Origin of the sequence: Clostridium sp. chh4-2, assembly GCF_002899675.1 — a bacterium.
Lineage (GTDB): Bacteria > Bacillota > Clostridia > Lachnospirales > Lachnospiraceae > CHH4-2.
The window spans coordinates 57,672-115,342 of the sequence record NZ_PKUU01000011.1 but is presented as its reverse complement, the minus strand read 5'-3'; the positions used below and the strand labels follow the sequence as shown (position 1 = coordinate 115,342).

The 57,671-nt window shown below is 44.5% G+C and carries 46 protein-coding genes (2 of these 46 cut by a window edge); 40 read left to right on the top strand and 6 right to left on the bottom strand.

The genetic code is table 11. The features are described 5' to 3' along the window. Both C0033_RS13400 and C0033_RS13395 read left to right on the top strand, forming a co-directional pair. A protein-coding gene (locus tag C0033_RS13400) for a histidine kinase dimerization/phospho-acceptor domain-containing protein (RefSeq protein WP_103228384.1) crosses the window boundary here: on the top strand, positions 1–490 show its 3' end. 845 nt of this gene lie to the left of the window's left edge; only the last 490 of its 1,335 coding nucleotides appear in the window; its start codon lies beyond the left edge, outside the window; the stop codon is at positions 488–490. A gap of 387 nt (positions 491–877) precedes the next feature. Then, positions 878–1,858 (top strand): hypothetical protein, encoded by a 981-nt coding sequence (locus C0033_RS13395; RefSeq protein WP_146043770.1) that lies wholly within the window; start codon positions 878–880, stop codon positions 1,856–1,858. 135 nt (positions 1,859–1,993) lie between these two features. Here C0033_RS13395 and C0033_RS13390 read toward each other — a convergent pair whose 3' ends face one another. After that, a complete protein-coding gene (locus C0033_RS13390; protein WP_103228382.1) occupies positions 1,994–2,503 on the bottom strand; it encodes a ferritin family protein in 510 nt (169 codons plus the stop codon). A 130-nt stretch (positions 2,504–2,633) separates the two neighbouring features. Between C0033_RS13390 and C0033_RS13385 the strand changes: the two genes are divergently transcribed. Beyond that, entirely contained in the window at positions 2,634–3,260 is a 627-nt protein-coding gene (locus C0033_RS13385; protein WP_103228381.1) for a DUF4317 family protein, read from the top strand. Positions 3,261–3,262: 2 nt separating this feature from the next. Here the strand turns inward: C0033_RS13385 and C0033_RS13380 are convergent, their stop codons facing one another. Further along, entirely contained in the window at positions 3,263–4,672 is a 1,410-nt protein-coding gene (locus C0033_RS13380; protein ID WP_242984495.1) for a GntR family transcriptional regulator, read from the bottom strand. Between the two features lie 226 nt (positions 4,673–4,898). On the opposite strand from C0033_RS13380, the gene C0033_RS13375 reads away from it, so the two are divergent. From C0033_RS13375 to C0033_RS13345, 6 genes are all read left to right on the top strand, one after another. Then, complete coding sequence (locus C0033_RS13375; protein ID WP_103228435.1) at positions 4,899–8,072, top strand: PAS domain-containing hybrid sensor histidine kinase/response regulator; 3,174 nt, start codon at positions 4,899–4,901, stop codon at positions 8,070–8,072. Between the two features lie 817 nt (positions 8,073–8,889). Further along, a complete protein-coding gene (locus tag C0033_RS13365; protein WP_103228378.1) occupies positions 8,890–13,941 on the top strand; it encodes an InlB B-repeat-containing protein in 5,052 nt (1,683 codons plus the stop codon). Between the two features lie 21 nt (positions 13,942–13,962). Then, entirely contained in the window at positions 13,963–14,553 is a 591-nt protein-coding gene (locus C0033_RS13360) for an SOS response-associated peptidase family protein (protein WP_103228377.1), read from the top strand. Positions 14,554–14,686: 133 nt separating this feature from the next. Further along, positions 14,687–15,229: a rhodanese-like domain-containing protein gene (locus C0033_RS13355; RefSeq protein WP_347501115.1), complete on the top strand. Its 543-nt coding sequence runs from the start codon at positions 14,687–14,689 to the stop codon at positions 15,227–15,229. A 130-nt stretch (positions 15,230–15,359) separates the two neighbouring features. Next, positions 15,360–16,601 carry a DNA polymerase IV gene (locus C0033_RS13350; protein ID WP_103228376.1) on the top strand — a complete coding sequence of 414 codons (1,242 nt, stop codon included), beginning with the start codon at positions 15,360–15,362 and terminating at the stop codon, positions 16,599–16,601. A 15-nt stretch (positions 16,602–16,616) separates the two neighbouring features. Next, entirely contained in the window at positions 16,617–16,922 is a 306-nt protein-coding gene (locus C0033_RS13345; protein ID WP_103228375.1) for a hypothetical protein, read from the top strand. A 163-nt stretch (positions 16,923–17,085) separates the two neighbouring features. Here the strand turns inward: C0033_RS13345 and C0033_RS13340 are convergent, their stop codons facing one another. Next, entirely contained in the window at positions 17,086–17,979 is an 894-nt protein-coding gene (locus tag C0033_RS13340; protein WP_180994727.1) for an ROK family protein, read from the bottom strand. Between the two features lie 239 nt (positions 17,980–18,218). On the opposite strand from C0033_RS13340, the gene C0033_RS13335 reads away from it, so the two are divergent. From C0033_RS13335 to C0033_RS13295, 9 genes are all read left to right on the top strand, one after another. Then, positions 18,219–19,787, top strand: coding sequence for an extracellular solute-binding protein (locus C0033_RS13335; RefSeq protein WP_103228373.1), 1,569 nt, complete (start codon positions 18,219–18,221; stop codon positions 19,785–19,787). Positions 19,788–19,811: 24 nt separating this feature from the next. Beyond that, positions 19,812–20,768 (top strand): ABC transporter permease subunit, encoded by a 957-nt coding sequence (locus C0033_RS13330; RefSeq protein WP_242984494.1) that lies wholly within the window; start codon positions 19,812–19,814, stop codon positions 20,766–20,768. Continuing rightward, the gene (locus C0033_RS13325; RefSeq protein ID WP_103228372.1) at positions 20,765–21,628 is read left to right on the top strand and encodes a carbohydrate ABC transporter permease; all 864 of its coding nucleotides are present in this window, start codon (positions 20,765–20,767) and stop codon (positions 21,626–21,628) included. The genes C0033_RS13330 and C0033_RS13325 overlap by 4 nt, the downstream gene beginning before the upstream one ends. 86 nt (positions 21,629–21,714) lie before the next feature. Continuing rightward, positions 21,715–23,103: a sulfatase-like hydrolase/transferase gene (locus C0033_RS13320; RefSeq protein ID WP_103228371.1), complete on the top strand. Its 1,389-nt coding sequence runs from the start codon at positions 21,715–21,717 to the stop codon at positions 23,101–23,103. Beyond that, entirely contained in the window at positions 23,100–24,209 is a 1,110-nt protein-coding gene (locus C0033_RS13315) for a glycoside hydrolase family 88 protein (protein ID WP_103228370.1), read from the top strand. Before C0033_RS13320 ends, C0033_RS13315 begins: the two co-directional genes overlap by 4 nt. A gap of 21 nt (positions 24,210–24,230) precedes the next feature. Further along, positions 24,231–25,781, top strand: coding sequence for a DUF3604 domain-containing protein (locus tag C0033_RS13310; protein WP_242984493.1), 1,551 nt, complete (start codon positions 24,231–24,233; stop codon positions 25,779–25,781). A 19-nt stretch (positions 25,782–25,800) separates the two neighbouring features. Next, the gene (locus tag C0033_RS13305; RefSeq protein WP_103228368.1) at positions 25,801–27,651 is read left to right on the top strand and encodes a DUF2264 domain-containing protein; all 1,851 of its coding nucleotides are present in this window, start codon (positions 25,801–25,803) and stop codon (positions 27,649–27,651) included. A 9-nt stretch (positions 27,652–27,660) separates the two neighbouring features. Beyond that, positions 27,661–29,424 carry a hypothetical protein gene (locus tag C0033_RS13300; RefSeq protein ID WP_103228367.1) on the top strand — a complete coding sequence of 588 codons (1,764 nt, stop codon included), beginning with the start codon at positions 27,661–27,663 and terminating at the stop codon, positions 29,422–29,424. 29 nt (positions 29,425–29,453) lie between these two features. Continuing rightward, positions 29,454–31,634 carry a helix-turn-helix domain-containing protein gene (locus C0033_RS13295; protein WP_103228366.1) on the top strand — a complete coding sequence of 727 codons (2,181 nt, stop codon included), beginning with the start codon at positions 29,454–29,456 and terminating at the stop codon, positions 31,632–31,634. 70 nt (positions 31,635–31,704) lie between these two features. Here the strand turns inward: C0033_RS13295 and C0033_RS13290 are convergent, their stop codons facing one another. Next, positions 31,705–32,469, bottom strand: a complete 765-nt coding sequence (locus C0033_RS13290; protein ID WP_103228365.1) for an alpha/beta hydrolase — start codon at positions 32,467–32,469, stop codon at positions 31,705–31,707. Between the two features lie 116 nt (positions 32,470–32,585). Continuing rightward, positions 32,586–32,963, bottom strand: coding sequence for a hypothetical protein (locus C0033_RS13285; protein ID WP_103228364.1), 378 nt, complete (start codon positions 32,961–32,963; stop codon positions 32,586–32,588). 321 nt (positions 32,964–33,284) lie between these two features. Here C0033_RS13285 and adhE point away from each other — a divergent pair, with 321 nt between their 5' ends. Together adhE and C0033_RS13275 are read left to right on the top strand one after the other, a co-directional pair. Then, entirely contained in the window at positions 33,285–35,897 is a 2,613-nt protein-coding gene (adhE, locus tag C0033_RS13280; protein ID WP_103228363.1) for a bifunctional acetaldehyde-CoA/alcohol dehydrogenase, read from the top strand. Between the two features lie 26 nt (positions 35,898–35,923). Further along, positions 35,924–36,676, top strand: coding sequence for an aminoglycoside phosphotransferase family protein (locus C0033_RS13275; protein ID WP_103228362.1), 753 nt, complete (start codon positions 35,924–35,926; stop codon positions 36,674–36,676). Between the two features lie 100 nt (positions 36,677–36,776). Here C0033_RS13275 and C0033_RS13270 read toward each other — a convergent pair whose 3' ends face one another. Next, complete coding sequence (locus tag C0033_RS13270) at positions 36,777–37,364, bottom strand: NAD(P)H-dependent oxidoreductase (RefSeq protein WP_103228361.1); 588 nt, start codon at positions 37,362–37,364, stop codon at positions 36,777–36,779. A gap of 326 nt (positions 37,365–37,690) precedes the next feature. On the opposite strand from C0033_RS13270, the gene C0033_RS13265 reads away from it, so the two are divergent. The 20 genes from C0033_RS13265 to C0033_RS13170 all read left to right on the top strand — a co-directional run. Next, positions 37,691–38,068: a hypothetical protein gene (locus C0033_RS13265; protein WP_103228360.1), complete on the top strand. Its 378-nt coding sequence runs from the start codon at positions 37,691–37,693 to the stop codon at positions 38,066–38,068. 148 nt (positions 38,069–38,216) lie between these two features. Then, on the top strand, positions 38,217–39,371 hold the full coding sequence (locus C0033_RS13260; RefSeq protein ID WP_103228359.1) for a hypothetical protein: 1,155 nt from the start codon (positions 38,217–38,219) through the stop codon (positions 39,369–39,371). A 58-nt stretch (positions 39,372–39,429) separates the two neighbouring features. Then, entirely contained in the window at positions 39,430–39,975 is a 546-nt protein-coding gene (locus C0033_RS13255) for a hypothetical protein (RefSeq protein ID WP_103228358.1), read from the top strand. 113 nt (positions 39,976–40,088) lie between these two features. Beyond that, entirely contained in the window at positions 40,089–40,682 is a 594-nt protein-coding gene (locus C0033_RS13250) for a hypothetical protein (protein ID WP_103228357.1), read from the top strand. Between the two features lie 55 nt (positions 40,683–40,737). Next, positions 40,738–41,886 carry a hypothetical protein gene (locus tag C0033_RS13245; protein ID WP_103228356.1) on the top strand — a complete coding sequence of 383 codons (1,149 nt, stop codon included), beginning with the start codon at positions 40,738–40,740 and terminating at the stop codon, positions 41,884–41,886. Positions 41,887–41,914: 28 nt separating this feature from the next. Then, positions 41,915–43,399 carry a hypothetical protein gene (locus C0033_RS13240; protein WP_103228355.1) on the top strand — a complete coding sequence of 495 codons (1,485 nt, stop codon included), beginning with the start codon at positions 41,915–41,917 and terminating at the stop codon, positions 43,397–43,399. A 34-nt stretch (positions 43,400–43,433) separates the two neighbouring features. Continuing rightward, complete coding sequence (locus C0033_RS13235) at positions 43,434–44,399, top strand: hypothetical protein (protein WP_103228354.1); 966 nt, start codon at positions 43,434–43,436, stop codon at positions 44,397–44,399. Between the two features lie 110 nt (positions 44,400–44,509). Continuing rightward, positions 44,510–46,405 carry a hypothetical protein gene (locus tag C0033_RS13230; protein WP_103228353.1) on the top strand — a complete coding sequence of 632 codons (1,896 nt, stop codon included), beginning with the start codon at positions 44,510–44,512 and terminating at the stop codon, positions 46,403–46,405. A gap of 141 nt (positions 46,406–46,546) precedes the next feature. Further along, entirely contained in the window at positions 46,547–47,509 is a 963-nt protein-coding gene (locus C0033_RS13225; protein WP_103228352.1) for a hypothetical protein, read from the top strand. Between the two features lie 249 nt (positions 47,510–47,758). Continuing rightward, positions 47,759–48,637 carry a hypothetical protein gene (locus C0033_RS13220; protein WP_103228351.1) on the top strand — a complete coding sequence of 293 codons (879 nt, stop codon included), beginning with the start codon at positions 47,759–47,761 and terminating at the stop codon, positions 48,635–48,637. Positions 48,638–48,698: 61 nt separating this feature from the next. Further along, on the top strand, positions 48,699–49,148 hold the full coding sequence (locus tag C0033_RS13215; protein ID WP_103228350.1) for a hypothetical protein: 450 nt from the start codon (positions 48,699–48,701) through the stop codon (positions 49,146–49,148). A 105-nt stretch (positions 49,149–49,253) separates the two neighbouring features. Next, positions 49,254–51,116 (top strand): hypothetical protein, encoded by a 1,863-nt coding sequence (locus C0033_RS13210; protein WP_146043768.1) that lies wholly within the window; start codon positions 49,254–49,256, stop codon positions 51,114–51,116. Positions 51,117–51,185: 69 nt separating this feature from the next. Next, positions 51,186–53,090: an ATP-binding protein gene (locus C0033_RS13205; protein WP_103228348.1), complete on the top strand. Its 1,905-nt coding sequence runs from the start codon at positions 51,186–51,188 to the stop codon at positions 53,088–53,090. A 2-nt stretch (positions 53,091–53,092) separates the two neighbouring features. Next, complete coding sequence (locus C0033_RS13200) at positions 53,093–53,722, top strand: hypothetical protein (protein WP_103228347.1); 630 nt, start codon at positions 53,093–53,095, stop codon at positions 53,720–53,722. Then, a complete protein-coding gene (locus C0033_RS13195) occupies positions 53,722–54,117 on the top strand; it encodes a hypothetical protein (RefSeq protein ID WP_103228346.1) in 396 nt (131 codons plus the stop codon). The genes C0033_RS13200 and C0033_RS13195 overlap by 1 nt, the downstream gene beginning before the upstream one ends. Positions 54,118–54,311: 194 nt before the next feature. Next, entirely contained in the window at positions 54,312–55,115 is an 804-nt protein-coding gene (locus C0033_RS13190) for an EcsC family protein (protein WP_103228345.1), read from the top strand. A gap of 217 nt (positions 55,116–55,332) precedes the next feature. Further along, positions 55,333–56,055, top strand: a complete 723-nt coding sequence (locus C0033_RS13185; RefSeq protein ID WP_103228344.1) for a GntR family transcriptional regulator — start codon at positions 55,333–55,335, stop codon at positions 56,053–56,055. A gap of 313 nt (positions 56,056–56,368) precedes the next feature. Next, positions 56,369–56,794 (top strand): PTS fructose transporter subunit IIA, encoded by a 426-nt coding sequence (locus C0033_RS13180; protein ID WP_103228343.1) that lies wholly within the window; start codon positions 56,369–56,371, stop codon positions 56,792–56,794. Beyond that, positions 56,791–57,255 (top strand): PTS sugar transporter subunit IIB, encoded by a 465-nt coding sequence (locus C0033_RS13175; RefSeq protein WP_103228342.1) that lies wholly within the window; start codon positions 56,791–56,793, stop codon positions 57,253–57,255. Before C0033_RS13180 ends, C0033_RS13175 begins: the two co-directional genes overlap by 4 nt. A gap of 29 nt (positions 57,256–57,284) precedes the next feature. Next, a protein-coding gene (locus tag C0033_RS13170) for a PTS sugar transporter subunit IIC (RefSeq protein ID WP_103228341.1) crosses the window boundary here: on the top strand, positions 57,285–57,671 show its 5' portion. It continues 426 nt past the right edge of the window; the window shows 387 of its 813 coding nt (coding positions 1–387); the start codon lies at positions 57,285–57,287; its stop codon lies off the right edge, out of view.

Sequence of the window (57,671 nt, the reverse complement as noted above, 5' to 3'; positions counted from 1 at the left end):
GAATCTGATTGAGGATTTAAACCTTGCCTCTAAGCTGGAATATAATGTACAGCCGCTTCGCAGGAAAAAGGTCTTTTTGGCAGCAATCCTGCGCAGGGTCGCTGCGGATTTATTGAATTCCATGGAGCAGGCGGAGCGTTATCCTTTGGCCATCTGCATTGAACCTGGATTTGAAACAGTTTCCTTGGAAGCGGATGAGCAGCTTTTGTTTCGCGCATTCCGGAATATTGTTGGCAATTCAGTACGGCATAATGAAGATGGATGCAGCCTTGGCGTTCGTGCCTGGGTGGAAGACGGATGTCCCCATGTGGTATTTTACGACAGCGGCTGCGGTATTCCTCCAGATGTCTGCCGTTATTTAAATGAGGGACGGATGCCGGAGGGGAATGTGCATCTGATGGGGCTGCGGATTGTGCGGCAGATTATAATGGCACATGAGGGGACTGTCCATGCAGGGAAGAATGGACGTGAGATTGAGATCGTGTTCTAGGAGGTTGTGAATAGAGAAGAGATTGCTGTTTAATAAAAATTAGCAATCTCTTCTTTACGTTTGCCATCAGATTGTTTCATGATCTGAGTGTTAAGCATTCGAATAGGTATTTAAAGAGGGAATCGAGCAGTATGTGAGGCTGTTTCTTCACGAAATTGTAAGGTAATATTTAACAGATGATTCTATTATTTTCAGAGAATATCATTATAATGATAGATAAATAGAGTTGTCATTTTTATAAATACAGATGATTGTGAGCGGTGAATGAGTGTGAAGGATTTTAAGGCAAGTAAATGCGGTTAAAGTTGATTCAGTAAAACCCTAATAGCATGAACTGATCGTGAAAGTCAGACATCGCTAATAAATTCAGAAACAGGAGGAAGCAGATTGCATAAATGTATTCTAATAATAACCATGATGGCAGCAGCCATTGGAATATCTGCCTGCGCAGGTGCGAAGCCTTCAGAGGTGAAAAGTTCTGAGAAAGAAAGTATAGAAGCTCCGTTGACCATGGAAACAGATGCACCGCTTCCAATGATCTATGTGCAGGGACAGCTTTACCGGCTTTTCAGCGAGCAGAGAGAACCTATGGGAGATTCCGGTTCCGTGACAGGGTATATCCAGTCATCTGTGGAAACGGATGAGACTCCGATGGAGGAGGAACAGTCCAATTTTGGGGAAGTGGGAAATCCATACTGTCTGGATGAAGATCATGGCCAGTTAGTAGCTATGATAAATGATGAATGGCAGAGGTTTACCGCTGTGAATCTGGAGGTAACTCCGGTAGATTTGGATCGTTTATCTAAACCGGTGGATTTATTGGGCGCCGATGGAATGGAACTTAATTATATCGGCGAAGATATTATGGTTTTTCATAGTTTTGCCGGGGTGTTTGTGTGTAAATTTACAGAAGACGGATGGGTGCTGAGTCAGACACTGGATCTGGAACCGTTGGAAGGGACTGCGACTCAGGGAGATTATTTTACATTTATCAGAGCCGATGAACAGGCGGTATGGATATCTCCGAAATGTTATGCTACGGATAACGAGATTCCGGTGACGTATAAGTATCTGATAGCTGAGAACCGTTTGGAACTTGCTGGAAGATTTGAAGAAGAGGAAGATGATTACCTTAGATGGAGTTATTCAGAAGAGGGGATGGCTCTGAAAGAAACCGTCCGCAGCAAATTAGAACAGGAGGGGATGGTTATCTCCAATTTGTATCCGGTCTTATATATGGATTCTGAGGTGTACGGATTCATTGCCGTGGATTCCGGGGAACGGTCTTCGATTCAATATGGACGTTATTGGAAGACATCGGGAGAAGTGGAGTTGGAGACGATTCCTGTAAAGATGTCGGGTGATTAGTGTGTACCAGTTCATTATTATAATGAACTGGCTGATTCTATTAGCTGCAAATCCTTGGATTTGCAGCTTTTTGTTTAATAAGAATTCGTTTTTGATAGCAGCGGAAATAAGCATAAAATATTCGAAAAATTATCTTCATCTGATATCAGACAGCATATCCTGGAAGATATGTACATGAATTTGTTCATCCAGAATAATACGGTTTAACAGCTCTGTAATACACTGATCCTGAATCATGGCGGCCTGTTTCTGATATTTGGCAATTGTGTTCAATTCCCCGCGGAGGGCATTTTGCAGCAGGGCATTTAGCGGGCGGGGGTAATGATTGCAGGCCGGAGTCCAGTACCGGGGGCCTTTACCGCCGTATGACCATAGCCGGGGGTCTGCGCCCAGCATATGCGCCAGCTGAGAGAAGATGTTCAGATGATGCATTTCTACAATGCTGATTTTGTGAAAGATATCGGCATAATCCTTTTTTGTTTCCGTCAGGATTACGCTGTTGTAAAAATACAGGCTGACGGCTGATATTTCCGAATTGCAGGAGCCGGTGTTGCTCAGCATTTCCCTGGCATAGCGTGAATTGGGACACTCCACTTTGATAGGAGGATAAGGGCTTGGATCTGAAAAACTGCTGATAGATAACATAAGAAAACTCCTTTATAATATTAACTTAAACTAATATAGTAGGAATCGGACAGGAATATGCTATAATCGGAGAGAAAGACGGAAACCGGAGGAAATTGACCGGAAAATAACTGAAAGGTGATGACAGAAAATGATAAACAGAGAAGACATGCTGGAATTGACGAGAAGAATGACACTTTCCAGAACATCCTTTACCAGAATAGCGGGCTGCTATGTGGACAGGGATGGAGATTTTGACGGAAGCTTCAATACGAATTTCCTGAAATTATCCTCACAGGAGAGAACAAAAAAATTAAAGCTGGCAAAGGAAATCCCTTTTTCAGCTACCAATACGAATCTAAAAAAATATGAATTTCCACAGGAAGCGCGAAAAGCGGGGAGTATGTGGCAGCTTCTTATGGCTATGAATGAATGCGGACTGAAAAATGACGCTTTGATGGATACATTTTATGACGTTGTTATGGAAAATTATTGTGCGGATTCCGAATATGCAATTCTGGTTTTCCATGACCGGTATGACATTCCGGCTAAGGGCTCGGATAAGGAACGGCAGTGGGAATCGGAAGAAGTATATGAATATATGATCTGTGCCATCTGCCCTTTGGAAGAGGAATATGAACCGGGAAAGCCGGAGTGCGGCTTTTTATTTCCAGCATTTACGGACAGGAGCGGGGACCTGAACCACATCGCCGTATTTCAGGCGGATGCGGCCCGGCCCCATAGGGAATTATTAAAGACTTTAGGAGTTTCTTTTTGAGATTAAATCAGCTGGTCTTCTGGGAATCCCAGCTCTAAAAGCATATTTTTGGAGACTCTGACATTTATCTCCAGTATTTCCGTTAATTTTGCGGCAAATCCCTGGATATCCTGGTTCTGAAGCAGTTTTTTCAGTTCGAGAGCAGTTGCCACGTAAACACTGCTGACCCTCGTTCTCTGATATACCATGTAAAGGGCATGGCCCCACAGTAAAATCTGGTAAAGCTGGCGGTATACCTCCCGGATAAAAGGCGAAGGACTTTTTTCACCGATGAATTTGAGGCAGGTTCCGCTGAGAAGAAATGTTATCCGATCCTCTATGAGCTGTTCGATAGTCTGGCTGAATGCTTGTAAATCTTCGCTGCTTAGGGCGGATAATGTGTGAACGGAAACATTTTTAGCGGTTAGGGCGCAGATTTGCAGAGCCTGTAAAAATAAAATAAGGCTATTTCGAATCTGTACATGAGAAAAATCGGGATAACCTGCATCTTCGATAGAAACCACCCTGGTTCCAACCCCGTTGAGCGTTTCGGTCATGCACATATCGCCCAAAAGCTCCAGAGTCCGCCTCATGGTAATCTGGGAAACGCCATATTCCTTGGCTAATGCCTGGCAGGAAGGAAGAAATTCGTTGGGTTTATAGACCTGTTCATTAATATTCTTCATCATTTCAGCGGCCAGGGTATAGCACAGCTGGGGACGTTCCCAGTAGATATGCCATTTAAACGGCACCGGTTCCACCTGATCGTATGCATCAGCGGCAAAGGGTATATTTTCAAAAAACTTCAAGGTGACATCGCTGGTAAACTTCATCATCTCATTCACCGCGCGGGCGGCGTCTCCATCCTCCACAAATGCCAGCATCCGTTCAATATGAGAGGAGGACTGGGGATCTGTATCATCAAAATCAGCAACCCGCGGAAGATAGGGAGTCCGCAGATACCGGATTACTTCCCAGCTTAAATTCAGAGCCAAAGGATTGTTTAACGGCTGCATCGCTTCTAAATAAAACAACATGAGCTGTTTGGACGAATGTCCATGCAGCTTTTTTAGATGCGACCGTATCTGGTTAATTGAATCCTTGTTTTGCATTTGAAAATAGTGGAGAGCAATAGGGCCAAACAGAATTTTGAAGGAACGGCAGATATCGATCATGCCTTCCCTACGGGAAAGAAAAGAGTATTGATACTGCTGAATCTGATGTTCGTCCGGATGATATGTGACAATGCTGTGTTTGCGCTCGGTGGTTTCTATGTAGCCGTCTTCCCGCATTTTGGCAAATGCGGCCCGGACGGTCTGTGCACTGACCTGGAACTGCCGGCGGACGTATCTGATGGATGGAAGGCGGTCTCCCGGAAGATGATATCCGAATAGGATACGGGAGGTAAAATAATCATAAATAATATCTGTCATACTGTTACTTTGCACCGTATATTCCCCCTTATTTATTAACTGGATAAATTATATCATAGTTGCATGATATCCGCCATATTCATTCAAGAAACAAGATATGAGATTGCATTTTATAGGGAAATCAGATATAATAAACTGATACTAACATGAACAAGGAATGCGGGTAAGAGGGGATAGGCAGGTGTGAAAAATGTCGGAGAAGAGAGAGACAGGTGCTGCTGGGCAGATGAACAGTCAGACAGTAACAAATTATGAATACAGCGTTTTGACCAGCCTTTTAGAGGTCAGCGTCAGCAAACATTTGTTGGATGGCCATTTTACGCTTATTTGGGCCAATGATTTTTTCTATGATCTGATTGGTTATTCCCAATCTGAATTTGAAACCCGGTTCCATAATCATCCGGACGAATATTTTTATAATAATCAGGAGGGACTTCAGCTTCTGAAAAATTCTGTTGAGACGGCTCTGAAAAATGGGGAAAAAGGCAACACGGTATATCTGCCCCTGTTTTCTCCTGAAGGGACAACATATTGGGTCAGGCTGAAGGCTTCTTTTATGGATGAGTATATTGACGGATATCAAATCGCCTATACCACGCTGACGGATGTAACTGAGGTGATGCAGGCGCAGCAGGAGCGGGAACGGGCAAAAGAGATTTTTGAAAAACTGGCCAATGAGCAGGCCATGCTGATGAGCGCGTTGAATGTCAGCGTCAGCAAGCATCTGATTGACGAGCATTACACCTGCATTGGAGCAAATGAATATTATTACCAGCTGATCGGCTATTCAAAAGAACGGTATGAGGAGCTGTTCCATAACCGTCCGGACGAATATTACCGGAATAATCCGGAAGGCTGGGAACTGTTGACGAGCAAGGTCACGGAAGTTCTGGAAAACGGCAGGGATCAGTATGATATGATTGTCCCCATGAAATATGAGGACGGATCGAGTTACTGGGTGAAATTGTTCAGCTATTTTACGGATGAATATCAGGACGGCTACCGCATCTCTTACACGGTTATGACGGATGTGACTGCATTGGTTCAGATGAAGAATGAACAGGAGATGCTGATGCAGGCCATGAAGGTCAGCGTCAGCCGCCACTTGGTTGACGAGCACTTTACCGTGGTCTGGGCCAATAACTTTTATTATGAACTGATCGGATACAGCAAGCCGGAATATGAAGCGCTGTTTCACAACCGCTGTGATGAGTATTTTGCAGATAATCAGGACGGTTGGGAGAAAATTCATCAAAAAATACGGGAAATGGATGCGGCGGGAGAAAACAGCTATGAGCTGTTTGTGCCTCTGAAAATTCCTGACGGCTCTACCAGCTGGGTTAAGATGACCGGATTTTTTACGGATGAATATCAGGATGGAAAACAGCTGGCCTATACGACTATGGTCAATGTTACGGATATGATTCAGATTCAGCAGGAAAAAGCGGTTGCCTATGATAATATTCCGGGCTTTATCGTCAAACACCGCATTCTTCCGGATACGATTGCCATCATTGATGCCAGTGACCGGATTAAGGATGCTTTTGATATAGATTTGAATAAGCTATCTTCTTATGATGTCTATTCTGTTCTTACGCCGGAAAGCCGGGCTTTGATTGAGGAAAACCATCCCCGGTTACGGCGCGGAGAACCATTTGAAGGAACTATTTGTGTTGAGGATAAATATGATAAGGAACGGTGGTTTAGGATTCACTGTACTTGTATCGATTCTATTGCTGATGATCCGGTTTATCTGGTGGTATTTATTGATATTACGGATATTACCGAACTCAGGAGGCTGCAGCGCAAGATAGAAGAGCGTACGGAGATGCTTAACGCAGCGCTGGAGGAGGCCAGACGGGCCAACGCGGCCAAATCGGATTTTCTGTCCCGTATGAGCCATGATATCCGTACGCCGATGAATGCCATCTTTGGCATGACCACCATAGCGGCTTCCTATGTCAATGATCCGGAACGGATCACGGATTGTCTGGAAAAGATCACCGTCTCTTCCAAACTTCTTCTGAGCCTGATAAATGAAGTGCTGGATATGTCTAAGATTGAAAGCGGGCGGATTGTGCTGGCGGAGGAGAATATTAACTTAGCTGAATTGGTACAGGGTGTAATTACCATGGTGCAGCCGCAGATTAATGAAAAAAGCCTTCTGTTCAAGACGTATGTAAACAGCATTGTCCATGAAACTGTGGTCAGCGATATGCAGCGTCTGCAGCAGCTTCTTCTAAATCTTTTGTCCAATGCCGCGAAATATACGCAGCCGGGCGGAAGCATTTTACTGGAAATCAATGAAAAGCCGTCGGACCGTTCGGACGAAGCTTGTTATGAGTTTATCGTATCGGATACGGGAATTGGCATGAAGCCGGAATTTATAGACCATGTGTTTGAGCCGTTTGAACGGGCAAATGATGAAAAAATCCAGGCGGTTCAGGGAACGGGCCTGGGGCTGTCCATCTGTAAAAGCATAGCGGAATTGATGGGCGGCACGATTCAGGTGGAAAGCACATATGGCGAGGGCAGCCGGTTTGCCGCGACAATCTATCTCCGAATTATGGAAAATGAGACCGATGACGGAGCGCTGGCCAATCTTCGGGTACTGGTTGTGGATGACGATGAAGAATGCTGCTGTAACATATGTGAGCGCCTGAAAGAGCTGGGAATGGTCACAGAGTGGGTAACGGAAGGTATGGAAGCCTTAAATCAGATAGAAGAGGCTCATGCAGCCGGAAATGATTATTTTGCAGTTATTCTCGATTACCGCATGCCTCAGATGAATGGAGTTGAAACGATCCGTCTGATTCGGGAAAGGATCGGAAATGATCTTCCCATCATCATGATATCGGCTTATGATTCTTCGGAGCAGGTGGATGCCGCCAAGCTGGCGGGAGCCAATGGCTTTATCACCAAACCGCTTTTCCGGTCCCGGCTGGCCTATAAGCTGAAGCAGTTCTTAAATGGCGGCAGCGGCAGGGAACCGGTAATTGAACATCCGGTGAACGATTCTTACGAAGGAAAGCGTATTCTGTTAGTGGAGGACAATGCGCTGAACCGAGAAATTGGCGTGGAAATTTTATCTCAAACCGGTATTTCTGTGGATACTGCGGAAAATGGCAGGGCAGCGGTGGATATGATAAAGAATTCTCCGGCAGGCACCTATGATCTGATTTTCATGGATATACAGATGCCGGTTATGGATGGCTGTGAAGCGGCTGTTAAAATCCGTGCGCTTCCCCGGGAAGACTTAAAAACCCTTCCGATTATTGCAATGACGGCCAATGCATTCGCGGATGACCGCCAGAAAACCAAAGAGGCGGGGATGAACGGGCATATGGCGAAGCCGATCGATATGGATCAGCTGAGGGTGATTTTGAAAACTTGGCTTTGAAGAATTGTTAGAAAGAACAGAAGGAATAATTTATAAAGTTTGTAACCGTTCAGTTTTCCGGGGGGAAAAAGGCATCGGGAGGCAGAGCGGTTACGTCTATCTAATTGAATATAGGCTATGTCTTGACATTTTTCTGCTCCTGGTATAACATAATAGTACCAGAAAGTTTAGTATTAAACATGTTGCACCAAAGCGAAATCCCCCGGAGGCCAGTCCGGGGGATTTCTTTTGGTTAGCTGTCTTTTTTGTCTCGGTCTAACCATTTTCATATGTAGTAACCAATTACACTCTCTTTCCGATGCTTGTGGCGAAACTGGCATAAGCATTGGAAGGCTGAATGGTTATTAAATTTTGTAAAAATCATAAAATTACGAGTGACAATTACTCCCATTAATGATATACTTAGAATGTCTAACGGCAGTACTATATGCGGTTTCTTATTATATCGGATAGTTTTTCTTTTATTTCAGCTATTCCTAATTTTCCCTAATATTTTTTATTCTGATAAGATTAATTATTTTATTTCATTTTTCAAGTCTGTCATTTTATCTTATTATCATGTATTTTCACAGCAAACGCTGCTTTTTTCCCTTAATGAAGTACCTTATATTCTTTAAATTCTCTATCTTTTTGTCGGTATTTCTGCCGAACGGATTACCCCACATCCTATATACTATCCACATTTTCTGCGGATTCAGCCGCAGTTTATATAAAAGAACCACATTTCGGCCGTATGCTGCCGTATATGAAAGCTGCTGTTTCGCATGGCCTGTAACATGGATATTGAAAACAAGTTATTTAAGAAAAGAGGATTCCTATGAAAAAGTTTAAGTCAGTTTTAAAATTCTTGTTGTTAGCGGCGCTGATTATAAGTCAAAGCGGCGTTTTCCTGGGGATGGCTGAATCAGAGCGATCTGTTTATTCTGTCAAAAAAGAGGATGCAACGCCGTCCAATTCGCTTAGGAGTGAGGATAAAGGAATGGAGGATTTTTCACCGGCCTCCTTATCGGACGCCCATAAAGAACTGCCATGTGCATCATCATCCGATGGATTGGTTCAAGAGGATTTTTTTGTCTACGCCATACCTGGAGAGAGTGAGATTCCATGCTGGTATACTCAGACAGAAAGGAAGGATGGAGAAAGGATATGCTTTCAATATGTGGACCGCTTTGGAACGGCTCATTGGCGTGCATATGGAGGCTGGGGAATGGACGATGGATTTTGGTATTCCTGCGATTCATTTGGATATGTGACGAAGTCAAATGGCGTAGTTGATATCGAGTCGGAGGATATGACACTTGCGCCTTATCGGTATCGGTCTGTAAAGCCGGGAAAAGATGCAACTGACGCGTTGGTCTGGCCGCATGAGGATTCTCATAGAGAGCGTTGGACGAAAGAGGCCGACATGGGGATTAATTATGACGGATCTCATTATGATGTGTGGCGGTTTGAAGATGAGTTGGATGGAACGGATTCTTACTGGTTTTATGGAATCAGGGAGAATGGCAGCGATGAGCCGGGATGGTATGAGTGTGACAGTTCAGGCACAGTGACCGGAAGCATGTATTTGAGGTCTGATTATAAAACAGATGCCGATTCTTATTACTTTGATGAAAATGAGATTCAGATTGAAGTTACCACTGCCGACGATAGTCTGCCGCTTATTGTTGATGCCAAACAATATATCGTTTTTTTAACGAGAGATCCAAATGCGGAGGTAACTGGGATACGCTCGTCTTCCGGAGCAGCTCAGACCGGGGTATGGCTGGATGACTTGACAACGGGCTGCGGCTATCAGGCACCGTCCGTTATGCGGATCGTGACTGTTTCTTATAGAGTGGCAGATGAGACAGGCATAAAAGAGGTATCTAAGAAATTTGGGATTCAGATCGAACATAATTATGGCGAATGGAAGACGACAAAAGAACCTACCTGTACAGAAGACGGTATTTCGACCAGCACCTGTGCCTGCGGAAAATATAAAAACGTAAAATTGCCTGCATTAGGCCATTCTTACAGTGATGCCAGCTATGTGAGAAGAGAACCTACCTGTACGGAAGAGGGAATAATCGCACATAATTGTATCAGAGGGGATGATTATGAAGATATCTCTGTGGTTCCGGCGCTGGGGCACAGCATTGATTCCTGGACTTATCTATACGGTAACTGCACGAAGGGAGCAAATTATCAAGGACAGTGTACCCGCTGTCTTAAATACTCTCAGGAAATAAAAATAACAGACCACCAATGGGATGAATGGGACTGGAGTTCTGCCCCGTGCACAATTTTGTCAAATCCCGATGATTTTTTTGTATATAAGAAAAGGGAGTGCCGGATCTGTGAAGCTATTGATACAGGCGAAACGATTCGGACTCCGCTGGATCATGAATTTGGAGAATGGACGGTTACAAGAAGTCCGAGCTGTTCTAAGGCGGGGATAGAAGAGAGATTCTGTAAATATTACGGGCCATACAGCGGCAATATCCATAATTGCCGGGGAACCGAAACGAGACAGCTTCCAAAAACCGAACATACCTGGTCGGAATCGAGTAAAACGGGCAGTGTAAACGGATATATTCAGACGTATTGTGATGACTGCGGCGGAGTTGTTAAAACTACCCCAATCACTTATAAGGTACGCTATTATACAACTCCCGATTCGACGGATTATGTGGAAGAGGAACATACATATGGAAACAGTTTCTATCTTCCTCAAAAGGATATATTAAAGTGGTATGAAGAGGATACCGGCGGGTGGCATCTCACCTGGAAAGGCTCCGATGGAACGTCGTATCAATCCCTTGATCTTGTAAAGAATTTAACAAAAACACAGGACGATATTTTCTATATGACTCCGGTTATGAAAGGCATTAAGGTATCCATTCATTTGCATAAGATCTACTCTTTAAACCCAGACGTGACCTGCACGGGATATTATTATGAACCCATGAATTTACCGGAACGCACGCGGATGGGGTATACTTTTTTGTATTGGTCTGACAGCTGGCCGGAGGAAGGCCGCAGATATCAGACCGGAGATCAGATTCTTTTTTATAATAGTAAAAATTTATATGAGGTTTGGGAGCCGAATCAATATAAGGTTACTTTTGCAGATGATACAATTGCAGATATTTTAAATAACGGAGCCCCGGAACATCAAAAAGAAAGCATGTGCATTGACTATACCTACAGTGATGATAATTTTGGGAATCAATTGACAATAGGCTCGCATTCCCGATATGAAGAGATTGCGGTAAAGATGGACAGCTATAAAAATCTGCCGGGTCTGACCTATGTGGGGCTTTATACACAGCCAAACGGAAAGGGAACAAGGGTAACCAGCAGAAGCAGTCTGTGGGCAGAGGATAAAATGATTTATCCTCACTATGTGCCGATTAATTATGATCTCATCTATGATGAAGACTATAAAGACGGAACATCCAAAATGGTAACCAAACATTACTATGATCCAATCGGCGAAATGCCGGAGCCGGAGCGCCCCGGATATCGGTTTATGGGATGGTTTACCGGAAAAAATGGAACGGGAACTCGGATATCCGCCGGGGAGAAAATGCCGGCAATGAATACAACTTATTATGCATATTGGCAGGAAAACGCTTATTATGTAAAATATGCCCTGAAAGATGATACGGAAATAAGCCGTTCCCATCATCTCTATTCTGAAACAGCCTATACGGAATCAGAACAAAAGGCCCGGGAAGTGTACGAAAAGACAGAGCCGGATGCATTCAAATATAATCTGGCCAATTGGAGCACCAATAAGGACGGTTCCGGCAGTATTTATATGGCCGGTTCACAGATAAAAAAACTATCTTCCACACACGATTCCACGGTCAATCTATATGCCAACTGGAAGGGAAGACCCATGGAATTGCATCTCAATCCCAATGGAGATATGAACGAAAGCAGTGTGGTTCAAGGATATTATAATGAACCCATCGGCGAAATGCCGGAGCCAAAGCGTCCGGGGTATACGTTTAGCGGATGGAATACATCACCGGAAAATAAGGGAATAACTTATGAAAAGAATGATCCCATGCCGTTTTATGAAGCAGGACAGATGGATCTGTATTCCATTTGGACACCCAATACATACCGGGTTACTCTGGTCTGCAATGCAGACGGATTCGCCCAGAACGGAGCGCCGGAATATGTTAACGGAAAGGAAGAATTCATTGTCGAATTTTGCGATAATGGAGCAGGGACAGCGCTTGCCTATGGAGAAGCGGACCATCAGTTATCAGATGCACTTGAGACATTTGGCCATTTGCCCGGGTTAAAGTTTGAAGGATTTTACACGGAACCGGGCGGACAGGGCGATAAAATATCGAAAGACAGCCCGATGCTTCCTCAGGATGTGACCCTGTATGCCGCCTATGCCCGGGAAGAATATACGGTTATCTATGATCCGTGTTTTGACGGAGGAGAAAGGATTGTAAAAAACAGCCGTTATTATGACAGGTTCGGTGAGCTTCCCCAGTTTCAGAGAAAGGGATATACATTTCAGGGGTGGTTTTCAGAAAAAGATGGGAAGGGATGGGAGATAACGTCAGAGGGCAGATGCCCGGCTCAGAATATCAGCTGTTTTGCTCATTGGATTCCCAATACGTACCGGGTTGATTTTGAATATGGAAGCGGAAAAGGGAACATTTCAGAAAAAGAGATTATATATGGGACTGAATATGGGAAACTTCCGGTTCCTGACCGGTCCCCGGAAGATTTTGAATTTTACGGATGGTATGAAGAGAAAGCAGAACCTGATATGATTTATAAAGGAGATCCTATTCCGCAGAAAAGCCGGGAGATAACGGAACATAAGATATATGACACAGCTGATAATACGGCGGCATACGCCTGTTATCAGGTAAAATTTAAAGAAGACGGAATCCATACCAATGTCCGGCCGGGCGCAGATGACAAGTACGGTACGGAAGACGACAATCATTATTTCGACGGTTATGATTTTATTCCGGGCAGCAGGGGCGATGTAAAGATCAATGCAGGTGAGGATGGAGAGTATGGGACGGAGGACGATTTTTTTGTGGATGAGAGTGGAAGAGAGATCTTTCCGGGAGATGACCTTGAATTTGGTACAGAAGACGACTATTATAGAAAAGAAAGTGATGGGCTGAAGGTGTGGGCAGGACAGGACTGTTTATTTGATACGGAAGACGATATTTTTGAACAGCGGCCCGATACGGCAACTCCGTCTGAAGATAAGGAAACTTCTGTTAAACCTGATTTTTCTGATTCGGAAAATGATATGACAACCTTTTGGATTCTGAGAGACGGCAGCTGGTATTATTATAATAATCATGGTATGATGCTTAAAAATAAATGGGTTCCATATAGGGAACGGTGGTTTTGGCTTCAAAATAGCGGCAGAATGCTCAGCAATTCCTGGATGGAACAGGAAAAACGCAGATATCTCCTTACTGATAACGGCGCTATGGCTCAGGGGCAGTGGGCGAAAAAGGATGGTAAATGGTACTATTTTGATGCAAAAGGAATGATATCTGAGGAAAAGGATGATATTTCCTGCAATTTCTCAGTAATAAACGGCGAGCTGGTATTCACCGGACCAAAAGAGCTGGTAAAAGATGGCTGGTATGAGGATTACTATATTGGACAAGATAACATTGCCGCTACAAATAGATGGGTATGGAATCAAGGCGGCTGGTATTACATAGGAACCAATGGAAAAATGTTGAGGGGCCAATGGAATGAGGTTGACGGGCTGTGGTATTACATGAACCCGGATGGAAAAATGGAGAGAACCTCAACCGTATGGGAAGGCAAAACCTACTATATGGATCAGAACGGCGTTTGCCATAACACCGGATTTTAACGTGAAAGGAAGGGGTATTTTATGTGCGGCAGATATTATATTGATGATGAAACGGCCAGGGAGATTAAAAAATTAGTCCGTCAGATCGATGACCGCCTTCAGAGAGAAAAGATGGGAAGAGATGTTCACCCAACTGATCTGGCTCCTGTGTTAAAAGGAAACGGGGCTGATTTAGAAGCCGCATGGCAGAAGTGGGGTCTGCCCGGGATTCAGAATAAGGGTGTGATATTTAATGCCAGAAGTGAGACTGTGCTGGAAAAACGGATGTTCGGGGAAGGGGTGCGCCGCCGGAGAATCGTAGTTCCCTGCACCTGGTTTTATGAGTGGAATAAGAATAAGGAAAAGATTACTTTTTATAGAAATGACAGCCCGGTTCTGTTTCTGGCGGGATTTTATAACCGGTTTGAAGACGGGGACCGCTTTGTGATTCTTACAACAGAGGCCAATGAATCGATGAAGTCCACGCATGACCGGATGCCGTTGATTCTTGAGCCAAAGGAGTTGGAAGACTGGGTGATGGAGGACGGGAAGACGGAGGAGATTCTGCGTCAAAAACCGGCGCTTTTATCTAAGCGGGCGGAATATGAACAGCAGACGCTGTCATTCTTATAAAAGGCTGCTCTAACGCGATGATTCCCCACAAAAATTCAGATATTAAATAAAATAGTTGACAAAACAAACTGTATATTGTAAAGTTACAGTATAAACTGTAACTAAAAACAATTCAGTTAAGGAGCGTGTACCTATGAATAAGAAAATATTGATGTTATGTGTTGGAATTGCTGCTGCTGTATCTTTGGCAGGATGTGCGTCGGGACAAAAAAAGGATACTGTTGAGGCATCTGTTAAGGAGAGCAGTTTATCAAAAGAGAGTATGGCAGAAGATAATATGACAGGAAAAAATATGGCAGAAGGAAGTATGGCGGAGGAAAGCATGGCAGAGGAAAACATGGAAGCGGCATATCACAAGATCACCGCGGAGGAAGCGAAAAAGATGATGGATGAAGGCGGCGTGACTGTAGTGGATGTGCGAAGAGCGGATGAATATGCGGCAAAACACATTCCGGGAGCAATTTTAGTTCCCAACGAATCCATTAAAGAGGAACAGCCGGAAGCGCTTCCTGATAAGGACGCAGTTTTATTAATTCATTGCAGAACCGGTATCAGGAGTAAGGACGCATCTGATAAACTGGTGGCTATGGGATATAAGAATGTTTATGATTTTGGCGGTATTAACGACTGGACATATGAGACGGAAACTGGAGAATACCAGGAACCGATGAAATAGTCTGAGAAGACTGGAGAATCAGGAAAGGAGGGAAAGACAGAGAAAAGCCGGAAGGGGATTTTACCAATAACATCCACTTGAAATAGAACATACGTTCTGGTAAGGTTAAGTGGAAAGGAGTTGGTAACGGATGGAGCGCAGAATATTTCATATCGATGTAAATTCAGCATATTTATCATGGGAAGCGGTTTACCGCCTGTGGCATGAAGGAAGCGGCCTGGATCTCAGGGAGATTCCTTCTGCCGTAGGCGGTGATCTCGCTCTGCGCCGGGGAATTATCCTGGCAAAGTCCATACCCGCTAAAAAGTACGGAATTAAAACAGGAGAGGCAATCTGGGAAGCGAAGCAGAAGTGTAAGGAACTGGTTTTGGTTCCTCCCAATTACTGCTTATATGAGAAGTCGTCAAAGGCTTTTGTCGAGATTCTGTCTAAGTATTCGCCGGATGTGGAGCAGTACAGCATTGACGAGGCATTTGTGGACATGACGGGGACAGAAGGGCTTTGGGGAGATGCTAAAGGCGCCGCGGAGACAATGCGGGAAGAGATTAAGAGAGAGCTGGGATTTACGGTTAATATCGGAATATCGGATAATAAGATTCTGGCCAAGATGGCCTCTGATTTTCGAAAGCCGGACCGGGTTCATACATTATTTTCGGACGAGATAGAGCAGAAGATGTGGCCTCTTCCCGTTTCGGAATTATTTTTCGTGGGAAGGGCGACTGCGAAAAAGCTGTTGTCCATGGGAATCAGGACCATTGGAGATCTGGCTAAGACAGATCCCCATCTGCTGCGGCAGCATTTGAAAAAACATGGGGAAGTGATATGGGCCTTTGCCAATGGAATCGATTTGTCTGTGGTGGAGACGGAGCCGCCGCCCAATAAAGGGTATGGGAACTCCACGACAATTGCATTTGATGTTTCAGACAGAGGGACGGCTAAATTGGTGCTCTTAGCTCTTTCCGAGACGGTGGCAAGCCGCCTGAGGGAAGCGGGAGTGAAAGCGGAAGTTGTGGCGGTGGGGATTAAGGACTGTGACTTTCATTATGAATCCCATCAGATGATACTTAAAACAGCTACCAATATAACCATGGAGATTCACAAAGCGGCCTGCCGGTTGTTTGATGAACTGTGGGACGGCAGAGCGGTGAGGCATCTGGGCATCCATACGGGGCGGCTGCAGGATGCGGATGGATTCAGGCAGATTTCCATGTTTGATGATATGGAGTATGAGAAGATGGAAATGATGGATGAAACCATAGACCGGATACGCAGGCGTTTTGGCATGGACGCGGTGAAGCGGTCGGTCTTTCTGACCGGGGGAATTGACCATATGGAAGGCGGAATTCCAAGGTCATTCCGCGGAACTGCTTAGCGGGAGGCGTGGATTATGGCATTTGGAATAGGTGTGAACACTAAAGAGGCGGACAGTGGTCCGGTCAGAGGCCGCCAGATCGAGATTGCCTGTAAATGCTGGTTTACCAGTACAGGAAGGTCTATGCCTATGATGATAAAATTTCAGTCCGAAGGCCGGGTTGAGAAAATCGATGAGATCCATGTTAATTATATGGAAGAGAAACGATATAACGGAATTGCATCAGTGGAATATGATTGTACGGTCTGCTTTGAAGGCATCAGGCGGGACGTGAAACTGGTATTTTTTAAAGATGAATGCAGATGGATTATGCGTTTTTGAGCAGGGAACGCCAGGAATGCTGATAAAATGGTTGGGGCGGGGAAGATCCGATGGGAATATGATTTGGACGTTCGGCTGAAGTGGTACTAAGACTCGTAAAGGAAAATGAGACAGGTAAAAACTGATCCGGAAATCAGTCCTTACCTGTCTCATAAATCCTTCTTTAGAAAAATAATTTCATAGCCCCAATTAAAGCCGGATTATGTTCCGGGTCCGCCTGGAGAATCTGATAGGGAGGTACGAAATCATCATTGTCCCTCATGTCCTCCTGCAGTGAATTACTTGCAAAAGGAAAATAAGTCGACATGATTCCTCCGCCTAAGATTATGGCTTCGGGTTTAAAGATGATTCCCAGGTTCCATACGGCGGTTTGTAATTCTGTCTGTATCTTCTTAATAAAGAGTCCGGCTTTCTCATCTCCGGAATTCCACTGAGCGAATAAATCATTAAAATCTGAAAATCCCATATCTTTTGCGCGTTTGTGAAGGGCGGTGCCGGACCACAGGCTTTCAAAGCAGCCCTTGTGGCCGCAGTAGCAGGTATCGCCTTCGCCGGAAACGATGATGTGGCCAAGTTCGGGGTGGAAGCCCTGTCCGGCCCGGTAGAGACGGCCGCCGGCCTGGAATGCTGCGCCGATTCCGGTTCCGAAGGCGATCATTAAAACGCGTTTTTCTGTAAGGCCTTTTAATACAACTTCTCCTAATAAAGCGCCGTTCACATCATTTTCCAGTTTTACGGGAAGGCCGGAACGGTCTTCTAACACCTGAACTAAAGGATAGTGATCCCAGCCGGGAAGGGTATAAGGATTTTCGATGGTGCCTTTTACCGCATCCACCGGGCCTGCGCATACGACGCCGATGCCGGAGAGCTGTGAAAGGGAGATGGAAAGATCCGCGCGCTGCCTGTTCAGGCAATTTATAATTTTATCCATGGTGTCGGAAACCTGTAATTCCAGTGTGGGGAATTTTTCATAGCTTTTAATGTCCCCTTTTTCATCTGTAATGCCTGCCATGATTTTTGTGCCGCCAATGTCTATGGTACCGAATAATTTGTTCATTATTATGCTCCTTTTCTGCTTTTGAGTAAAAATAATATACATATTATACAATAAAATGCGAAAATAAACATATTTAAAAAGCCATATTATATTAAAAAACGCAGATTGCAATTGTAAAATATGAATAAAAGATAATAATATTATAAATCGTGGGTTGAAATTTTCATAATGAAATTATATCATAGAAATACAAGAAAGCACACGAAAATATAAAATGTGCACAAAGGAGGATTTATTTTATGAGAAAGCAAAAACTATTGAGGATGGCAGCAGGGGTTATGTCAGTATGTTTGCTGGCAGGTTCATTAGCTGGCTGCGGCGCGAAGAAGACAGAGGGGACTGCTTCATCGGCGGCTGAAAGCAAAGCGGCAACTACGGCAGCAGGAGATACGACGGCAGCGGCTGGTGATACACAGGCTTCCGGTGAGAAAGAGGCTCCGGCTCATCTGAAACTCTTCTTAACTAATAAGAACATTGTAGACGGTTCTTATGCGAAGAAGATGATTGAAGAAGCAACCAATACAGAATTAGAGATCATTCAGGTTCCTACAAAAGATCTGGATAACAAATTAAATATCCTTCTGGCTTCCGGCGACCGCCCTGACATCATTCAGTGTGAGACAGAAACCATGGAGAGCCAGTTACTGTCTTCCGGCATTCTTCTTCCATTAAATGAATACTGGGATAACTATCCAAACATTAAAAACGGCCGTGATGAAGCTACATGGGATACCATGAGATATACGGATGGAAATATCTACTCGATCGGTATCAAGAATCCGAACCCATTATCCATCATCGCTTACAGAAAAGACTGGCTGGATAAATTCGGTCTGGAAGTTCCTACCACATTAGACGAATATTATGAAGTTGCAAAAGCAGTTGCAAAACAAGACCCTGATGGAAACGGCGTAGACGATACCTTTGCTTTTGGCGGATATCAGAACGTGGATACCACATGGTTCGACCACATTTTTGGCGCTTATGGTGCACTTCCTAACTACTGGATGTTAAAAGACGGCCACGTTGTAAACGGCTCTGTTGATCCTGGAATGAAAGATGCATTAGTATTCTTAAACAAGATGTACAAAGACGGTTTAATCGATCCTGAATTCGTAACGGATGATCCTAAGAGATGGCAGCAGAAAGTAAAATCCGGTATCTATGGCGCAGGCGTTACTAAAATACATATTTTTGATAAGAACAACTGGTCAAACTACTATGAGCCGTTTATCCAGAGCAATCCAAACGGCGAGCATGTATACGGCCCTGTACTGAAAGGCGGAAGCGACAACCCTGTAGGTATCCGTATGGCAAGTGAAAGAGGCTGGTTAAGAACATTTGTATCAAAAGATTCCAAGAATATTGACGCATGTTTAAGACTGATTGATTACCTGATGTCAGAAGAAGGAAACCGCTTCGCACAGTATGGTGTGGAAGGTGAGCACTACAAATGGGAAGGCGATAAGTTAGTCAGACTGATTGATGACAAAGAGACAAATGACCTGGATTTAAATAAATTCTTCATTGGTAATACCGTATTATTCGATCATTCTTCACCGGAACTGTTTGACGCATTTGATTATTCACATACCATCTGCTACGGAAGCCCGGTTGACGGTATCTTCATTGATGAATTAAATGAAATTTATCCAAAACTGAGAGAAATCACAAATACCAGATATATCGAAATGATCGTAGGCGAAACACCGATCGACGGCGGATTTGAAGACTTCGTGGAAGAGTGGAACTCCAGAGGCGGAGTGGAACTGACAAAAGCCCTGGATGAAGCTTATCAGGCAAAATAAAATAAAAGTTAAGGAGAGGTTGACATGGCAGCAGGATCAAATGCGGCGGTAAAAGCATCAGCTACAAAAAAATCCGGAAGTAAAACATGGAAGGCCGTAAAAGAACATAAAGTACTTTATTTGTTAATGATCCCCGGATTGTTATATTTCATCTTATTCCGGTATCTGCCCATGTTTGGCCTGGTAATTGCTTTTAAAGATTACAACATTTTTAAAGGTATTTGGGCCAGCGACTGGGTGGGACTTGCGAATTTCAAAGCGCTGGTACATTCCTCTGATTTCTGGAATGTTATGAAAAATACTCTGGTCATCAGTTTGACCAAGATCGTGATCGGATTCCCGATTCCTATCTTACTGGCGATCCTTTTAAATGAAATCAAAGCGGTAAAATTTAAAAAAGTAACCCAGACACTTCTGTATCTGCCTCACTTTTTATCATGGGTAGTAATCGGAGGAATCATGCTGAACCTTTTCTCGCCGGTCTTCGGACTGGCGGGACAGGTGTTCCGCGTGCTGGGAGTTGAGCCGATCAACATCATGGCTAAGAAAAGCACGATCTTCTGGGTCGTTATCTTTTCCGATGTATGGAAGGAAGCGGGATGGAGCACGATCGTATTCCTGGCAGCCCTGACTCAGGTGGATTTGAACCTGTATGAAGCAGCCAGAATGGACGGAGCAAACAAGTTCCAGCAGATGCTGCACATCACGATTCCGGCAATTTCTTCCATCATTATCGTAATGCTGATTCTCAGAATCGGTAAAGTTATGAGCGCCGGATTTGAACAGATTTTAGTTTTGCAGAACCCAATTACGATGGAAAGCATTGATATCTTTGATACCTATGTTTACCGGGAAGGTCTTGGGCGGGGGTCCTACAGTTTTGCAGCGGCAGTTGATACCTTTAAATCGGTAATTGCCCTGATTCTGGTATCCAGCGCCAATAAGATCAGTAAAATGTTCGGGGAGGAGGGAATCGTATGATGCACAGACATAAAAAGGTACATGTGTCTACCGTGTTGAATTACCTGTTATTCGTTATAATAGGAATTATAATGCTGTATCCGTTCTGGTATGTTGTGATGTATTCCTTCAGCGACCCGTCAAAAGCCAGCCTGAACAGCCTTTACCTCTGGCCGGAAGGATTTACCGTTGAGTCATATATTTATGCATTTTCCAAGAAAATATTGTTTTCCGGATTTTTTAACTCCGTATTTTTAACCCTGGTAGGAACATGTGTGAATATGGTGCTGACAATTATGCTGGCATATCCGCTTTCCAGAGAGAAGCTTCCGGGCAGAAAGTATCTGTCGGCGTTTGTAATATTCCCGATGTTGTTTAACGGAGGTATGATACCTACATATCTTGTAATCAAGCAATTCGGACTTTTGAACAGCTTATGGTCTCTGATCGCTTCCATGGCGGTTAACGTATACAACCTTTTGATCCTGAGCAAGTTCTTTAAGAGCATACCGGACAGCTTGATTGAAGCCGCAAAAATCGACGGCTGCGGCGATGCGGCAACGCTGGTTAAAATTGTACTGCCGCTTTCCAAGGCGTCGCTGGCAACCATTTCGCTATTCTACGCAGTACAGCATTGGAATGAATTCCTTCATGCGACGATTTACATTAATACTGATTCAAAATGGCCTCTTCAGGTTGTGCTCAGAAATATTATCGACATGGTAGCCAACGACTTAAACAGCGGCGGCGAGGTGTTTATGAATCCTGAGAACTTTAAGATGGCAACTATTGTAATTACCGTGTTACCGATTATATGCGTTTATCCGTTCCTTCAGAAACATTTTACACAGGGAGTAATGATGGGATCTGTGAAGGGGTAAAACGCGGATTTGAAAATTCTGTATGCCGTTTTTGGCATACGGAATTTTTGAGTATCCAGGGAAATGATTGAGAGGAGAATACCGATATGGGAAACAGACCAGATATACTGCTTTTTATGACGGACCATCAGCGGGCGGATATGATCAATATGGTCCAGTGCGGACGGGAAGTAACGCCGAATTTAAACCGGCTTGTGAACGAGGGGTTCCGGTTTGAACGCGCGTATGACGCCTGTCCGCTTTGTGTGCCTGCAAGAACCGCTTTAGCCACAGGCGTATACCCTACTGCAAACGGCGTGGTATATAATGACTGGAAGGGAGAGACGGCAGGGGATTTAAAACCGATTCACAGAATATTAAAAGAGGCCGGATACCGCATCGGACATGTGGGAGTTGACCACATTAAGGTTCAGCCGCCTATGAGGGAACAGGGACTGGACTTTTTTGTGAATCAGGAAGATTATGAGACCTGGGCAAAGGAACAGGGGATCGTGACCGCCAGGGATAAAAGCGAGCTGACAAAGGTGGAAGAGGACATCGAAGGCGAGTATGTGACTAAGCTTTACAGCGGCCATAAAGTCAGTGTTTGGGATAAGCCGGTTGAGCAGTTTAAAGACTTTTATTTTAAGGATCAGGCGTTGAACTTTATCAGAGAACTGCCGGAAGGTCCGGTTGCCCTGTTTACATATCTATGGGCTCCTCATCCTCCGCTGCGCGTTCCTGAGCCCTATGCTTCCATGTATGATCCGGATCAGATTGTGCTTCCGGAAAACATCGGAATTGCTGCGGAAGGCGAACCGGAATTGAGAAGAAAAGGGGTTCCGGCCCAGTTGGCGGAAGGCGTATCCATGGAAGAGTGGAGAAAGGTATGGGCGGCCCATCTGGGACTGACTACCATGGCGGACGAGATCTTTGGCGCGGTCATGGAAGAGCTGAAAGCTCAGGGCAGATATGAGAATACCTGTATCATTTTCACCTCGGATCATGGGGATAATCTGGGACAGCACAGCATGTATCAGAAGATGGAGATGTATGAAGAGGCGGTAAAAGTGCCGTTTGTAATAAAGGTTCCGGGAGAAAATGCGGGAAGTTCAGACGGTGTGATCTCGCATCTGGACATTAAGCCGACGATCTGTGAACTGGCCGGAATCGATGATAAAACCGGCGACGGAATCTCCCTTCTTCCTATAATCAGGGGAGAGAAACCGGATGAAAACCGAATCGTCTTTTCCCAGTATTCAGGAAATCCTGGCTATGGTACAATAAGAAGAGCGGCGGTTTCAAAACGGTATAAGTACGTGTATGACAACCAGCGGCAGCATGAGTTATATGATCTTGAAAAAGATCCTCATGAGATGAAAAATGTGGCCGGGGATGCACAATATCAGGACGCGTTAAACACCATGTACGCGGCCTGCAGAGACTTCAATGAGAAACACAAAGATTACTTCAACTGGGAGGAGAATAAGGGATGAGCTGGACAAAGGAAGCATTAGAAAAATGCCTTTTAAAGATTGAACGGAATATCGACGGGATCGGAGCGCATTTTCCCCATGTAGCTTATGACGGAGTCTATAATGACCAGGGGGCGGCATTTTGGACATCCGGGTTTTGGCCCGGGCTTTTATGGCTTTTGTATCAGGAGAAAAAAGATGAAAAGGCGCTTCTTCTGGCAAGAGAGCTGGAAGACCGTTTGGACGAGGTTTTGGACGGATTTGTGACCCTTCATCATGACGTGGGATTTATGTGGCTGCCGTCGGCAGTCATCGACTATAAACTGACCGGCAATGCAAAGTCCAGGGTGAGGGGGCTGAAAGCAGCCAGCCATCTGGCAGGCCGTTTTAATCTGGCAGGAAACTTTATACGGGCGTGGACCGATGAAGTGAACCCGGATTCGAAGGGCTGGGCGATCATCGACTGTATGATGAATATCCCCCTGTTATTCTGGGCGTCAAAGGAGATGAATGATCCGAGATTTTACCATATCGCAAAAGCGCATGCGGATACAGTGTTAAAAAGCTTTATCAGGCCGGACAATACAACGGCCCATATCGTCAGCTTCGATCCTTATACAGGTGAGAAGATTGAAAACCTGGGCGGCCAGGGAAAAGACCCTGATTCCGCATGGGCGAGAGGCCAGGCCTGGGCGATCTACGGCATGGCGCTGGCTTACCGGGAAACAGGAAAAGAAGAATACATGACGGCATCTAAAAATGTGGCCGGCTATTTCCTTTCCCACCTTCCTGAGGATAAAGTTCCTTATTGGGATTTCAGAACAGACGCCGAGGACCGTTTTGTGCTGGATTCATCCGCTTCTGCCTGTACGGCCAGCGGGCTTTTGGAACTTTCCGGCCTGATGGAAGACGGGGCTGAGAAGGAGTTTTATCATGACCAGGCGGTGGCCATCTTAAAAGGGCTTTATGAGAATTATGCTGATTTTTCAGAGGAAACCCAGGGAATTATACAGAAGGGCACAGTAAATTATGCGAAGAAAAAACATGTTAATGTGCCGATTATTTACGGGGATTTCTTCTTTACGGAAGCGTTGATAAAACTGAACCATAAGACGGAAGTATTTTAGGAAAACAACGCCGGAAGGCGGTTGATTAATAAAGTTAATAAAGTGACAGGCTGCAGGGCAGCAGAAGGAGAGACTACAATTATGAATACTTACTGGGGAGATTTGCACAATCATTGCGGAATTACATATGGATTCGGAAGTCTGTCGAATGCCATAAAGAGGGCGAAAAGCCAGCTGGATTTTGCGGCATTTACGGGACATGCCATGTGGCCGGATATGTATGAAAAAGCGCCGGGCACGGAATTTGTGGTTAATTTCCATTTGGAAGGATTTAAGAAATTAAAGGATCATTGGGAAGAGATCAGAAAAGAAGTGGCGGAGGCCAACGGGGCGGATTTTGTGGCTATTCAGGGATATGAGCTTCATTCCAGAGAATACGGCGACCACCATCTGCTTTCCATCGATGATGAACTTCCGCTGATCTACAGGGATTCACCGAGAGAATTGGTGGAGGACTGCGGCAAAGACGCCATCGCGGTTCCTCATCATATCGGATATACGCCGGATTATAGGGGAATTGACTGGAAGAAGTTTGACAATACCATTTCTCCTGTTGTGGAAGTGTATTCCAAACATGGCTGTTCCATGAATGAAGACGCGGATTATCCGTATTATCACAACATGGGGCCGAGAGATACCAGGGATATGGTGGATGAAGGCCTCCGTCAGGGACATAAATTCGGATTTGTAGGTTCCACGGACCATCATGCAGGTTTCCCGGGTTCTTACGGCGACGGAATGGCAGCCGTTATTGCGGAAGAGAAGACCAGAGAGAGCATCTGGGCGGCCATTAAGGCCAGAAGAACCTATGCGGTTACGGGCGACAGAATCCTCTGTGATTTCAAGGTAAATGATTCCTGGATGGGCAGTGAGATCACAGGCAATATGAGAAAGATTCACGCTCATGTGGAGACGGAAGGAACCCTTGATAAGATCATTCTCTATAAGAATTACAAGCCAATCCACATCATTAACGGCGAAACATTCCAGGAGATCAACCAGGAGGGATGCTATAAACTCCGCGTGGAAATGGGCTGGGGCAATTCTTCCCTTTACCGCTGGAACGGCAGCATTCAGACTGAGGGCGGCACAATTAAAGAATACAATACGTATTTCAGAGGCAGAAGCGTTCTGGCTCCGTCTAAAGATGAATCTTATGATGAAAATGACATCAACGACATTGAGACGTACTCTGAGTTAAAGAGCGGCAGCGAGTTTGTATGGAGCTGCGATACCGTGGGCAATAAATCCACCCTTCATCCGTCCACCTCTTCGGTTGTGGTTAAGGTTCAGGGAGATTTGAACACGAAAGTGACATTTACAATTAACGATAAAACGTATACGGCTTCCATCGGGGAACTGCTGAACTACGGATACACCAGCCATATGGAATATTATCATTCCCAGGCATTTAAGATCTACAAAGCGCTTCCTGAGTCAAAATACACATTTGACCTGGATCTGGAAGACAATAAACCGGAAAATGACTGTGATTACTATCATCTGGAAGTAGCCCAGAAAAACCGTCAGTGGGCTTATGTATCACCGGTTTATGTGAATAAGGAAAAATAGAGTTGAATGGAGAAGGGATATGCAGGAGATGAGCAAAAACTCGTTGAAATCCAGGCAGGATCTGCAGGATTTGGCGGAGAACATGATATCCTGTGCCGTTAAACAGTTAAGCCCGCAGAAAGCCTGGTTAAATGCCGGGGAGAGCGCGGCCAAATATCCTCATAAGACAGCCTGGACAGAGGGATTTTTAAGACCTCTGTTCGGGCTTGTCCCATTAAGTGCCGGAGGTTTTAAAACCGGGCTCTGGGATGAGTATCTGGAGGGAATTAAAAACGGTACGGACCCAAATTCACCGGAATATTGGGGAGATTTGGATGGGAAAGAGCAGAAAGTGGTGGAGATGACAACCCTGGGGCTGGCGCTTGCCATGGTGCCGGAGCTGGTGTGGGAACCGCTTACGGAGCAGGAAAAAAAGAATTTGGAAACCTGGCTTTTAAAGATCAATGAAGTGCCGCTGGCCACGAACAACTGGCTGTTTTTCTATGTGATTGTGAATATGGGGCTGAAAAAAGCGGGGGCAGAGTACAGCCGGGAAACTATGGAAACGGCTCTCGATGAGATCGAAAAAAGCTATCTTTCAGACGGCTGGTATTCCGACGGGCCAACGCTGCAGAGGGATTATTATATCGCATTTGCCATGCATTTTTACGGTTTGATCTATGCAAAGCTAATGGGTGAAGAGGACCCGGTGCGGGCGAAACGGTATAAATGCCGGGCGGCGGAATTTGCCGGAGATTTTATCTGCTGGTTTGCCAAAGAAGGGGATGCCCTTCCCTATGGGCGGAGTCTGACCTACCGGTTTGCGATGTCCGCATTCTGGAGCGCGCTGGCGTATGCGGAGGTGGAAGCGTATTCCTGGGGAGTGGTCAAAGGCATTGTTCTGAGAAATATCAGATGGTGGATGAAACAGCCTATTTTTGACCGGGACGGGCTGCTGACAATTGGTTACCGTTACCCTAATCTTAAAATGGCGGAGTTTTACAATGCGCCCGGTTCGCCTGCATGGGCGATGAAATCATTTCTGGTGCTGGCCCTGCCTGAAGACCATCCGTTTTGGACGGCAGAGGAGGAAGAGCTTCCTGAATTGCCGTTGTTATCGGTTCAAAAGCATCCTTTTATGATCTTCATGAGAGGGGAAGGCGGAAGCCATATCCAGGCGCTCACATCGGGGCAGTACGCCAGGTTTGAACCCAGCTTTATGGCCGCCAAATATGAAAAATTCGCTTATTCCAATGTGTTTGGGTTCAGCGTTCCGGGAGCGGAATACGGTTTGGACCAGGGCGCATTTGATTCCGTGCTGGCTCTGTGCGAATCCGGGGACAATCTGTACCGGACCAGGCGCAGCTGCAGGGAAGTAAAGGTCAGTGAAAATGGAATCTACAGCGTATGGGAGCCGTGGGCGGATGTGGCCATTCACACATGGCTGGTTCCATGCGGTTCCTGGCATGTGAGAGTCCACAGGATCGAGAGCAAAAGGGAGCTGACAGGAGGCGAAGGCGCTTATGCGGTCAACTGTGATTTCTATGAGAAACAGGAAAATGGAAGCGAGATGCGGGCGGATGAACGGATGTCGAAAGCATTTTTCCCATGGGGATGTACCGGAATTGTGAACCTGGAAGGGCCGAGAGAAGGAATTCTGGTGGCCGCACATCCGAATACGAATATCATGTATTCCAGAACCGTGATTCCTACGTTGGAAGGGAAGATTCCGGTGGGTGAAACATGGCTGGCCTGCGCTGTTTTGGGAGCCGGGACGGCACAAGAGGCTGAAAAGGAGTGGAGCCATTGTCCGGAATACAGGAGAGACGGCTCGGGATTCCAGATCAGTTACGGCAAATGTGTGAGAAAGTATTCAGACGTGGAGGAGTAAAAGACACTTATGAGTTTATGTGGGGATTTATTAAGGCAGTGGTGTGGAAAACTGTTGGAGTTACAGGTCAGGTCTGTGGATAACCCTGCGTTAAGGGGCGGTATCCTCTGCCCGGCCTGCGCCGGAATCCACGGAAGGTGTTTCGACGCCATCTACCCGTTTCTGTATCTGGCAGATGCGGACAAGGACGAACGGTATCTGGAAGGGGCTAAAATGCTCTTTGACTGGGCGGAGCAGACCGTATCCCGGGAAGACGGCTCCTATGTCAATGATACGAATTCGGAATGGAAGGGAACCACGGTATTCAGTGTGATCCAGCTGATCGAGGCGCTGGAATATCATGGACATCTGCTGGATCAGGAGACTTATGATAAATGGAAAGCGCGCATTGCAAAAGCCGCGGAATTTCTGTGCGGATTTAAGACGTTTGAGGTCTGCAATGTGAATTACCGGATTACTAACAGCCTGGCCATGCACCTGTGCGGAGAGTTTCTAGGGGAAGAAAAATACATACGCAGAGGGCGGGAGCTGGCCGGCCTGGCGGCAGGACAGATAACGGAAAGCGGAATCCTGGCCGGGGAAGGCCGTCCGGTAAACGGTTACAGCGCAAAAGGCTGCCGTCCGGTGGACATCGGATATAACATGGAGGAATCTCTGCCGTCGTTTATCCAGTACGCATATCTGACCGGGGATGAAGAGCTGAAGAAGCTGTTGAGAAAAGCGCTGAAACGGCACATGCTGTTTCTTTTGGAAGACGGAGGAATGGACAACAGTTTTGGAACCAGGAACTATAAATGGACGTATTGGGGAAGCCGGACCTCGGACGGCTGCGCTTTGGGTTATCTGACCGGAGCAGATGTGGAACCGGAATTCGGCATTGCGGCTTATAAGAACCTGAAATTGCTGGAACAATGCACTCACGACGGCTTTTTATACGGCGGCCCTCATGTGTGGGAAATGGGGGAGGCGCCATGCGTGCACCACGCGTTCAGCCATGCCAAGGTTCTGGTTGGCATTTTAGACCGCGGGCTGGAAGAGCGGCTTATGGACGGAAAACTTCCAAGAATGGAATTAAAACACCCGGTTTATCTGGAGGAGACGGATACTTATCTGGTCACTGGGGACGGATATACGGCTACAGTCACGGGATATGACTGGGAGTATCTAAAGCTGCCGGGAGGCCATGCCAGCGGCGGAACTTTATCTCTTTTATGGCATGAGCGGGCCGGGCTTTTGATTGGAAGCAGCATGGGCAGTTACAGCCTGAAAGAGCCTAATAATATGCAGTTACCCAGATTTTCCCGTCATGAATGCCTGTCATTCCGTCTGGACTGTGAGGAAGGCGGAAACGAGTACAGCAGCATGTATGATTACAAAAGCTCGCTGTCCTGTGAGGAAACGGCTTCCGGTACAGCGGTGTGGGTGAGCGGAAGGCTGACGGACCTTGATCAGAATCAGCTCCAGGGGGAAAATGGAGCCTATGAGATCGAATATGTATTTGGAAAAGATTCTATATGTGTCAGCGCCGTTATGGGAGCCCAAGTCAGATGTGTCTTACCTCTGATATCGGAGAAGGATGAGGAGATCATCAGGGATGAAAATTCGGTTTTGATACGTAAAAATGGTATTGATGTGAAAGCAGTTGTGAAGAAGGGGAAACTTGACCTGCCTTACGGCGTGGAAAGAATCTACAATCTGGTTCCGGGGGCAGAGGCGTTAAAGGCGGTAATCGAGCCGGAATGCGGGAAGATTGCTTTTTGCTTTTCATTTTGATATAGTATTTCTATATTGGGGGAAAGTGAATGAATAGAAAAAAACTATCGCCGAAAAGCATGATATTTTATAAACTTTATCTGGTGAATATAGTGATAACCGTGGTTTTTATCTGCATGATCGCAATCATTTGCAGCGCGTTCAGTTCGAAACTGATTCTGAACAATATGATTGCATTTAATGAAGATATGATCGCGGAAAAGAGCAGCGCCCTGGACGAGAGGGTGAAGCAGCTGGATGAAACGGTAAACCTGATGATCGGAGATGAAAATGTATTTAAATTTTTGATGACCAATGAGGTTTATTATGAGCGCCCTACGGCTCTTTTAAAGATGATCCGCCATTTCCAGAATATCTGTTCCAATAACAGCCTGGTGGAGGGGATCTGTCTGGTCGATGTAAAAAGGGGAATTGCTATTACGGAAAAAACCAAGATTCAGCTGGATGATAAGAATCCTATGATTGGTTACCGGAAGCAGAATTCATTTATCATTGATGAGGAAGACGGGGATAAGCAGCTTGAGTTTGTCAAGGTTTTTGAGCCGGTAAGAGGGGAAAAGGACGTTTATATCATATTGACCCTCAATGAGGAGTCATTTACCAATAACCTGCTGATCGGAAGCGAGACGGAGATGGTAAAGAGCTATCTTCTGACCAGGGACGGGGACATGCTTTCGGTTGATGGGGTCGGCGACATTGACCCGGACATTAAGGTACAGCTTCAGGATCAGGCTCAAAGAGTGGAAAAGATCAATCTGGGCGGACAGAACCTGGTTCTCTATAAAAACCGTTCGGAAGTATCGGACATCTCTCTGGCGGCCGTTCAGGATTACACGTATCTTGTTAAGGAAGCGGGAGCGGTTAAAAAGATCATCATTATAGCCAGTGTGCTGATGATTGCCGCCGCCACGGTTATCATTTACCTGTTTTCGCTATATGTCTATAAACCGTTAAAGCAGCTGGGCCATAAGCTTCAGGGTATTGCGGCAAAAGACCAGCAGGAAAAGGTTACCAATGAATACAGTCTGATTGAGAATGTTGTCAATGAACTGCAGACGGAAAAGGAATACGCCCTGCCATCGGTTGTCAGGGATTCGATCGGAAAACTGGTGATGGAATTTTTTGATGAAGAGCGGTTTGAACATCTGAAGCTGGTGCTTCACCAGAACATGAATTTTGAGTGGAATGTGCTGGTTATCACGGAATGTGAGGATAAAGAGGCCAGAGGAACGATTATCAATCGGTTCCGGGAGCTGATTCAGGATGAGCCTGAAATTGACGGATTTTTTGCGGGAATGACTTCTGAGCGCTGTGTGGGAATATTCAACACTTCTTATGATTATGAAGAATTCCTCAATAAGATTGACGGTGTTAAGGTGAAGCTGGAAAGCGATGATCTGATAAAGATCACCTGCTGTGTCAGCAGAAGTTTTAAAAACCGGGAAAATATGAACCTGGTTTATTCCGAAACATTACGAACTCTGGATAAGACATTTTTTAAAGGGAAAAATACGCTGATGTACGAAGCGGCTCCCGTGTCGGAATATAAGAACGAGTACTACAGCAGGGAAATTGAAAACCGCCTGACAAAATATGTGACAGAGGGCAATGTGGAAGAGGCGGAGGAAACCCTTCATACGCTCACGAAGGATTTGAGCAACAATGCCACGGATATCCAGTATACCAGATTTGTATATTTCCAAATCTGCAATAATCTGATTAAAAATGTGCTGGAATTGGGAGGAAAACTTCCTAAGGAGTACAATGAAAAGGATATTTTCCAGTCGGTTTTCAGCGCGGAAAGCATTCTGGATCTGGAACAGATGTCGGAAAGGATTTTAGAAGCCTGCATCAAGAATTTTGAACGCCAGGAAAAGCCGTACTCGCCGAATGTGGAAAAGGCGGTGGCTTTTATCACTTCAAATTACTGGAAGGATTTGTCTCTGGATGAAGTGGCAAAAGCGGTGTTTTTGTCATCGGGGTATTTGAGCATTATCTTTAAGGAAGAGACGGGGTATACGGTTTTAGAGTATATTACTTTTATTAGAATGCAGAAGGCGAAGGAACTGGTGCTGACGACTCCGGCGCTTAAAATTAAGGATATTGCGGAGCAGTTGGGTTATAATAATGTGCAGAGTTTTATACGGTACTTTAAAAAGTATTATGGGGAAACGCCGATGGCGTTTCGGAAAAAGGAGAAGACAGAATAGATTTTCTATTCCGTCTTCTTTTTTTACATCAACCTTGAAGGCATTTTCGAAAATGCCTTCACCCTTTACTTTAAATTTCTAAAAACGCTTTGCATACAGCCATAAATTCCACTTCATTGGAAAGCATAGCCGGATGCCGTCCGGTTTCGAACAGATGCATCTGCCCGTGACCGATTTTACGGATCATGTCACCATATGTAGTTTCAAAATAATCCGGGTTTATCATACATATAAATTCATCGGTTTTGCTTCCGGTCATCAGGATGGGGACCGAAAGACTGCTTAACGGTTTATGAAAGAATTTACCAATGGTTTTATCATGTTCCACGATTGCCTGTGTGTCCAGATCAACAATGGTTTCCCAGTCGTCGCCGTGCATGTAGTAATAGAACATTCTGGCGTCAGGATCATTTTTAGAAGCTTCTCTGTCTTCAACTACAGAATTGGTAAATGCTTTTAATGGAACTTCCCCTTCAAAACTGTCTGCAATGATTTTTCCCACCAGTTCGGGAGCTTCGAGGGCCACATTGATTGCGATCAGAGCGCCGCCGCTGGTGCCTATAATATCCACTTTTCCATACTGCTTTTCTTTGAGAAATGCGATGACTTGTTCTGCTTCGTAAAACCAAAGATCGGCGGGGAATTTATCAAGGCGGTCAGATTGGCCGTGGCCTAAAAAATCCATCAGGATAACCCGGTGATCCTGGGCGTATCCGCCGGCGACAGCGCCAAACATGTTGGAAGAAGCGGTGTTGCCGTGAAGCAGTAAAAGTGGTTTTCCGCATCCGGTTTCTTCGTAGTAAATATTCTTATCTTCAAATTTAAAATATGACATGATTGCCTCCTAATAGTCTGATTATTATATTAGCAAGGCAGATATGGCCTTGCCGGCTAGTTGGTTTTTTCTATTCTCATTTTGGCTCCTTTCCGGTTAATACCGCAGTTGATGTTTTATGCAAACCACATCTCATATCCGATGGGTATATTGTGCATATCAAATTTTACCGTGTGCATAGTGTGCTGGTCGGAATCGCTGAAAGAGACGGTGAATCCTCCGTTCATATCTTTCCCATTGCCATATCCGTAGTCCCCAAAGTAAAAGGAGGAGATCTGAGGGGTACAGCTCTGTGCAAGGTTCCAGGTGTCCAGCTGTTTTTGGGCTTTGTACAGATAATTGTCCACATCAGAAATGACTTTTTCCGCCAGATGGAGATATAACTCAGCCGGCGCTTCCTTGGTTCCCTGAATCGTGATTTCTACAATTTTGTTGTCGATGTTCAGCGCCTGGTTCCAGGTATTGTCCGCGAAGTATTTTAAGTCGTTAAGCATAGTTTGGCCTCCTTTATATATGATAGAAAGAATCTCTGGGTTTCTGAAATTATATTTCTATAGTAATTATACCATTGGAAGGGGCTTCCGGCAAAGGGTAACGGGGGAAAATGCCTGTTCTTTGCTGTGATTCATGGCTCAGGAGCATATTCTGTATACGGAAATGCAGGTGAAAGTAATATTGCACAAAAATAAGTACAATATAAAATTAGATTGTATGAAAATACCAATTGATATTTTTTTAACGAAATGATATTATTTAATTGTTAAATAAATATCAATTATTTTTTACTTATAAAATATTATTTAGGAGGAATCATCATGGCAAACAAAACAGAAGTCACTGTACCGGCAATTATTGACAGCGTGGATGCTCTAATTGCAAAGATGAAAGCAATGAGGGAAGCTCAAAAGATTTTTGCCACCTATACACAGGAGCAGGTAGACAAAATCTTTTATGAAGCTGCTAAAGCTGCTAACCAGATGCGTATCCCGCTTGCTAAAATGGCAGTTGAGGAAACCGGAATGGGCGTTGTGGAAGACAAAGTTATCAAAAATAACTATGCGGCCGAGTACATTTACAATGCTTACAAAAACACCAAGACCTGCGGCGTGGTAGAAGAAGATAAAGCGTTCGGAATCAAAAAAATCGCTGAGCCTATCGGTCTGATCGCAGCAGTTATACCGACAACAAACCCAACCTCAACAGCAATTTTCAAGACTCTGATTTCGTTAAAAACAAGAAATGCCATCATCATTTCCCCTCATCCACGTGCAAAAGGATGTACAATCGCAGCGGCTAAAGTTGTTTTGGATGCGGCAGTTAAGGCCGGAGCTCCGGAAGGAATCATCGGCTGGATCGACGTTCCTTCACTGGAACTGACCAACGAGGTTATGAGAGGAGCCGACACAATCCTGGCAACCGGCGGTCCTGGTATGGTTACAGCGGCTTATTCTTCAGGAAAACCTGCTTTAGGCGTTGGCGCTGGTAATACGCCTGTTATCATTGACGACACAGCTGATATCAAGATGGCAGTAAACTCCATCATCCATTCAAAGACATTTGATAATGGTATGATTTGTGCTTCCGAACAGTCTGTAACTGTGTTAGAATCAATTTATAGAGAAGTAAAGAAAGAATTTGAATACCGTGGATGCTATTTCTTAAAAGCAGACGAGATCGATAAAGTCCGTAAAACAATCTTAATCAACGGCGCATTAAATGCTAAGATCGTTGGACAGTCCGCACATAAGATCGCATCATTGGCAGGAGTTAATGTTCCTGTGGATACAAAGATCCTGATCGGTGAAGTGGAATCCGTTAATATCGAAGAAGAATTCGCTCATGAGAAATTATCTCCGGTTCTGGCTATGTATAAAGCTAAGACATTTGACGAGGCTATTGCAAAAGCTGAGCAGCTGGTAGCGGACGGCGGATACGGACATACGGCTTCTCTTTTCATCAACCCGAATGAAACTGAAAAAATGGCAAAACATGCAGCAGCTATGAAGACATGCCGTATTGTTATCAATACTCCTTCTTCTCACGGCGGCATCGGTGATTTATACAACTTCAAGATGACACCTTCACTTACCCTTGGATGCGGTTCATGGGGCGGAAACTCTGTTTCTGAAAACGTGGGTGTAAAACATCTGCTTAACATCAAGACCGTTGCTGAAAGGAGAGAGAACATGCTTTGGTTCAGACAACCTGAAAAGGTTTACTTTAAGAAGGGCTGTATGCCTGTAGCACTTGACGAATTGGGAACAGTTATGGGCAAGAAGAGAGCCTTCATCGTAACTGACTCTTTCTTATACATGAACGGTTATACAAAACCGATTACTGATAAACTCGACGAGATGGGCATCGTATACCAGTGCTTCTCAGAAGTACAGCCTGATCCGACCCTTGCCAATGCACAGGCAGGCGCAAAAGCTATGACAGCATTCCAGCCGGATGTTATCATCGCTCTGGGCGGCGGTTCTGCAATGGATGCAGGTAAGATCATGTGGGTAATGTACGAGCATCCGGAAGTGGACTTCAAAGATATGGCTATGCGTTTCATCGATATCCGTAAGAGAGTTTACACCTTCCCTAAGATGGGCGAGAAAGCTTATTTCGTAGCTATCCCAACTTCTTCAGGTACCGGTTCTGAGGTTACTTCTTTCGCAGTTATCACAGATCAGGAAACAGGCGTTAAATATCCGCTTGCTGACTATGAATTAATGCCTAAGATGGCAATTATCGACGCTGACAACATGATGAGCCAGCCGAAGGGCTTAACAAGCGCATCCGGTGTTGACGTATTGGTTCACTCACTGGAGGCTTATGTTTCCGTAATGGCAAGCGACTATACGGACGGTCTTGCATTAAAGGCTATGAAAAATGTATTTGACTATCTTCCAATTGCATACAACGACGGTTCTAATGTGGAAGCGCGCTGCAAGATGGCAGACGCATCCTGCATGGCTGGTATGGCATTTAACAACGCATTCCTTGGAGTATGTCACTCCATGGCACATAAATTAGGCGCATTCCATCACCTGCCACACGGTATTGCCAACGCATTGCTGTTGAACCTGGTAATCGAATTCAACTCAGCTGAGTGTCCAAGAAAGATGGGAACCTTCTCCCAGTATGAGTATCCGCATACCATGGCAAAATATGCTGAATGTGCGCGTTTCTGCGGTGTTCAGGCGAAAACTGACGAGGAAGCTGTTCAGAAATTCCTTGTTAAGATCAGCGAATTAAAAGAAGCTGTGGGTGTTAAGAAGACAATCAAAGAATACGGTGTTGATGAGAAATACTTCTTGGATACCCTGGATGCAATGGTTGAGCAGGCATTTGACGACCAGTGTACAGGTGCTAACCCGAGATATCCATTAATGAGCGAGATTAAAGAGATGTACTTAAAGGCTTATTACGGTAAATAAGAAGAGGATAGAAAGGAGATAGCATTATGAAGACAGATAAGATTTTAGCAACACGCACGCACAAGATTATCTATAAAGTTGGGGATACTGCTGTTAAGGTATTTGACAAAAATTATCCGAAAACTGACGTTTTAAACGAGGCTCTCAATCAGGCCAGAGTTGAAGAAACAGGTCTTCCGATTCCTAAGATTCTGGGCGTTACCACTTCTGAGGACGGAAACTGGAGCATTACTTCCGAATACATCGAAGGCAAAACATTGGCTCAGATCATGGACGAAGATCCTGCAAATGTTGAGAAATACATGGATGATTTTGTAAATCTGCAGATGGAAGTTCACAGCAAAAAAGCTCCTCTGTTAAACAAATTAAAAGATAAATGGGACGGCAAGATCAGCGCGCTGACCGCGATCAACGCAACCACCCGCTATGAGCTGCGCACCCGTTTGTCCAGTATGCCAAAGCATACAAAAGTGCTTCATGGAGATTTTAATCCATCCAATATTATCGTTGATAAAGACGGCAATTACCATATCTTAGACTGGTCCCATGCAACACAGGGCAACGCATCTGCTGATGCGGCTACAACTTACCTGCTGTTTGCCCTTCATGATCAGAAGATGGCAGATCTGTATATGAATAAGTTCTGCGATAAGAGCGATACTGCAAAACAGTATGTTCAGAGATGGCTGCCGATTACAGCGGCTTCCAGATTGGCTAAGGCGATTCCGGCTGAGAAAGAATTGCTGGAAAAATGGCTGGATGTTGTTGAGTACGAATAGATTATTTACATCAAGGGTGAAGGCATTTTCGAAAATGCCTTCACCTTTTACTTTAAACTTTAAGGCATTTTCAGAAATGCCTTCACCCTTTACTTTAAAATCACCAAGACTTTACCATTTCTTTCAAAGATTCTTCCGTCTCTCTCAAAATCTCTTCCACATCAGCCCCCTCAATATCCAATCCCTGAGCCGACTGACTTTCAAACTCCTCAATCCCGAAAAAACCGCAAATCCCTTTCAGATACTGGTTCCCAAAATCCATATCCCCAATAATTCCTCCTGAGGTAGAGATACAGAGCAGTTTACTTGCCTGACATTTCCCAACAGAGCCGTCTTTTTCATATCCAAAAGTGATTCCGTTAACGGAAACCTGTTCAATATAGCATTTTAATGCGGCCGGAAAAGACAAATCCCAATAGGGCGCTCCGACGATGATTTTATCGGCAGAAGCGAACTGGCGGGCGGATTGAAAAATTGGATTATTGAAATCGCCTTGTGAGATCAGCTGGTTGCGGCGGTCTAACGTGTTGCTGTCCATTGGTAACGGCATTTCATCGTTAAGCCGGATGGTCTGGATCTCATCTTCAGGATGTAATAATTGATATTGGTTTAGAAATGTCCGGCATAACCGCCAGGTTCTCGACTTCTCCTGACTGCGGATACAGGAGTCTACAAATAGGATTTTCATAAATTGTTTTGTTCCTTTCTTGTGATATGGTTATTATAGCACAGAAGGCGTCTATAAAATTCCTCCGGACGTCATTTAGTTAATGTACGAATCTTGTGTTTCCGTTTTTAGCGGATTGTATAAATGATCGTAATTTTTTTAATTATCTGACTATTGCAACATCTGTAAAGGTGAGTTAGACTATAAAGAGAAATGAGGACTGTAAACTAAAAATATATAGAGAAGAAACGTAAAATGATTTTACCAATAAATAATGAATTTAGTGATGCATTATAGAAATATGAAATAACTTGGAATTTCAGAGACGGTGTATAGGAAGGACGGATATGGTAACAGAGGAATTTTTTAATGACAATTTTTATAAGCTGTTAGAGGCAACGGCCGAATATGCGGAAACACAGATGAAAAGCAGTGCATTTGAAAAATTTTACATATCTTTTGATGTGCCGGGGCGGCGGAATTATGAAAAACTTTTTTTGACATTTATACCGGACAATGCTGATTCGGATCGGCGGATATGGAGACTTGAGGCCAATGTCCGGGCACGGTGGAATCAGGAGTATGTGGTCAGACAGCGTTTGTTTGTGGGAACGGGAGATGAGGTGCTGCGGTATTTGAGGAAGCCTGATGCGGAAGAGGAATTAAAGAATGTAATCAGGCAATTAGACGAGAGCAGCGGACATGAACATCCGCGGGACCAATGAATAGTGCCGTCCGGAAGCCATAATATTTCCTCCGGTAAGGGAAGCGTTTTTAAGGCTAAAAGAGTAAGATGAAATCATAAAGAAGAGAAAGTAACTCTTCGTATTTCATCAAAACATCGATTAACCATTGAAGACGGGAGGAAATACAATGAAGACGATGAATAAAAAACAATTTGAGCGGATGAAGGAAAAAGCGGCGGAAGTCCTGAATAAAAAGGCGGAAGGCATTACAGACCGTGAGATCATCGCTCAGATCTATATGGACGGATTAAACGATAAATCTATGGACCGTGGGCTGGCGATGGCGGATGAAGCGTTACAGGCGGTCAGAGATTTTAAGCAGAGCTATAACAATGCGGCAGAAGATAAGGACAGTACCCTGGAAAAACTGGTGGATCAGTTGCTTGAAGGCAAGTCTACAGCCGAGCGGTGCGGTATACTTACGAAAATGTTTGCTGCAATAACTGCATCCAACGCCGCGATGTCCGGCGGGGATAGTGAGGAAATTGAAAACTTGATTCGTCTGGCGGATGAAGAGTCCTTTACAGAAGAACAGGCAGATCCTGAGCTGGAAGCCGGTATCCGGGCGCAGGTCATGGAAGCCCTTAATGCGTCTTCGGTTCTGAGCCAGGGCCTGCTTCGCCAGGCAGATCAATTGGAAGAGATAGCAGCTGAAAATGGTATAACCTGGATGGTGCTGCAGGCCGGTCAGGACGAGATCGGGTATCAGGGAATTATGGCTATGCTTTGTTACGTGGAAGTTAAAAACGGAACGATCAAGGAGTTTCCACCGGATTTGACAATTAAACAGACTGCGTGCATTATTGCGGCAGCTGAAGCAGAACAGCAGATAGTAAAACGATTTACAACAGGTGAGCTTTCAATTGAATTGGCGGTGGCTCTGCTGAATATTCTTGGGATGATATTATATATAAAATTAGCTGCATATACGATGTTCTGTGGAGCCCTGTTGGCGGCTGGTTTGTTCGGTTTTTATATGGCATTTCCGGCAATTATCCTATTAGCGCTGTTCTGGTATAGCGCTATGGATAAGTCTGTAGATATTTGGGAATGCGGTTCGCGCTTATTGGTTCGGACCGTTGTGACAGTGGTCCGCGCAAGTGTGAAAGCGTTTCTGGCGGCATCTCGCGAGATTGGTGAATATGTGAATAATACAGTGGTACCTGCCGCGGCGGCTGCAGTAAAGAAAGCGTGGAGCTTTGTAAAGCGCATTGTGGGCCTGCGCTGTGAAGAAACATCTGAAGTTGAAGAAAACATTGCGTTAGAGGTTGAATGGGTATAAGAGCGTCAGCGTGGTTAAAAACATATTTTTATGAAATGCGGAAGGGGGAATGGATCGTATGGAACGAAATGTACGTCTTTTGCAGGTGGAAGAAGAGTTAAACGCACAGCATTGTATTGAACAGGGGGTTAGCACAGAGGAAAAACGTGTGCACCAGTATAAGCAGGCATTAGAAAGAGCATTAGAATCCATTTTAGATGATAATTCGACGCTTTATCAGGATATCTGCGCCTATCTCTATAGGATTAAAGTGCCGTCTTTTATTAAAAAGAAGGCGGCGCAGCAAGAGGCTGAACTGGATGAACCTAAGTTTTATTTATACGCTTATATTGATAAAAATACATGGAGCAATATCAGGCTGGAGGCAAAAAGAATCAGCAAGGAAAGTGCGCTGAAGCTGGTTATTGCGCTGCAGCTCACGGAAAAAGAGGCGAAGGAGCTGGTGAAAAAGGCTTCTTATGCGCTGAGCCGTACCGATTACCGGGATCACGTTATCATCGCATTGCTGCATATCCAATGCTACGATCCGGACGAAGCCAGCGAGATTTTAGAGGTGCTTGGAAAGAATAAAAAGCATCCGTTTGAAAATATCTATATCATTTAAGGTGACTGTTCATCTTCCCGTTAATTGCGCCGGATTCGGCGCAGATGGCGGGAGGCTGGACTGTTGCTGTTTAAACGGTATAATTTTTGATTGAATATGATGGAGGTGTCTCTTTGGATAAGAAAATTCAGATGATTACTGTAGAAGAAGAATTAAATGCACAAATAAGCATAGCCAACTACGGTTGCAGCGATGAAAACCGGGTTCATCAGTTACGGAAAGTGGCAGAGGAATTGTCCCGGATATCCATTTCGGCGGAAACCTCTCTTTATGAAGATATCTGCCGGTATATTCAGAGAATAGAGAAGCCGGATACTTTTGTGAAAAAAAGTTTAAAGCTAGATGAGAAAAAGTTTTATGAGTATGCGGATATTGATAAAAATACGTGGAGCAACATCCGCTTAAATGCAAAGGGAATCAGCAGAGAAAGCGGTTTTAAATTGGCGATTGCGCTTCAGCTCAGCGAAAAAGAGGCGGAGGCGCTTTTGGAAAAGGCTTCGATCGCATTTGACAAAAGGGAGTATCTGGACAAAATTGTGCTGGCATTGCTGAGAATAGAATGTTATGAGCCGAAGGCGGCGGCAGAACTTCTGGAAGAGTACGGCAGGGATGAAGCGCATCCATTTAAAAATATATACAATATCGAACGAATGAAGAAAAAAATATCCTCCACCGAGGGAAGCGATTCTAAGGCAGGAATGATATGATGGGAGCATAAAGAAAGAAACTTAAAAAACATATCCAGAACAAGGAGGAAATACTATGAAGACTATGAATAAAGAAAGATTTGAACAGATGAAGAAACAGGCAGAAGAAGTATTGGCTAAGAGAGAAGCAGGCGTTTCTAACCTGGACCTCATTGCACAGATTTATATGGACGGTTTGGACAATAAGTCTATGGAACAGGGACTGATGATGGCTAACGAGGCGGTTCAGGCGGTTAAAGACTTCAATCAGAGCTACAGCGAAGCAGTGGAGAATAAAAATGGCACCATGGATAAACTGATAGACCAGCTGCTTGAAAATAAGAGCGCAGCTGAACGGTGCAATATCCTTACACAGATGTATGCAGCAGTAACCACAGCCAGCGCAAAGGCCTCTGGAGAGGAATGTGAAGAAGGCGAAAAACTGGTTAACCAGGCAGATGAAGACCCCATTACAGAGGAGCAGGCAAGCCCTGAGCTGGAAGCCGAGATCAGGGCACGGACGATAGAAGCGCTTAACAGATCTTCGATTTTAAGCCACGGTTTGTTCCGCCAGGCAGACCAGCTGGATGCGCTTGCATCAGAACTTGGAGTTACTCAGATGGTGCTTCAGATCGGACAGGATCAAATCGAATATGAAAGCATTCTGACTATGCTGAGTTACGTGGAATCCAAGAATGGAACCATCGAAGAGCTGCCTCCGGATCTGACAATTCAGGAAGTTGCATACGTTGTTGCGGCGACTGTAGAAGAGGAACAGATTGTAAAACGCTTTACGATGGGCGAGATGGCAATGGAAGCAGCGGTCGCTTTGCTGGATATTCTGGGAATGGTCATGATGATAAAATTCGCAGCATGGATCGTTGGCAAAGGCGTAATGGTAGCAGCAGGGATGGGCGGATTAATTTTGGCAGCTCCTGCATTGGTTCTTCTGGTAGCAGGCTGTATGGCGGCTATGAGTGAAGCGGTAAACATTTGGGACGGCGGAGTCCGTTTAGGCGTCAAAGCGGCATCCACAGTTGTCCGCGTCGGCGTCAGGGTTGCAGCAGCCGGGCTTCGCAAGATCGGTGAATTTGTTCAGAATACAGTGGCGCCTGTTGCAATCGCAGCCGTTAAAAAGGCGTGGAGCTTTGTGAGACATATTATGGGTATGGATGCAGAGGAAACGGTTGAGGTCGAAGAAAATACAGTTGTAGGTACAATATAGATTAATAAAATAAAGGAGATCCTGTCATATGTTAAGAGCGGATAGACAGACGATTGTGAATCTGATAGATCTGCAGAAATATGCAAGTTTATCGCAGCTATATAATCAATTAGAACAATTTTGTGAATTTGCAGAAGTTCATTGCGTACCTATGGTTCTGCTGTTTGACGATGGGCAAACAGCAGAATACCTTGATAAACAATTTTGGCTTGATCTTTTGCGTGAGAAAGAATTATTGGAAGCGAAAACAGGAACTGAAAATATGGATGCCGGGCAGTGTGCAGAAGTGGTTTTTGACTTAAAGGTATTATTATATGAACGGAAAATGCAAAGAAGGCAGTTTATTGAAAGCGGCATAGGCGAACCTATTGATTGGAGCATTTCCTGGAATGATAATGTAGAGCTGGCTGTTCAGAGATTTCGTGAATCTTATGGAAACAATCCTAAGATAGAGGCGGGGGCTGCATCCATAAGAAAAGATCTGGAGAAGCCTTATAAGATTGATGATGCAATTAAAAAGCAGATATCACAGGAACTGGAGCAGGGGCATATAAAGGAAAAATTGGCAGTTATTTTAAACAATAACCGGAAAAATGGAGATAATTCTCCTGTTTCAGCAATCAGCATGCTTGCAATCAGTATGCTGACCGAGTGCAGCCCTGCAGCAGAGCCGCAGAACCAGCAGCCGGCCTTTGTAAAAAAGGAACCGCCCAAGGACAGTAAACCTTCGAAATCGGTAAATTTATCACAGATGAAAACTCCTCCAAAAGAGAAGGGAAAGAAAGAATTTCTTAATCAAAAAGATCATACGGTAAAAGAGGCTGAAAAAAGCGCTCCGGTTCTTTCTGTGGAATTGATTAATGCCAATGCGTCCTATGAAAAGCTGGAATGCCGGGATACGCCTTACCGCTGGTGGCTTTATGAGGTGAATGAGGTTCCGAAGAATGAAGTGATACATACGGTCAAGATCGAGGCTGTAAAAAAACAAAATGGATTTGGGAGCGTCTGCATTCAGCTTTATTCCGAAAAGCGGCAGATGGTATGGGAACTTAGCCTGAAACCGGGTGAGTACAGGTACTGCAATATGATACAGGGAAAGATTGTATGTTTTCTGCCCACAGTGGCCGTTTGCGACGAGTTCTGTGTATATCGGCCTAATTATTACAGCAGTGATATCCGGGTCTGGGCCAGAAAAGATAAAAGGGAAACCCAGTTGGCATACGGATCTGAAGTATCCAGCTACAGCGTATGCAAAGATGGGGAAATGTATCTGCGGAAAGGCCGCGTGATGTCGGGCAGATACCTTCCGTGCAAAAACAACCAGAGGATTGCCGGTAAGCTCGAGGCATTGAGCTATGAGACATTTGTTGAAGTACATGTTAATGATAAAGGATATATGCTTCTGAATAATAAAGGATTGGTGCGCTCGAATATCCCTGAATGGGATGGAAAACGGGCAGCATCTCTATATGGAAATGATTGGATGAAGAATATCCCGGTTAATGACAGGTAAGAAAGGCTTAAACATGCACAGGAAAGGTGATCGGATGAATGTATATTTAAAAGCGGCAATTGCCGTATTGGCGATTATTGTTTTGGCAGTGTTAGGAAAAGAAAAGCTGAGAGAATTTTTCGGTATGCTGTTTGGCGGAGGCCGGACGCCTGACAGAGGAAAAGAAGATGGGACTGCGGGCAGTGCGGAAAAGATAACCATCGGCGGGCCAAGGGGCAGCGATGATCTGTCGATGGCTAAAAAGCAATACAGCGATATCATTTACCGTTTGGATCATCCGCAGGTTGGAACGAAAAGTTTTGAGGCCCGATTGGAAAAATGCCGGCGGATGTGGAAGGAGATCAGGCAGTCGGCGGGAGCGGAGGACCGTGCGAATATCATTCTCGCAGGCTATTATGCGGAGGACCGCCTGAAAAGCAAGTTAGCTGATTTCTGTGAATATGTGGAGGAAGAGCTTGATGAGGAACAGAGTTCAGAATCCATCGTTCTCTGCGGGTTTAACAGCTGCCTGAATTTCGCCTGGCTGGATTATAAAAAGATGAAGGAGCGATTGAAAAAAATGCCTTTGGAATCGGGCTCATCACCAAACGGAGCGGACCGATGGGACTTTTTACAGGATATGTCCTACCGGGGAGGGGCATTTGGGGAATTGTATTCAGCCCTTTCATTAGGTAAACGGAAGTTTGAAGCCAATGAATCCATAGGCGTTTCTGACAAAGAACTGCTTGCTGTGCTCACAAAGGTCCGGGGGTATATGGATGATGCGTCATCAGACTATTTTTCATGGGACCGTGTGATGAACGATTATAACAGAATGAAGGAAAAGCGGGAGGCTGCAATTGAGAAGGCCCGTGATCTGGAAGAACGTCTGGAACAGGTGATGATTGAAGATGTGATAATGAAAATGAAAGATAAAGAATGTCCGGTTGACCAGCTGAAAAATCTTTACCGTGGAATGGATAAAAAGATAAAGGAAAATCTTTCTGATATAAAAGAGTAATATTTCATTTTTCCCTCGCCGAGGGATGAAAATCCGGTTGGAAGGGGTTAAAATGAAAGCAGATCAAGGGAGATCAGGAATAAATAGGATAAATGAAAGGGAGTACGGCTATGAGAATTATTGGGTTAGATTTTGGGCATTGTGAGATTGCGGCGGCGATGGCGATATTTCTGAATGGAGTGTTTGTCAGCATGAAGAATCTGTTTCTGGATGGGGATAAGAATACAGTGATTCCGGCTGAGGTGGAATACGAGGGCGAGATATTTAACTACTTTAAGGCTTCGCCGAAACATTTTAACGAACAGGTTGAGGGAAATAAAGTAACGGCTGTCCGCAGGGATCTGATGATCCTTTTGTTTAAAAAGATAATAAATGGAATTTTGGAATTCAATACCGAGATTAGCAGCGGAGAACAGATTATGCTGATCGTAGGCTGCCCTACTTCCGGGGAATGGACGTCAGAAGAGAACCGTAAAGAATATGAAACGCTCATCAAGGAAGCGACCGGGGTGGCGGAGGTTCGTGTAATTCCTGAATCCCGCGCAGCGATGTTCAGCGCTTTGGCAGACGGAAAAGGCCGTATGATTTCTGCCAGCGAAGGAGCGGCTGTATATGATTTCGGTTCATCCACAGCGGATTCAACTTATATGAAAACCGGCAAACGGTGTGTAGAGGTTAGCTGGAATCTGGGAGCAAGAGAGATTGAAAAGGCTCTGCGCAGGATGATGTGCCACGAAGCATCGGTGAAGGCAAACCAGAAGGGCTTAGAGCTGGTTCCTATTGATAATTATGCAAATCTGGAAAGAAAGCTGAGAGCCGTAAAGGAAGCCTATTTTAATGGAGAATTGGACGAAGATTCCTCTGTGACTGCATGGAAATTCCCGACGGTAGAAGGGAAGAAGCTGACGGTAACGCTTGATATTGATGACGACACGATGGCTAGGGCGCTGAGCGATGAAGAGCTTACTATGGATGTTAACGGCAAGCTGGTTACCGGTAGCTGGAAACGCTGCTGTAAAGAATTTTTCCGTGAAAGTAAGTTACTCATAGAAAAGCAGCATTCGGTCAAAGAAATTGTTCTGACCGGCGGAGCAAGCAAAATGAAATTTGTCGCTGAATACGCCCGTGAGATATTCCCAAAACCGATGTATGAAGTGACATGTGCCAAAAATCCAAGTTTCAGCGTTTCGCAAGGTCTGGTATGGGTAGGTCTTGTGGATGAGATGCAGGAAGAGTGCATCGCTGCTGCGAAGAGTGCGGTTGTCGACAGCGGAGTAGCAATGGTTGAAGATCTTAAAGATGGTTTAAAATCAAGCATGGGAGAAAAAATATATCAGTCCATTTATAGTTCAATGGATGAATGGGCCCAAGCAGCCACAGACGAATCTCTGCATGATCTGCAGAAGCGCATGGATAGAAATATATCCAAAATTGAAGGCGATATCAAAAGAGATAATAAGTTATGTGTTGAGAACTGGACATCGGGTATTGTTAATGAGATTCGCATTCAATTGGAAGAAGCGCTCAAGAAAAAACTCGGTACTACGTTGGCACAAAAGATGGTTATGCCTCAACGCATGTGGGATACGCTGAACCAAAGCTTAGATAAAGTGAGCATTGATACAGATAAGATTATAGAGGGAATCGATGTGAATTCATTGATGACTAATATAATCATGTGGGTACTTATATTGGCATATGCAGGAATAGGGACAATACTTATTCCGATTCCGGTGATTAGTACACTTTTGGGTGCGGCAGTCGGAGCTCTGTTTGCCTCCTGCTTTAATGATACTAACAAAGATCTGGCTCGTGATGAGAAGATTAGAAGAAAAGCAAAAAATGTAATGGAAAAAAATGATCAAAAGGAAAAAATCATTAGCCAGGTCGGTGCGGAGATTAATAATGCTGTAGATTCACAGGTTACAGCCGTTTCGGTAAAAAATGATATTGAGGCTATTACAAGAAGCGCCTATGAAATCATGACGCTCAAATTCGAAATATAAATATAATTTATAAGCCCTGATAATAGTACGCAGCTATCAGGGCTTATGGCCTTACAATATGGGCAGCCAAAAGTGGCGTGTAAAGTGCTGCTGTGTTATAATTCATATATACGCGGATAAAATATACGGAATGGAGATAAAATGAAAAAATTTTTAAAGTTTACATTATTTGTATCTGTGGGTATTGCTGTCATAGTAGGAGGAAAAGAAAAATTGATGAAAATCTTAGGAGGAAACTCCAAACCCAATAGATTTCCCGGCCGCCGCGGAGTAGGACAACCCGGCTGCCGTTCAGGAGAAACCTCTGTAAAAAAGCCAAATGACGATTTGGCTCAGGCTAAAAAACGATATAAGGATATCATTTATCTGATCGATAATCCGGCTATTGACAGTACAAAACGCTTTGGAACCAGATTTGCAGAGTGTTTACAGGTTTGGAAAGATATCAGGCAGTTGGCTGCTTTAGAAGAGCGTGCCAATATCCTCCTCACAAGCTACTATGCAGAAGATAAGCTGAAAAGCAAATTATCCGGTTTTTGTGAGTATGTGGAGAAGGAGCTTGAAGAGGAACAGAGTTCAGAATCTGTTGTCCTCTGCGGATTTAATACCTGCCTGAACCTCGCATGGCTTGATTATCAAAAGATGAAGGAAAAATTAAAAGAGATACCGGCGGATTCCGGTACATCACCGAGTGAATCCGACAGATGGGATTTTTTGCAGGATATGTCTTACCGGGGCGGTGCATTCAGTGATTTGTATAAAGCTCTCTCCTTAGGCAGAAGCAGATTCGACCTGCATGAAACAGTGGCCGTTTCCGACCAGGAGCTGCTTTCTATACTCACGAAAGTAAAATCATATATTGACGATACGTCGGCAGGTTATTTTGCATGGGACAGCGTGATGGATGATCTTAATAAGATGAAAGAGAAGCGGAATCAGACAATTGAGAATGCGTCTCATCTGGAAGAGTGCCTGGATAAGGTAATGACAGAAGATAGAATTTCCAGAATGAAGGACAAAGAATGTCCTGTTGAACAGTTGAAGGCCCTTTATCGTGAAATGGATAAAATAATAAAGGAAACGCTTCCTGATATAGAAGTATAGTAACTGTTCAATCGGTCTGCGCATTTATTGCTCTGTCTATAACGAAACATGGTAAATAAGGTAAAAATAATAGATTAATAGCTCTGAAAACTCCTTACAGTTGTCAGGGCTATTAATATACAGAATTTAAATATTTTTCCCTCGCCGGGGGATGAACGTTCCTTTTATATGCGATATATTAAAAGTAGATCAAAATATTAAAAGCAGATCAAAAGATATTGATGATTGGGCGGATAAGAGAAAGGACGCATGGCGATGAGAAAGATTGAGTTAGATTTTGGGAGTTGTGAAACCACTATATCAATGCACAGAGAGCCACAGGAATTGGCAAGCGTCAGGCTTACAGACGATATGAGGGACGAGTGTATCGCAGGTGTAAAGAAAGCAGTTATGGATAGCGGCGCAGCAGATATTGACAAACTGGAGGAGACACTTAAAACCAGTGTGTGCGGGAACTTATACACATTTATGTTCGATATAATAGATGCCTGGGCAAATGCGTCTCAGGATGAATCCCCAAAAGACCTAAAAGCACGCATAGATGAGAAATTTTCTTGGATTGAAGGAAAAATTAAAGAGGATAGCAGGGAATGCATAAGCGCATGGTCTTCTGATATTAATAAGGAAATTTGTATTAGGATGGGAGAAGAGTTTGAGAGAAGGCTTGGTATTACATGTGGGCAAAAGATGGTTATGTCCTTAAATCTGTGGGATTCATCGAATCGGTATTTAGAGAATATGGGTGTTGATGCGGATAAAGTCGTAGATGAAATAGATGTGAACTTAATTTTGGGCATTTTATTTGCGAGGGTAATGACAGCCACATTTTTTGAAGAGTCAGGACTGCGACTACCGGAAATTTCTCCTGCTATTACTGTAATGGTTTCTTGTTTCGTGGATGATTATCTGAATAACAAAATGAGTGATGATGGGTGTTCGCAAAAATTTAGAAAATGGTCGCTAATGGAAATGAAATACGAGAGGAGAAAAAAAGTGGTTCTTCCATTATTAGAACAACGGATTAAGAAGGTAATAGATTCAGAAGTTACTAACGCTTCTGTAGAACGTGATATTGAGCTTATGATAAAGAATGTCTATGAGATTATGGCGGTTAAACTTGAGGTATAAATAATATAGTAGAAGCAAGCTGAGAAGTATTTCTAATTAAGCGGATACGGGGGATATGGCAATGAAAATTATCGGATTGGATCTTGGATATAGTGATATTACAGCAGCAATAGGTTTATTTAACAACGGCGAGTTTGTTCGTATGCACAATTTATGTTTAGACGAGTTCATGAACTATGTGATTCCGGCCGAGGTAGAATGCTATGGTGTGCGTTTTAACCATTTTTGGGTATCTCCAAAGCATTTTGCTGAGGAAATCCATTGCAATAGAGAGACAATCTGCCGCCGTGCGCTTATGAGCTTTTTACTCCGTAAGGTGATGAAGAGGATTATGGATAATAATCCCGAAATCGCCGATGGGGATCAGATTATGCTGGTTGTGGGCTGTCCGGCTTCTGAGGAGTGGTTATCAGAGAAGAAAGAATATGAACAGTTTATCATGGAGGAAACAGGCGTGGCGGAGGTTCGTGTGATTCCGGATTTCAGTGTTTCTCAGGGATTGTCATTTTGAATATTTTCCCTCATTGAGGGATGAAAATTCACCGAATATGTTGTAAGCTAGAAGCAGATAGAAAAAGGTATCTGATTTAGAAAATAAAAGAAATTGGAAGGATATATGCCAATGAGAATTATCGGTTTGGATTTTGGACATTGTGAGATCGCAGCCGCCATGATTCAGTCTATGAACGGCGAGGCTTTCAGAGTGATGAATTTATTTCTGGATGGGAACAAGAACACGGTGATTCCGGCTGAAGCAGAATACCATGGTGAGCTGTTTAACTATTTTAAGGCGTCGCCAAAGCATTTTAACGAACAGATCCGGGGCAATGAAGTGACGGTTATGCGCCGGGATCTGATAAGCCTTTTGTTTCGCAAAGTGATGGATGGAATCATGGAATATAATACCGAGATTGCCGATGGAGAACAGATTCTGCTGGTTGTGGGCTGTCCGGCTTCTGAGGAGTGGACAGCGGAAAAGAGCCGGAACGAATACGAACAGCTTATTAAAAAAGCAACCGGCGCGGCGGAGGTCCGTGTAATCCCTGAATCCCGGGCGGCCATGTTCAGCGCGTTGGCGGACGGAAAAGGACGGATGATATCGGCTGGCGACGGAGCTGTTGTATATGACTTTGGTTCCTCTACGGCCGATTCAACGTATATGAAGTCGGGAGAACGGTGCGTTGAGGTAAGCTGGAATCTGGGTGCGAGGGCAATTGAAAAAACTCTGAGCCGGATGATGTGTTGCGAGGCGTCGGAAAAAGCAGACAGGCTGGGATTGGATATTGTTCCAAGCGAAAATTACGCCAATCTGGAAAGAAGGCTTAGAGCGGTAAAGGAAGCGTATTTTAACGGATCATTGGATGAAGAGTCCTCCGTATTCGCATGGAAATTTTCTACTGCCGGCGGGAAAAAATTAACTGCCATTTTGGATATTGACGATGAGCTGATGGATCGGGCATTAGGCGAAGAGGAAGTCAATGTGGAACTCAACGGCGCTTTGCTTGCCGGAAGCTGGAAATACTGCTGTAAAGAATTTTTCCGTAAGAGTAAGACCCTTATCGAAGAAAACTATTCGGTAAAGGAAATTGTTCTGACCGGCGGCGCCAGCAAAATGGATTTTATTGCCCAATACGCCCGCAAGATTTTTCCGGAACCTAAATATGTGGTAACATGTTCCCCCAATCCGTGTTTCAGCGTTTCGCAGGGCCTGATATGGGCAGGGCTTGTGGATGATATGGAAAAGGAGTGCGTTGCCGCTGTAAAAAAAGCAGTAATCAGCAGTAATATATCCGGTGTGGGTTGGCTGAAAGATAGAATGAAATATAATATGGGCGAGAAGATAAGTAAGGTAGTCTTTGATGTGGCCGATGCTTCCATAAAGGCAGATTGTAAGGACTTCAACTTGGAAAAAACTATGGAAAAGGTGTTTGACCCTGAAAATATAAAAGACCAGCAGGAGCGTATAGAGAGGGGCATTTCCGGGATCATGGATGAGATCAGATCAGATAATAAGGAGTGCATCAGGAAATGGACTTCGGGTATTATTAAGGAAATCCGTATTCAGCTGGAGCATGAACTTCAGAAACGGCTCGGCGCTATTTTGGCGCAGAAGATGACTATGCCGGAAAACATGTGGGATTCTTTGAATTTGAATCTGGAAAAGCTCATTAATGCTGATAAAATTATAAATGGAATGATTCCAGTGAAAATCAAATGTCCAAGCCGGGAATTGCTGGTGGATTATAAGATGAAAGTAATAAGCACTTTGGCCGTTTTTGGAATAATGAAAGATACGGATACAGGGCGGGGGATGATAAATGGCGTGAAAAAAACTATAAAAGAGATAATTCATACTGAACAGGGATTTTGGATTAGTAAGGCCGTGGATTCAGCGGTTACAGACTCTTCCTTAGAAAGCCATATCGAAGCTATTACAAAGAATGCCTATGAAATCATGACACTTAAATTTGAAGTATAAATATACATAGTTAGTTACAGCAAGTTCATCCGGAGCGGTGATTGAAACGGTTGGAAAGGAAGTGCGGATATGAGTGTGTTATCTGATGTTACAAAAAAGTGTAAGTCTGCAATGCGGGCCGGTATACCAATTCTTTTCATTAAGACGAATTCTTATGATTTAATCAGGGATATTGTGGACAGCGAAGAACTTGTGCTTCTGGTTAAAAAAATTAACGCAAACAATACGGCAGAAGGGGGTAAATACCGGCCTTATGGAGAATGGAAACGGCAGCATCCGAATGAATCTCCCAAGCCGGATAATTGGTTAGAAGAACTCGATAGTGTTAATACATGGAGTTACCCTCATATTGTTACCTTAGCCGGTAAAAAGGGTTTTGATGAAGCTAAATTAGATGACTATATAAGAGGATATATAAGCCGGTCTACTGATAAAAATGTCCGGCATAACACGGCAATACTGCAAAGCAGCGCTATGATCATATATTCGGATAATATCTGCTTATCCGACAGAATTTTACAGTACACAGAAGTGATCGAAGTGAAATATCCGGATCACAATGAGATCAGGGAACTGGTACAGGAGAAGGCAGCACAGTTTGGTGAGCGGATAGAAGGGAAAGAACTGGAACGTTTAAGCAGTGAACTTCAGGGATTTACCAAACAGGAAGCTATAACGGCCATGAATAAAGTTTTAACCCGTGAAATTGAGGAAACTGACGAAGATGGGGAGATTAAGTGGCTAAATGATGAAAAAGCAGTGAAGAAGATTATTCAGGATCAAAAAGCACAAAAACTTCATAATGGAGATCAGATCCTAAAGTTAATTACCATCGATGAAGATGAAGAGATTGGCGGAATGCAGGAGCTGACAGAATACATAAAAAATATCAGAGAAAAAAGGCTTTTGGAAGATGAAGATTTAAACCGGCGTACCTATGCTGTTCAGGCGCCAAAAGGGATTCTGCTCTGTGGAATACCGGGCTGCGGAAAATCGTTGGCAGCTAAGCTGACCTCTAAAACGTTTGGGCTTCCTCTTCTACAGATGGATATGGGCAACCTGATGGGCGGGCATTTAGGTGAGTCCGAGGAAAGGATGCGCTGGGCCTTATCAACCGTGGAAGCGATGGCGCCATGTATTTTGTGGGTCGACGAGCTGGAGAAGGGGTTCAGTGGTGCTCAGGCCAGCGGAAATTCGGATGGGGGAACTTTTAAGAGAATGTTCGGATCACTCCTAAACTGGATGCAGGAAAACAAGAAACCGTGTTTTATCTTTGCAACGGCCAACGATATAGGAGGACTTCCGAAAGAATTTTTCCGAAGCGGGCGTTTTGACGAATTATTCGCTGTTTATCTTCCGACGGCCAGTGAATGCGCAGATATCTTTTTGGCCTGTATCAATAAAGCTGTGAATAAAACAAAAGAAGAAAGGGAGAAGATGGGCAAGCCTCCGTTGATTGAAGAGGCGGCACAGAAGAAAGACTTTTATTTAAAGATTGTAAATACCTATTTAGTAAATAACGAAAGGGTAAAGATTGTAATCGGCTCTGATATTCAGAAAATTGTTAACTTAGCTTTAACAGAACAGTGTGATGATTACGAGGCCAACACCATTACCCAAAGCCTATGGAAAGATGCATTGATACAGGAAATTGAGCGGTGCAATGTTTATGGCGACAGCCCGGAAAATATCGACAGTATCGCCGTAGGATACTGCAGAATGCTTCGCAAAGCGTTCCGGCCGACATCCGGGAAAGATATTCTTTTTAGGGCAAAGGATTATCATATTGAACGGGCTGCACAAATACGTGATAATAGCGATGAGGATACCGCGGCCATAAAAATTTTGGACAGAGATAAAGAGTCCCAACGCTGTCCTTATGATCAGGCCGTTTACGAAAAACTGTACCCCAAAATCAATCAATGGGCAGCTGATGTTGAAATGATTGAAAAAAGGAGATTATTGGAGGGATAAGAATGTCAATAACATTAGGAACAATTGTTACTGCGCTTTTGGTGGCAGAAGTAGTATGTGCGGCGGTTGAGTTTCTTCATGATTTATGGGGATACTGCGTGAACGCTCCGGGAACGCTCTGTACCGCAGAGATGAGCGAAACAGATATAAAGATGCAGGAACAGACAAGAGATATGATCCACGAGACATTTGGCGAGAATATTATAGAATCTGTTCAAGATATGGATGCAGCGCAGCGGATTAAGAGTGCCCAAAATTTGATACAGGCACTGCAGAAAGAATATGATCTGGATGTAAAAGTAGAATTTTATGGTGACGACCGGCATCAGTGCGGATTTTATAACAGCAGGGATAATACCCTTAACTTAAATGTTGCTGATTTACTTTCAAAAACGCCTGAACGGATTCAGGAGTTCTTTGATACCATAATTCATGAACTGCGGCATGCCGTTCAATGGAAAGCAATTCGGGAAGCCGGTTATTGGAACGTAGAGGAAGAACGGAGCAAGGCGTGGGCTACAAATTTTGCTAATTACATCAGCGCCAGCGTTGATCCTAAGGAATATGCAATTCAGTTGGTTGAGATGGATGCCCGTACGTTTGCCAGTGGATGTCTGGAAGGAGTGTTTTAATGATGATTAAGAATGGCGAGTTGAGCATTGTTCAGAAGATTAAATTAAGTGAATACCTGAGAACACAGCAGGAATATAGTGAGAAAGAAGTGGATCAGGCTGTGGCGGCAGTAAACCGAATGAATCCGGAATTGAGGAAACAGCTGGTGGAGTTTCTCGTTACGGGAGAATATCCAAGCACTGTGATTGAAAAAGTGACGGTAAAAGACCTGGTTGATAAACTTAACATGAATCCGGTCACTGCATTTCTTTCGTTGGATTACCTGATGGAAAAACCGGATGAGGCCAAATATATCCTGAGCAGAAAACCGGAAAAGATAGAGATAGATCAGGAATTTTTAGAAGAGCTGCTGGGTTCACAAAAAGATGAGTCCGCAGATGAAGCGGGCGAGTGATAAGAGATAGATGCGAAAGAGGGGAGTGCTTTTACAGAGTATTCGCCTCTTTTTTCGGTTAACAGAAGCCTGATTATTTCCTCCGCCGGGAGAAGCAAGAACGAAAGAAAACAGATATAATTGAATCATAGTAACAAAACGGGCAGCGTTTATGAAACATAGAATGTGGTATAAATTTTCAGGAGGCAGGCGGTATGGCAAAGAGTAAGGAACAGAAGTATCAGCTGGCGGTGGAAAAAGAGTTGAAGATAGTTCAGAAGCAGGAAGAACGGTTATGCCGGTCGGCAGGTAAACCTGCTAATAACAAGTGGAAACAGGTTCTGGAAGAGAAGGTTCCGGATAAGGTGTACAAAAGCCTTCAAAGCGTATTTTGTAAGGCATTTTCCATCATTTTTGAAAAGGGAACCGGGATAATTGAAAAAGGCTATAAGCGGGATGTGATTCAGGAAAATCTTGAGGTGCAGAACTTTACATTTCAGGTAAAGGCGAACCGGAGATCTTTAAAAAAAGTCCGCAGCAGCGTCAGCGCGGCTCATCTGTTGAATATGACCATTACTACGGCCGAGGGAATCGGGCTTGGCGTCTTTGGAATCGGGCTGCCGGATATCGTCGTATTCGTCGGCGTACTGCTGAAGGGAATTTATGAAATCTCACTTCATTACGGATTTGATTATGATACTGATGAAGAGCGGTATTTTATTCTGAAACTTATGGAAACAGCAATGCTGAGAGAAGAGGAATGGAACGCCGGCAATGAGGCAGTTGACCGCATGATTGCGGGAGAGGCAAATGAGAATTGGAACGAGGCTGTGAAGCAGCAGATTCCCCGGACTGCGGATGCATTTGCAGTGGATATGGTCTTGATGAAATTTGTTCAGGGACTTCCTGTGGTAGGTGTGATTGGAGGGGCCGGAAATCCTTTTTATTATAATAAGGTGATGAAATATGCGGAATTAAAATATTGGAAAAGATACTTACTTAAACTTCAGAAACAGTAAATGGTCAAACAACATCATTTTTAAGTAACAGTTCAATCTTCCGATGGAAACAGCCGGAGCCGGCACAGCCATCGGAAGGATAAACTGTTACTTTTTAAACCTAAAACGCCGAAAATCCCTTGACAGAAGCTGATAAAATCGATATGATGAAAGAAAAGGTTATAGATATATATAACGAATATGATGACTTGAAAACAATATGATGTGAGGGGACATTATGAATGAGAGTAGAATTACACCGCTGTATCAGCAGGTGAAAGAAGACATTAAGACTGCCATCGAACAGGGCAGGTATAAGGCCAAGGAGAAGATTCCATCGGAACCGGAGCTGAGCGCGGAATATTCCGTGAGCCGTATCACGCTGCGCCGGGCGGTGGAAGAATTGTGCAATGAAGGATATTTGATTAAACGGCAGGGACAGGGAACATTTGTGAGCACGCCGCGGATTCACCGCAAGATGGCGGGAGGAAACCGTTTGGAGAGCTTTACGAAAACCTGCCAGAATTATAATATGAAGGCAGGAGCCCGCCTGCTGAGCCGCCAGATTGTGCCGGCCCGCCAGGACGAACAGGAGTTTTTCGGGCTTGGTGAAGACGGCCTTCTTGTTTATGTGGAGAGGGTCAGGACCGCAGACGGTCTTCCGATCTTTTTGGAAAATCAATTCTTCCCTTATCAGGAGTTTCGCGGCCTGATGGAGGAGGATTTAAATGATGTGTCGCTTTTTGAAGTGATTGAACGGGTTTCGGGAAGACGGCCGGTGGACAGTTTCCGCCGCACTTTGGAGATCACCAGGGCATCTGTGGAGCAGGCGCAGAAGCTGGGAATTCCTTTAAGCGAGCCGCTCATGCATTTGAACAGCTATTTTGTGGATGAGGAGGGGAAACCGCTTTGTATTGGCCGCCAGTATTATATTGGAAGCCGGTATATGTTTGATCTGTAAAAAGACAGGGAACTATTCTGGAATTTGCCCTCAAGTTGGGGAGAAATTGAAAATATAGAATGGAAAAGCCGGAAGGCAGCAGATAATGGCTGTCTCCCGGCTTTTTTGTGAAAATCTACGGTAAATATTACTAAAAAACACATAAAAAATTTATGCAGTTCCACAAATTGTCTTTTTATTTGCAAACTGTATTGACAGATTTGTAAAATCTGCTATTATGAATATAACGATTATGACGTCTATGACGTTAGAGATGACATAGATGTTGTGAAGCGAAAGCAAATCATATAGGGGTTAAAGAAAGGAGAAGCGCATGAACAAAATTATTCTTGCTTCCCACGGCGGAATGTCTGCCGGGGTGAAAGATACGATTCAGATGGTTCTGGGGGATTTACCAAATCTTTATGCGATAGCCACCACACGGGACGAGACAGAGAGCGTTGCAGAAGCTGCGCGCCGGCTTTTAGACAGCTTTGATGCATCGGACAATGTCTACATACTGACCGATGTGCTGGGAGGAAGCGTTAATAACGATATGATGACGCTGTTGGGCGATTATCCGGATTTGGTGATTATCTGCGGTATGAATTTAAGCCTGGTGCTTGCCCTGGCTCTTACAAACGGGCCGATTTCTTCAGAGGAACTGAACGGTCTGATCGGGCAGGCCAGAGAACAGATTGTAAACTGTACGGAGATGCTGCGTTCGGCAGCTCAGGAAGAAGAGGAGGATATTTTATGATAAAGCTGGTACGTTTGGACTATCGTCTGCTGCATGGTCAGGTTGTATTTTCCTGGTGCAGCTATGTGGGAGCACAGCGCATTATTGTAGTTGACGACGCTGCGGCATCCGATGAATTGAAAAAAGCAGCTCTTTCTTTGAGTAAACCGGCCGGAGTGCGGCTGAACATCTTTTCTTTGGCAACAACCCTTGCGAAGATGCCAAAGGTTGAGACGCTGAATGAGAACATCATGATGATTTTTGGAAATACCGAAACGCTGCTGGCATTCTGCGAGGCATATCCGAAAATTAAAGAAATCAACTATGGGGGACTGGCTAATAAAGCGGGCGCAAAGCAGTACGGAAGCGCTATCTTCATGACGGAGAGCGAGGCAGAGGACACCCGGAAACTGGTAGATATGGGAATTAAGCTGTATATCCAACAGACACCAAGCCTGAAGGTAGAACCACTTAATTTATAAGCTGTAAACAAAAAGAGGAGGATTAAATTATGTTGGGTACATCCATTATCCTGGGGTTGGTCGGCGTATTCTGTATTTTGGATTCAAGACTGTTAGGACGTCTTAATCTGGAACGCCCCTTAATCACCAGTACGATTGTAGGTCTGCTGCTGGGCGATCTGCCTACAGGACTTGCGGTCGGAGCGTCCATGGAGCTGATGAGCCTGGGACTTGTAAACATCGGCGCGGCAGCTCCGCCGGACATGAATATGGCGGCAATTATTACGGCGGCATTTGCCATATTGACAGACGCCACCATGGAAACGGCTCTTGCGCTTGCGGTACCGATCGCTTTGCTGGGGCAGGCCATCGGAGTGCTGGGACGAATCTTGCTGGCAAACCTGACGCATGTGGCGGACAACGCCATCAGCCAGGGA

Excerpts from the sequence above, each read along its gene's own strand:
- C0033_RS13390 (WP_103228382.1), bottom strand. The coding sequence starts at position 2,503 with ATGTTATCTATCAGCAGTTTTTCAGATCCAAGCCCTTATCCTCCTATC.
- C0033_RS13385 (WP_103228381.1), top strand. The coding sequence starts at position 2,634 with ATGATAAACAGAGAAGACATGCTGGAATTGACGAGAAGAATGACACTT.
- C0033_RS13380 (WP_242984495.1), bottom strand. The coding sequence starts at position 4,672 with ATGACAGATATTATTTATGATTATTTTACCTCCCGTATCCTATTCGGA.
- C0033_RS13375 (WP_103228435.1), top strand. The coding sequence starts at position 4,899 with ATGAACAGTCAGACAGTAACAAATTATGAATACAGCGTTTTGACCAGC.
- C0033_RS13365 (WP_103228378.1), top strand. The coding sequence starts at position 8,890 with ATGAAAAAGTTTAAGTCAGTTTTAAAATTCTTGTTGTTAGCGGCGCTG.
- C0033_RS13360 (WP_103228377.1), top strand. The coding sequence starts at position 13,963 with ATGTGCGGCAGATATTATATTGATGATGAAACGGCCAGGGAGATTAAA.
- C0033_RS13355 (WP_347501115.1), top strand. The coding sequence starts at position 14,687 with ATGAATAAGAAAATATTGATGTTATGTGTTGGAATTGCTGCTGCTGTA.
- C0033_RS13350 (WP_103228376.1), top strand. The coding sequence starts at position 15,360 with ATGGAGCGCAGAATATTTCATATCGATGTAAATTCAGCATATTTATCA.
- C0033_RS13345 (WP_103228375.1), top strand. The coding sequence starts at position 16,617 with ATGGCATTTGGAATAGGTGTGAACACTAAAGAGGCGGACAGTGGTCCG.
- C0033_RS13340 (WP_180994727.1), bottom strand. The coding sequence starts at position 17,979 with ATGAACAAATTATTCGGTACCATAGACATTGGCGGCACAAAAATCATG.
- C0033_RS13335 (WP_103228373.1), top strand. The coding sequence starts at position 18,219 with ATGAGAAAGCAAAAACTATTGAGGATGGCAGCAGGGGTTATGTCAGTA.
- C0033_RS13330 (WP_242984494.1), top strand. The coding sequence starts at position 19,812 with ATGGCAGCAGGATCAAATGCGGCGGTAAAAGCATCAGCTACAAAAAAA.
- C0033_RS13325 (WP_103228372.1), top strand. The coding sequence starts at position 20,765 with ATGATGCACAGACATAAAAAGGTACATGTGTCTACCGTGTTGAATTAC.
- C0033_RS13320 (WP_103228371.1), top strand. The coding sequence starts at position 21,715 with ATGGGAAACAGACCAGATATACTGCTTTTTATGACGGACCATCAGCGG.
- C0033_RS13315 (WP_103228370.1), top strand. The coding sequence starts at position 23,100 with ATGAGCTGGACAAAGGAAGCATTAGAAAAATGCCTTTTAAAGATTGAA.
- C0033_RS13305 (WP_103228368.1), top strand. The coding sequence starts at position 25,801 with ATGCAGGAGATGAGCAAAAACTCGTTGAAATCCAGGCAGGATCTGCAG.
- C0033_RS13300 (WP_103228367.1), top strand. The coding sequence starts at position 27,661 with ATGAGTTTATGTGGGGATTTATTAAGGCAGTGGTGTGGAAAACTGTTG.
- C0033_RS13295 (WP_103228366.1), top strand. The coding sequence starts at position 29,454 with ATGAATAGAAAAAAACTATCGCCGAAAAGCATGATATTTTATAAACTT.
- C0033_RS13290 (WP_103228365.1), bottom strand. The coding sequence starts at position 32,469 with ATGTCATATTTTAAATTTGAAGATAAGAATATTTACTACGAAGAAACC.
- C0033_RS13285 (WP_103228364.1), bottom strand. The coding sequence starts at position 32,963 with ATGCTTAACGACTTAAAATACTTCGCGGACAATACCTGGAACCAGGCG.
- adhE (WP_103228363.1), top strand. The coding sequence starts at position 33,285 with ATGGCAAACAAAACAGAAGTCACTGTACCGGCAATTATTGACAGCGTG.
- C0033_RS13275 (WP_103228362.1), top strand. The coding sequence starts at position 35,924 with ATGAAGACAGATAAGATTTTAGCAACACGCACGCACAAGATTATCTAT.
- C0033_RS13270 (WP_103228361.1), bottom strand. The coding sequence starts at position 37,364 with ATGAAAATCCTATTTGTAGACTCCTGTATCCGCAGTCAGGAGAAGTCG.
- C0033_RS13265 (WP_103228360.1), top strand. The coding sequence starts at position 37,691 with ATGGTAACAGAGGAATTTTTTAATGACAATTTTTATAAGCTGTTAGAG.
- C0033_RS13260 (WP_103228359.1), top strand. The coding sequence starts at position 38,217 with ATGAAGACGATGAATAAAAAACAATTTGAGCGGATGAAGGAAAAAGCG.
- C0033_RS13255 (WP_103228358.1), top strand. The coding sequence starts at position 39,430 with ATGGAACGAAATGTACGTCTTTTGCAGGTGGAAGAAGAGTTAAACGCA.
- C0033_RS13245 (WP_103228356.1), top strand. The coding sequence starts at position 40,738 with ATGAAGACTATGAATAAAGAAAGATTTGAACAGATGAAGAAACAGGCA.
- C0033_RS13240 (WP_103228355.1), top strand. The coding sequence starts at position 41,915 with ATGTTAAGAGCGGATAGACAGACGATTGTGAATCTGATAGATCTGCAG.
- C0033_RS13235 (WP_103228354.1), top strand. The coding sequence starts at position 43,434 with ATGAATGTATATTTAAAAGCGGCAATTGCCGTATTGGCGATTATTGTT.
- C0033_RS13230 (WP_103228353.1), top strand. The coding sequence starts at position 44,510 with ATGAGAATTATTGGGTTAGATTTTGGGCATTGTGAGATTGCGGCGGCG.
- C0033_RS13225 (WP_103228352.1), top strand. The coding sequence starts at position 46,547 with ATGAAAAAATTTTTAAAGTTTACATTATTTGTATCTGTGGGTATTGCT.
- C0033_RS13220 (WP_103228351.1), top strand. The coding sequence starts at position 47,759 with ATGGCGATGAGAAAGATTGAGTTAGATTTTGGGAGTTGTGAAACCACT.
- C0033_RS13215 (WP_103228350.1), top strand. The coding sequence starts at position 48,699 with ATGAAAATTATCGGATTGGATCTTGGATATAGTGATATTACAGCAGCA.
- C0033_RS13210 (WP_146043768.1), top strand. The coding sequence starts at position 49,254 with ATGCCAATGAGAATTATCGGTTTGGATTTTGGACATTGTGAGATCGCA.
- C0033_RS13205 (WP_103228348.1), top strand. The coding sequence starts at position 51,186 with ATGAGTGTGTTATCTGATGTTACAAAAAAGTGTAAGTCTGCAATGCGG.
- C0033_RS13200 (WP_103228347.1), top strand. The coding sequence starts at position 53,093 with ATGTCAATAACATTAGGAACAATTGTTACTGCGCTTTTGGTGGCAGAA.
- C0033_RS13195 (WP_103228346.1), top strand. The coding sequence starts at position 53,722 with ATGATGATTAAGAATGGCGAGTTGAGCATTGTTCAGAAGATTAAATTA.
- C0033_RS13190 (WP_103228345.1), top strand. The coding sequence starts at position 54,312 with ATGGCAAAGAGTAAGGAACAGAAGTATCAGCTGGCGGTGGAAAAAGAG.
- C0033_RS13185 (WP_103228344.1), top strand. The coding sequence starts at position 55,333 with ATGAATGAGAGTAGAATTACACCGCTGTATCAGCAGGTGAAAGAAGAC.
- C0033_RS13180 (WP_103228343.1), top strand. The coding sequence starts at position 56,369 with ATGAACAAAATTATTCTTGCTTCCCACGGCGGAATGTCTGCCGGGGTG.
- C0033_RS13175 (WP_103228342.1), top strand. The coding sequence starts at position 56,791 with ATGATAAAGCTGGTACGTTTGGACTATCGTCTGCTGCATGGTCAGGTT.